Source organism: Acidithiobacillus sp. TH-A67 (assembly GCF_057473545.1).
On record NZ_JBYCKU010000012.1, the window covers coordinates 1 to 56,006 of the forward strand.

General features: G+C 60.8%; 54 protein-coding genes, 1 other RNA gene and 1 pseudogene (1 of these 56 running past the window's edge). 32 read left to right on the forward strand and 24 right to left on the reverse strand.

The features are described 5' to 3' along the window. Window positions 1-241: transposase (locus AC2VNM_RS01450; RefSeq protein ID WP_486912739.1), on the forward strand; the 241-nt coding region annotated here is incomplete at its 5' end. Window positions 242-469: 228 nt separating this feature from the next. On the opposite strand, the gene AC2VNM_RS01455 is transcribed toward AC2VNM_RS01450, so the two are convergent. The 5 genes from AC2VNM_RS01455 to AC2VNM_RS01475 all read right to left on the reverse strand — a co-directional run bounded on the left by AC2VNM_RS01455 (window position 470) and on the right by AC2VNM_RS01475 (window position 4,838). Further along, window positions 470-1,279, reverse strand: a complete 810-nt coding sequence (locus AC2VNM_RS01455; protein ID WP_486912740.1) for a M48 family metallopeptidase — start codon at window positions 1,277-1,279, stop codon at window positions 470-472. Between the two features lie 160 nt (window positions 1,280-1,439). Beyond that, window positions 1,440-2,078 carry a dethiobiotin synthase gene (gene bioD / locus AC2VNM_RS01460; protein ID WP_483164774.1) on the reverse strand — a complete coding sequence of 213 codons (639 nt, stop codon included), beginning with the start codon at window positions 2,076-2,078 and terminating at the stop codon, window positions 1,440-1,442. Further along, entirely contained in the window at window positions 2,078-2,920 is an 843-nt protein-coding gene (gene bioC, locus AC2VNM_RS01465) for a malonyl-ACP O-methyltransferase BioC (protein ID WP_483164773.1), read from the reverse strand. The genes bioD and bioC overlap by 1 nt, the downstream gene beginning before the upstream one ends. After that, window positions 2,911-3,657, reverse strand: coding sequence for an alpha/beta fold hydrolase (locus AC2VNM_RS01470; RefSeq protein ID WP_486912741.1), 747 nt, complete (start codon window positions 3,655-3,657; stop codon window positions 2,911-2,913). The genes bioC and AC2VNM_RS01470 overlap by 10 nt, the downstream gene beginning before the upstream one ends. Further along, a complete protein-coding gene (locus AC2VNM_RS01475) occupies window positions 3,657-4,838 on the reverse strand; it encodes an aminotransferase class I/II-fold pyridoxal phosphate-dependent enzyme (protein WP_483164936.1) in 1,182 nt (393 codons plus the stop codon). The genes AC2VNM_RS01470 and AC2VNM_RS01475 overlap by 1 nt, the downstream gene beginning before the upstream one ends. Before the next feature lie 84 nt (window positions 4,839-4,922). Here AC2VNM_RS01475 and AC2VNM_RS01480 point away from each other — a divergent pair, with 84 nt between their 5' ends. The 4 genes from AC2VNM_RS01480 (at window position 4,923) to ovoA (ending at window position 9,853) form a co-directional block, all read left to right on the forward strand. Next, window positions 4,923-5,645: a ComF family protein gene (locus tag AC2VNM_RS01480; RefSeq protein WP_483164771.1), complete on the forward strand. Its 723-nt coding sequence runs from the start codon at window positions 4,923-4,925 to the stop codon at window positions 5,643-5,645. Continuing rightward, window positions 5,642-6,121, forward strand: a complete 480-nt coding sequence (locus tag AC2VNM_RS01485; RefSeq protein ID WP_483164770.1) for a tRNA (cytidine(34)-2'-O)-methyltransferase — start codon at window positions 5,642-5,644, stop codon at window positions 6,119-6,121. The genes AC2VNM_RS01480 and AC2VNM_RS01485 overlap by 4 nt, the downstream gene beginning before the upstream one ends. A gap of 102 nt (window positions 6,122-6,223) precedes the next feature. After that, a complete protein-coding gene (locus AC2VNM_RS01490; RefSeq protein ID WP_486912742.1) occupies window positions 6,224-7,627 on the forward strand; it encodes an MFS transporter in 1,404 nt (467 codons plus the stop codon). A 99-nt stretch (window positions 7,628-7,726) separates the two neighbouring features. Further along, entirely contained in the window at window positions 7,727-9,853 is a 2,127-nt protein-coding gene (gene ovoA, locus AC2VNM_RS01495; RefSeq protein ID WP_486912743.1) for a 5-histidylcysteine sulfoxide synthase, read from the forward strand. 11 nt (window positions 9,854-9,864) lie between these two features. Here the strand turns inward: ovoA and AC2VNM_RS01500 are convergent, their stop codons facing one another. The 14 genes from AC2VNM_RS01500 to secA all read right to left on the reverse strand — a co-directional run bounded on the left by AC2VNM_RS01500 (window position 9,865) and on the right by secA (window position 25,315). After that, on the reverse strand, window positions 9,865-11,115 hold the full coding sequence (locus AC2VNM_RS01500) for a 3-deoxy-D-manno-octulosonic acid transferase (protein WP_486912744.1): 1,251 nt from the start codon (window positions 11,113-11,115) through the stop codon (window positions 9,865-9,867). Further along, entirely contained in the window at window positions 11,112-11,792 is a 681-nt protein-coding gene (locus tag AC2VNM_RS01505; RefSeq protein WP_486912745.1) for a protein tyrosine phosphatase, read from the reverse strand. Before AC2VNM_RS01505 ends, AC2VNM_RS01500 begins: the two co-directional genes overlap by 4 nt. Continuing rightward, a complete protein-coding gene (waaC, locus tag AC2VNM_RS01510) occupies window positions 11,789-12,841 on the reverse strand; it encodes a lipopolysaccharide heptosyltransferase I (RefSeq protein ID WP_486912746.1) in 1,053 nt (350 codons plus the stop codon). Before waaC ends, AC2VNM_RS01505 begins: the two co-directional genes overlap by 4 nt. Then, on the reverse strand, window positions 12,838-13,614 hold the full coding sequence (locus AC2VNM_RS01515; protein ID WP_486912747.1) for a glycosyltransferase family 2 protein: 777 nt from the start codon (window positions 13,612-13,614) through the stop codon (window positions 12,838-12,840). The genes waaC and AC2VNM_RS01515 overlap by 4 nt, the downstream gene beginning before the upstream one ends. Beyond that, window positions 13,614-14,558 (reverse strand): glycosyltransferase family 2 protein, encoded by a 945-nt coding sequence (locus AC2VNM_RS01520; protein ID WP_483189393.1) that lies wholly within the window; start codon window positions 14,556-14,558, stop codon window positions 13,614-13,616. The genes AC2VNM_RS01515 and AC2VNM_RS01520 overlap by 1 nt, the downstream gene beginning before the upstream one ends. 58 nt (window positions 14,559-14,616) lie before the next feature. Further along, window positions 14,617-15,831, reverse strand: coding sequence for an O-antigen ligase family protein (locus AC2VNM_RS01525; protein ID WP_486912748.1), 1,215 nt, complete (start codon window positions 15,829-15,831; stop codon window positions 14,617-14,619). Window positions 15,832-15,838: 7 nt separating this feature from the next. Continuing rightward, window positions 15,839-16,921, reverse strand: coding sequence for a glycosyltransferase family 9 protein (locus tag AC2VNM_RS01530; protein ID WP_483164761.1), 1,083 nt, complete (start codon window positions 16,919-16,921; stop codon window positions 15,839-15,841). Window positions 16,922-16,930: 9 nt separating this feature from the next. Then, window positions 16,931-17,509 carry a Uma2 family endonuclease gene (locus AC2VNM_RS01535; protein ID WP_483164760.1) on the reverse strand — a complete coding sequence of 193 codons (579 nt, stop codon included), beginning with the start codon at window positions 17,507-17,509 and terminating at the stop codon, window positions 16,931-16,933. Between the two features lie 67 nt (window positions 17,510-17,576). After that, window positions 17,577-18,626, reverse strand: coding sequence for a glycosyltransferase family 4 protein (locus tag AC2VNM_RS01540; protein ID WP_483164935.1), 1,050 nt, complete (start codon window positions 18,624-18,626; stop codon window positions 17,577-17,579). A 48-nt stretch (window positions 18,627-18,674) separates the two neighbouring features. Then, window positions 18,675-19,397 (reverse strand): polysaccharide deacetylase family protein, encoded by a 723-nt coding sequence (locus tag AC2VNM_RS01545; protein WP_483164759.1) that lies wholly within the window; start codon window positions 19,395-19,397, stop codon window positions 18,675-18,677. 1 nt (window position 19,398) lies between these two features. Beyond that, window positions 19,399-20,355: a glycosyltransferase family 2 protein gene (locus AC2VNM_RS01550; protein WP_483164758.1), complete on the reverse strand. Its 957-nt coding sequence runs from the start codon at window positions 20,353-20,355 to the stop codon at window positions 19,399-19,401. After that, the gene (locus AC2VNM_RS01555) at window positions 20,348-21,346 is read right to left on the reverse strand and encodes a Nudix family hydrolase (protein ID WP_486912749.1); all 999 of its coding nucleotides are present in this window, start codon (window positions 21,344-21,346) and stop codon (window positions 20,348-20,350) included. The genes AC2VNM_RS01550 and AC2VNM_RS01555 overlap by 8 nt, the downstream gene beginning before the upstream one ends. A gap of 3 nt (window positions 21,347-21,349) precedes the next feature. Beyond that, a complete protein-coding gene (argJ, locus tag AC2VNM_RS01560; RefSeq protein WP_483164756.1) occupies window positions 21,350-22,567 on the reverse strand; it encodes a bifunctional glutamate N-acetyltransferase/amino-acid acetyltransferase ArgJ in 1,218 nt (405 codons plus the stop codon). 9 nt (window positions 22,568-22,576) lie between these two features. After that, on the reverse strand, window positions 22,577-25,315 hold the full coding sequence (secA, locus tag AC2VNM_RS01565) for a preprotein translocase subunit SecA (protein WP_486912750.1): 2,739 nt from the start codon (window positions 25,313-25,315) through the stop codon (window positions 22,577-22,579). Between secA and AC2VNM_RS01570 the strand changes: the two genes are divergently transcribed. Then, window positions 25,314-25,859 (forward strand): DciA family protein, encoded by a 546-nt coding sequence (locus AC2VNM_RS01570; protein ID WP_483164754.1) that lies wholly within the window; start codon window positions 25,314-25,316, stop codon window positions 25,857-25,859. The two genes, secA and AC2VNM_RS01570, sit on opposite strands and share 2 nt — an antisense overlap. On the opposite strand, the gene lpxC is transcribed toward AC2VNM_RS01570, so the two are convergent. After that, window positions 25,796-26,713, reverse strand: a complete 918-nt coding sequence (gene lpxC / locus AC2VNM_RS01575) for a UDP-3-O-acyl-N-acetylglucosamine deacetylase (protein WP_483189398.1) — start codon at window positions 26,711-26,713, stop codon at window positions 25,796-25,798. The two genes, AC2VNM_RS01570 and lpxC, sit on opposite strands and share 64 nt — an antisense overlap. 238 nt (window positions 26,714-26,951) lie before the next feature. Between lpxC and AC2VNM_RS01580 the strand changes: the two genes are divergently transcribed. Beyond that, window positions 26,952-27,572: a glutathione S-transferase N-terminal domain-containing protein gene (locus AC2VNM_RS01580; RefSeq protein WP_483164752.1), complete on the forward strand. Its 621-nt coding sequence runs from the start codon at window positions 26,952-26,954 to the stop codon at window positions 27,570-27,572. Then, window positions 27,572-29,278, forward strand: coding sequence for an AMP-dependent synthetase/ligase (locus tag AC2VNM_RS01585; RefSeq protein ID WP_486912751.1), 1,707 nt, complete (start codon window positions 27,572-27,574; stop codon window positions 29,276-29,278). Before AC2VNM_RS01580 ends, AC2VNM_RS01585 begins: the two co-directional genes overlap by 1 nt. A gap of 14 nt (window positions 29,279-29,292) precedes the next feature. Here the strand turns inward: AC2VNM_RS01585 and AC2VNM_RS01590 are convergent, their stop codons facing one another. Then, on the reverse strand, window positions 29,293-29,559 hold the full coding sequence (locus AC2VNM_RS01590; RefSeq protein WP_483164750.1) for a hypothetical protein: 267 nt from the start codon (window positions 29,557-29,559) through the stop codon (window positions 29,293-29,295). 99 nt (window positions 29,560-29,658) lie between these two features. Between AC2VNM_RS01590 and rnpB the strand changes: the two genes are divergently transcribed. The 22 genes and pseudogenes from rnpB to AC2VNM_RS01700 all read left to right on the forward strand — a co-directional run bounded on the left by rnpB (window position 29,659) and on the right by AC2VNM_RS01700 (window position 50,527). Further along, an RNA gene (rnpB, locus tag AC2VNM_RS01595) (RNase P RNA component class A) lies at window positions 29,659-30,004 on the forward strand. Between the two features lie 220 nt (window positions 30,005-30,224). Then, window positions 30,225-30,677 (forward strand): division/cell wall cluster transcriptional repressor MraZ, encoded by a 453-nt coding sequence (mraZ, locus tag AC2VNM_RS01600; protein ID WP_483164749.1) that lies wholly within the window; start codon window positions 30,225-30,227, stop codon window positions 30,675-30,677. Further along, window positions 30,674-31,627 (forward strand): 16S rRNA (cytosine(1402)-N(4))-methyltransferase RsmH, encoded by a 954-nt coding sequence (rsmH, locus tag AC2VNM_RS01605; protein WP_483164748.1) that lies wholly within the window; start codon window positions 30,674-30,676, stop codon window positions 31,625-31,627. Before mraZ ends, rsmH begins: the two co-directional genes overlap by 4 nt. After that, window positions 31,617-31,880: a cell division protein FtsL gene (ftsL, locus tag AC2VNM_RS01610; RefSeq protein WP_483164747.1), complete on the forward strand. Its 264-nt coding sequence runs from the start codon at window positions 31,617-31,619 to the stop codon at window positions 31,878-31,880. The genes rsmH and ftsL overlap by 11 nt, the downstream gene beginning before the upstream one ends. Before the next feature lie 224 nt (window positions 31,881-32,104). Continuing rightward, window positions 32,105-32,698, forward strand: a pseudogene (locus AC2VNM_RS01615) (peptidoglycan D,D-transpeptidase FtsI family protein); the annotation flags it as partial. A 71-nt stretch (window positions 32,699-32,769) separates the two neighbouring features. After that, window positions 32,770-33,618, forward strand: a complete 849-nt coding sequence (locus tag AC2VNM_RS01620; protein ID WP_486912752.1) for a penicillin-binding transpeptidase domain-containing protein — start codon at window positions 32,770-32,772, stop codon at window positions 33,616-33,618. Next, window positions 33,605-35,047 carry a UDP-N-acetylmuramoyl-L-alanyl-D-glutamate--2,6-diaminopimelate ligase gene (locus AC2VNM_RS01625; protein ID WP_483164745.1) on the forward strand — a complete coding sequence of 481 codons (1,443 nt, stop codon included), beginning with the start codon at window positions 33,605-33,607 and terminating at the stop codon, window positions 35,045-35,047. Before AC2VNM_RS01620 ends, AC2VNM_RS01625 begins: the two co-directional genes overlap by 14 nt. Next, the gene (locus AC2VNM_RS01630) at window positions 35,044-36,393 is read left to right on the forward strand and encodes a UDP-N-acetylmuramoyl-tripeptide--D-alanyl-D-alanine ligase (RefSeq protein ID WP_483164744.1); all 1,350 of its coding nucleotides are present in this window, start codon (window positions 35,044-35,046) and stop codon (window positions 36,391-36,393) included. The genes AC2VNM_RS01625 and AC2VNM_RS01630 overlap by 4 nt, the downstream gene beginning before the upstream one ends. Before the next feature lies 1 nt (window position 36,394). Continuing rightward, window positions 36,395-37,477 carry a phospho-N-acetylmuramoyl-pentapeptide-transferase gene (gene mraY / locus AC2VNM_RS01635; RefSeq protein WP_483164743.1) on the forward strand — a complete coding sequence of 361 codons (1,083 nt, stop codon included), beginning with the start codon at window positions 36,395-36,397 and terminating at the stop codon, window positions 37,475-37,477. Then, window positions 37,474-38,832, forward strand: a complete 1,359-nt coding sequence (gene murD, locus AC2VNM_RS01640) for a UDP-N-acetylmuramoyl-L-alanine--D-glutamate ligase (RefSeq protein ID WP_483164742.1) — start codon at window positions 37,474-37,476, stop codon at window positions 38,830-38,832. The genes mraY and murD overlap by 4 nt, the downstream gene beginning before the upstream one ends. Continuing rightward, window positions 38,825-40,006, forward strand: coding sequence for a putative lipid II flippase FtsW (gene ftsW / locus AC2VNM_RS01645; RefSeq protein ID WP_483164741.1), 1,182 nt, complete (start codon window positions 38,825-38,827; stop codon window positions 40,004-40,006). Before murD ends, ftsW begins: the two co-directional genes overlap by 8 nt. Next, complete coding sequence (gene murG, locus AC2VNM_RS01650; RefSeq protein WP_486912753.1) at window positions 39,999-41,072, forward strand: undecaprenyldiphospho-muramoylpentapeptide beta-N-acetylglucosaminyltransferase; 1,074 nt, start codon at window positions 39,999-40,001, stop codon at window positions 41,070-41,072. The genes ftsW and murG overlap by 8 nt, the downstream gene beginning before the upstream one ends. Beyond that, window positions 41,065-42,462, forward strand: a complete 1,398-nt coding sequence (gene murC, locus AC2VNM_RS01655) for a UDP-N-acetylmuramate--L-alanine ligase (RefSeq protein WP_486912754.1) — start codon at window positions 41,065-41,067, stop codon at window positions 42,460-42,462. Before murG ends, murC begins: the two co-directional genes overlap by 8 nt. Beyond that, window positions 42,459-43,337, forward strand: coding sequence for a UDP-N-acetylmuramate dehydrogenase (gene murB, locus AC2VNM_RS01660; protein WP_483189403.1), 879 nt, complete (start codon window positions 42,459-42,461; stop codon window positions 43,335-43,337). The genes murC and murB overlap by 4 nt, the downstream gene beginning before the upstream one ends. A 7-nt stretch (window positions 43,338-43,344) precedes the next feature. Next, window positions 43,345-44,268 (forward strand): D-alanine--D-alanine ligase, encoded by a 924-nt coding sequence (locus tag AC2VNM_RS01665; protein WP_483164737.1) that lies wholly within the window; start codon window positions 43,345-43,347, stop codon window positions 44,266-44,268. Then, window positions 44,262-45,131 carry a cell division protein FtsQ/DivIB gene (locus tag AC2VNM_RS01670; protein ID WP_483164736.1) on the forward strand — a complete coding sequence of 290 codons (870 nt, stop codon included), beginning with the start codon at window positions 44,262-44,264 and terminating at the stop codon, window positions 45,129-45,131. Before AC2VNM_RS01665 ends, AC2VNM_RS01670 begins: the two co-directional genes overlap by 7 nt. Next, window positions 45,128-46,408 (forward strand): cell division protein FtsA, encoded by a 1,281-nt coding sequence (ftsA, locus tag AC2VNM_RS01675; protein WP_215873055.1) that lies wholly within the window; start codon window positions 45,128-45,130, stop codon window positions 46,406-46,408. Before AC2VNM_RS01670 ends, ftsA begins: the two co-directional genes overlap by 4 nt. A 37-nt stretch (window positions 46,409-46,445) precedes the next feature. Next, window positions 46,446-47,618 carry a cell division protein FtsZ gene (gene ftsZ / locus AC2VNM_RS01680; protein ID WP_486912755.1) on the forward strand — a complete coding sequence of 391 codons (1,173 nt, stop codon included), beginning with the start codon at window positions 46,446-46,448 and terminating at the stop codon, window positions 47,616-47,618. Window positions 47,619-47,767: 149 nt separating this feature from the next. Next, complete coding sequence (locus AC2VNM_RS01685) at window positions 47,768-48,598, forward strand: ferritin family protein (RefSeq protein ID WP_483164734.1); 831 nt, start codon at window positions 47,768-47,770, stop codon at window positions 48,596-48,598. Between the two features lie 132 nt (window positions 48,599-48,730). Next, window positions 48,731-49,081 (forward strand): glycine zipper domain-containing protein, encoded by a 351-nt coding sequence (locus AC2VNM_RS01690; protein ID WP_483164733.1) that lies wholly within the window; start codon window positions 48,731-48,733, stop codon window positions 49,079-49,081. Between the two features lie 3 nt (window positions 49,082-49,084). Beyond that, window positions 49,085-49,528: a hypothetical protein gene (locus tag AC2VNM_RS01695; protein ID WP_483164732.1), complete on the forward strand. Its 444-nt coding sequence runs from the start codon at window positions 49,085-49,087 to the stop codon at window positions 49,526-49,528. Between the two features lie 12 nt (window positions 49,529-49,540). Next, window positions 49,541-50,527: a LysR family transcriptional regulator gene (locus AC2VNM_RS01700; protein WP_486912756.1), complete on the forward strand. Its 987-nt coding sequence runs from the start codon at window positions 49,541-49,543 to the stop codon at window positions 50,525-50,527. A 6-nt stretch (window positions 50,528-50,533) separates the two neighbouring features. Here the strand turns inward: AC2VNM_RS01700 and AC2VNM_RS01705 are convergent, their stop codons facing one another. From AC2VNM_RS01705 to AC2VNM_RS01715, 3 genes are all read right to left on the reverse strand, one after another. Next, window positions 50,534-52,969: a YbcC family protein gene (locus AC2VNM_RS01705; protein ID WP_486912757.1), complete on the reverse strand. Its 2,436-nt coding sequence runs from the start codon at window positions 52,967-52,969 to the stop codon at window positions 50,534-50,536. Then, complete coding sequence (locus tag AC2VNM_RS01710) at window positions 52,966-54,636, reverse strand: proton-conducting transporter transmembrane domain-containing protein (RefSeq protein WP_483164729.1); 1,671 nt, start codon at window positions 54,634-54,636, stop codon at window positions 52,966-52,968. Before AC2VNM_RS01710 ends, AC2VNM_RS01705 begins: the two co-directional genes overlap by 4 nt. Window positions 54,637-54,879: 243 nt before the next feature. After that, the gene (locus tag AC2VNM_RS01715; protein WP_483164728.1) at window positions 54,880-55,185 is read right to left on the reverse strand and encodes a hypothetical protein; all 306 of its coding nucleotides are present in this window, start codon (window positions 55,183-55,185) and stop codon (window positions 54,880-54,882) included. 169 nt (window positions 55,186-55,354) lie between these two features. Between AC2VNM_RS01715 and AC2VNM_RS01720 the strand changes: the two genes are divergently transcribed. Together AC2VNM_RS01720 and AC2VNM_RS01725 are read left to right on the forward strand one after the other, a co-directional pair. Then, window positions 55,355-55,714, forward strand: coding sequence for an NADH-quinone oxidoreductase subunit A (locus AC2VNM_RS01720; protein WP_483164727.1), 360 nt, complete (start codon window positions 55,355-55,357; stop codon window positions 55,712-55,714). Further along, a protein-coding gene (locus AC2VNM_RS01725; RefSeq protein WP_483164934.1) for an NADH-quinone oxidoreductase subunit B crosses the window boundary here: on the forward strand, window positions 55,711-56,006 show its 5' portion. Its footprint extends 184 nt past the window's final position; the window shows 296 of its 480 coding nt (coding positions 1-296); the start codon lies at window positions 55,711-55,713; its stop codon lies off the right edge, out of view. The genes AC2VNM_RS01720 and AC2VNM_RS01725 overlap by 4 nt, the downstream gene beginning before the upstream one ends.

A 56,006-nucleotide genomic window follows, 5' to 3' on the forward strand; every position in this document is an offset into this window, starting at 1 on the left:
GGCCGACAAGCAGGACCGCATTGAGCTCGTATTCCTGCCGCCCTATGCGCCAGAGTCCAACCCCGACGAGTATCTCAATCGCGATTTCAAAACCGCCTTACGTACAGGCCCCATGAGCACGAATACCCAAAGCTTGCTGGAGAAGGCAACAACTTTCATGAACGGGCTACGCCAAATGCCCGAGAAAGTCGCACGCTATTTCCACCACCCCGCCGCACGCTATGCGATGTTAGATATTTAAGGGCCTGGTTAATAGTTAAAGGGGATGCGCTCTTCACGAAACGCCAATTCGACTGGCGAAGGAAGGAAGTCAGGAAGCACCTGAATCTTGGCAAGGGGTTCATCGCTGTATTTGATTTTCGCACTCATAACTAGTCTTTTCTTTGCGCCAATAGCCGACGCCGATGATCCGAATTACCGACGCGCGGGATGCCCAGCTTGTCGCTGCCGCGCAGAGGCACACGCGGTACTAGCTTTCCCACTTCAGCGCCAGATATTTCCGTTGCAGGGCGGCGATCCGTTGTTCCAGCGTCGGATGTCCGGCCAGAATTCCTCCACTCTCACCAAAGGTGGCCAACGCTGCCAGAGGTCCGCAACAGTCATCCTGAGTATTGGCAGACGCCCGTCGGCGCAGCAGCGAAATCATCCCTGCCGCCCCATACTGCTCGGCGGCGAAATGATCCGCCGCATATTCCCGCCGCCGGGAAAACCAGGCGATGGGGAGCAGCGCAAACAGAAAAATGACGACTTGCAGCGCGCTCAGCAAAATGGAGCGCGATTGCTGGGGGGTATGAAAGAGCATGGTCAGAATCTGTGCCACCGCAAAGGCCACAACAATACTCGTGCCCAGTAAAAGCTGCATACTCGACATATCTCCGAAGTACACATGCGCCATTTCATGCGCGATGGCGGCACGCAGTTCCGCATCGGAAGCCGATTGCAGGAGGCCGGAAGACAAGACCAGCCAAGCATGTTGCCGACCCATGCCAAGGACAAAGGCGTTGGGAACTGCGGCGGAAAACTGATAAAGCTGTGGCGCCGGCATTCCCAGGCGTTGTGCAAGTTCATTGGCGACAGTAGTCGCGAGTTGCTCTCTGGGCGTCGCACCCAAGCGCTGCAAGTTCAATCCGCGCTGGACCACCAAAGGTGTAAGCAATCCAAAAAACAGGGCGCCGGTCAGGCTCAATCCAAAAACAAGCAGCGGCAGCCATGGGAGCAAGGTGCTCAGCGAAGAGGAGATGTCACTGCCGGAAAACGGCAACAATGCCAGGGAGGTCACTAAGACCATCCCTACCGTTATCAGGAAAGCACTTAGCAACAACCATGCCAACGTCTTGATCCACACCATCCCACACGCTCCCATCTCTGTACTTTTTGCGGCATATGGACGCCTGCAATGCGCTTTTTATATTGAAAAGAGTGTAAACAGATCCTGAGCATTACGGAAGCTCGATGCCATCGATCTCCGTAGCAAGAAAAGGCAATCTACCGAGACAGTTGCCGAGCATCAGCTCCTGCAGGGTCTCGAGGGTGCCGGCAGCGACTTGTTCCTGGCAGTGGTTTGCGATCCATCCCGCATACGGTACCCCGCGCTGCAGGATGACAGCCTCGCTGAGACGGGCATGATTGATGGCACCCAGGCGCAAGCCAACCACCAGAATCAACGGCAACTCAAGTTCCTCGACCCAGTCCAGGGTATCCCAGCCGGGGCCCAGGGGCACGAGTAGCCCCCCTGCCCCTTCCACGAGGAGGCGATCAACCTGCTGTGCACGGGCCTGCACGAAGGCGGCCAACCGTTTGCGATCCATGTTCTGCCCCGCCAGCTGCGCCGCCCAATGCGGCGCGATGGGCGGAGCGAAACGATAGAGATTACACTCATTCGGCGCCAAGGGTGGATGACTGGCAGCGCGCAACTGCTCGATATCGATCCAGGTACCGTCGGCCTCCTGGCCCGAGGCGTAGGGTTTGAGCGCCGCCACTGTCAAGCCGCGCGCGGCAAAGGCACGGGCGAGAGCTGCCGTGACGTGGGTCTTGCCGACTTCCGTATCCGTACCGGTAATGAAATATCCCTGCGCCATCAGCTGCGCCTGCGCGGCACGAATTGAAGGGGTTGCAACTCTCCTGACGGCCGATCGGCAGCCCGCCAAGCATGAGCATGGACTACCTCGTACTGCAAAGGCAGTTTACCGTCTGGCGTACGAAATTCCTCGTAAGCGCTACGCAGGCGTTGCAACTTCCGCGGCGTAAAAAGCCCCCGACGAGGCTGGGAGTTACCTGCGCCAATACCGCGCAGATCACGCAGCAGAGTATCCAGATCGTCGTAGTGTAGTTCGTAGCGTTCGACATCGAGCACCGGGTCGGCGAAACCGGCCTGCACCATGGCATCCCCAAGGTCGTGCATATCCAAGAAATCATGCACATGCGGCTCATCATCCACGGCACAGAAGGCCTGTCGCAGCTCGCGTAGACTATCGGGCCCCAGCGAGCTGCAGAGTATAAGCCCCTCCGGTTGGAGCACCCGCCGCAGCTCGCGCAAGGCGGGCAAGGGGTCGGGCAGCCATTGCAGGACAAAATTCGAAAACACCATTTGCAACGACTGATCGCGCAGGGGCAACCGTTCCGCATCGGCCTGCAGATACCACTGCCGTTGGCGCCAGGATTTGCGGCGGCGCGCTTCTTGCAGCATGGGTAGTGCCAGATCGACGGCGAGCACCCGGGCACGTGGAAAGCGACGATTCAGACGCCGACTCTGCAACCCCGTCCCGGCACCCAGGTCGAGTAGCACCTGCGGGTCGATCTTCAGCAAATCCAGACGTTCGATCATTTCCTGCCCAACCTGATTCTGCAGGGTGGCCAGTGCCTCATAGTCTGCTGCAGCGTGGGCGAAATGACGGCGGATGAGGCGTTTGTTCAGGGGCATCTGAGAAAGACTTCTCGCAGGGCCTGGGAGCAGGCCGTAGGCTGGCTGAGGAAGGGGGCGTGGCCACAGTGCAGCAGGCGCAGCACGCTCCCCGGCAGGGCCTGCTGCAGAGCCTCCGCCGCTGCCGGCAGCACAATCCGGTCGGCATCCCCCTGCAAGAGCAACACCGGGTAGGGAAGAGCATGTAGGGAAGGACGCAGATCGATATCCCGCAGAAATCCCAAACCTGCTTGCAAACAGTCGCGATCTGGCAAGGGCCAGTCGTCGATCTGCAGCATACGGGTGCGGGCGGCAGGATCCCCCAGGGTCTGCAGGGCAAAAAAACGTCGCCGCAGCCCCTGGGCATCGCGCGTGAGTTCTCGGGCGAAGTCGTCGAGGGTTTGCGCTGCGATTCCCGCTGGCCAGTCGGGGCGTGCGACAAAACAGGGGGAAGTGGCGACCAACACCAATCCTGTCAAACGCAGGTCTTCACGCAAGGCCAGGGCCAGGGCAAGCAATCCACCCAGCGACCAGCCCAGGAGAATGGGAGCTGCGGACACTGCCACCAGCCGCTGGTGCAAGTTATCGAGCTCCGTTTCCCATTGCCAGCCTGCCGCCGGGCAGGGACGCTCGCCGTGTCCCGGAAGCTCCCAGCTATGCACGTGAAAATCCTGCTCCAGCATTTGCAGCCAGGGCGAGAAGACCCGCCCTTCCATACCCCAGCCATGCAACAGGACGAGATGCGGACGTTGGCGCATCAATCGCCCCCCGCTACAGGCTGTAAGGCACAGAGCAGGCGCTGGATGTCGTCTTGGTTGTGGGCGGCGCTGAGACTGATGCGTAGTCGAGCCCGCCCCGCGGGCACGGTCGGCGGTCGTACCGCCGGACAGTAGATGCCCGCACTGCGCAAAGCAGCGGCCACCCCCAAGGCCGCTGCGTTGCTACCCAGAATCAGCCCCTGGATAGGCGTCTGGCTAGGCAGATAAGGCCACCCCTGCAAACCGGCCTGCAGGGTATTGCGGAGCTCCTGTAGATGCTGACGTAGCCCCTCTCCCTCGCGCAGTAGATCGAGGGCGGCGCGACTGGCCGCGGCGACGTTCGCCGGCAGCGCGGTATGAAAGAGATAGCTACGGGCTGCCTGCTGCAACCAGCGCGTCAGGCTGCGGGGACCGGCAACAAAGGCACCATAACTGCCAAAGGCCTTGCCGAGAGTGCCCACGCGCAGGGTCACCGCCCCGTCTGGCAAGCCCCAGTGCGCCAGACTACCCTGCCCCTGCGCGCCTAAAACACCAAAGGCATGCGCCTCGTCCAGCAGCAGACCGGCGTCATAACGCGCGGCGAGGGCCGACAATTCCGGTAGCCGGGCCAAATCTCCATCCATACTGAACACCCCTTCGCTGACGATCCAGGCCCGGCCGCGGCGCGGCTTTTGCAGCAGCGTTTCCAGATGCGCGAGGTCGTTGTGGCGAAAGCGTTGCAGGCGGGCACCGCTAAGTCGCGCGCCGTCGATGAGGGAGGCATGGGCAAGGCGGTCGAGGAGGAGCAGGTCGCGCGCCTCGACCAGCCCACTCAGTATGCCGAGGTTGGCCAGGTAGCCCGAGCCAAAGAGCAGGACGTCTTCCTCCCCCAGCCAATCGGCCAAGGCTTGCGCCAGGGCCTCGTGCTCCGCCCGCATACCACCAAGCAGGGGCGCGGCGCCGGTTCCGTACTCGCCACTGGCAAAGCTCGCACTGGCCGCCTCTCGCAAGGCGGGATGCCGTGCGAGGCCGAGATAGTCATTACTGGCAAAGGAAAGCAGGGTCTGGCCAGCACGGTCGCGGTAGAAGGGGCGCGGCCCCGGCAGCGGCTGCAGGACTTCCGTCTGGCGGAGAAGTCCCGCCTCGGCGCGGGCCGCGAGGGCTGCCTCCCAATCGCAGAGCAGGGTGCTGGCTATCGTCATGGGCACGGTATAGGGGAGCCGGGCGCGCCTTGTCAATGCGTCAGGCAATGTTGACAATGCTGCCTGAGCAGAGGGGATAGCAGCTTGCTAGCAATACCATTCGGGTTACCGAGGCGAGAGATTTGGCGCGAGGCACCGGGACGTTTCGTCTCTTGGCTCCTGCCGGAAAGTTGCCGTTTCTGCTCGGCGCCCGGAGCCGCAATCTGTGACGATTGCCATCGCGAACTACCCCGACTGCCCGCCGACCGCTGTAGCTGGTGCGCCCTGCCCGTCAATGCCGATGGCGACTGTCCAGTCTGCAGTATCGAGGCACCCAGCTACGATTACACCTTTTGCCCCTTCGTCTATACCCATCCGTTGGCCACGGCCATCAGCGCCTGGAAATTTCATGCCGGGCTGGACTGGACCCGCCCGCTCGCCCAGGCCTGGCTACGAACCTGGACCACGGAAAGCCTGCCGGCGCGCCCCGACGCGTTGTTGCCGGTACCTGCCCACTCGGCCCGCCTGGCTGAACGCGGCTACAATCAGGCGGCTTTATTGGCGTGGCACTGGGCGCGTGCGTACCGGATTCCGTTGCGCGATGTCCTGCGTCGTACTCGTAACACTCCACACCAAGTCGGCGGTAGCCGCGACCAACGCCGCGCCAACCTGCAGTCCGCCTTTACCCTACGTGGCAAACTGCCGGCACACATAGCCTTGGTCGATGACGTCATGACCACTGGGAGTACCGCAGAAGCGCTGGCGCAGCTCCTCAAAGCACAGGGCGTGCAGCGGGTGGATCTGTGGATTCTGGCGCGCGCACTATGAGCACATCCTTCATCGAATTGGCGCTCTATCAGCCCGAAATCCCTCCCAACACCGGCAACGTCATCCGTCTCTGCGCCAACACCGGGGCACGCCTGCATCTGATCGAGCCCTTGGGCTTTGCCTGGGAGGATCGCCGCCTGCGCCGCGCCGGCCTGGATTACCATGAATTTGCTGAGGTACAGCGGCATGCCTGCTGGGCAGACTGCGCCGCGCAATTGGATGACCGGCGGATCTTTGCCTTCAGCACCAAAGGGGCAGCAGGAAGTTTTGCCGAGGCCCGCTTTGCCACCGGGGACGTCTTTCTCTTTGGTCCGGAAACCCGGGGGCTGCCCGACGCGGTCCTCGCGGAATTTCCTCCAGACCGTCTTCTCCGCCTACCCATGCGACCAGGACAGCGCAGCCTGAATCTTTCGAACTCCTGCGCCGTCGCTGTCTTCGAGGCATGGCGACAGCTTGGTTACGTCGGCGGCAAGTAAGCTGTCATAAAAGTGTCATAAAAGCTTCATCATAGTGTCATACATAAGGTGTAGAGTTGTGCTCTGATCTGTACATAGCCGCAAACTGCAGGAGGTCACAGCATGAGCAACACCGCTACCGGCGTCGTGGATGGAGATATTTCCAGCGCCCTCAACACCGCCACGTTCAGTCCCTTTCATCTGAAGGCCATGTGGGCATCTTCCATGGGCTTTTTCACCTCCGCCTATGATCTCTTCATCATTGGTACCGCTCTGGTGCTGATCAAAGAGCAGTGGCATCTGAGCCCCGACGAAGTAGGCCTGGTAGGAGCCATTTCCCTGATCGCCACCTTCGTCGGTGCCTATGTTTTCGGCATTCTCGCCGACAAACTCGGCCGCAAAAAGATCTACGGTCTGGAGGCCCTGTTGATGGTGATTGGTGCGCTGCTATCGGCCGTGGCCCCCAGCGTCACCGTGCTGATCATCGCCCGTGTCATCCTGGGGCTGGGAATCGGTGGCGACTATCCAATGTCGGCCGTGCTGATGTCGGAATACGCCAATAGCAAGTCACGGGGACGCATGGTCTCCCTGGTGTTCTCGGCGCAGGCCATCGGCCTGGTCACCGGTCCCGTAGTGGCCCTGACCCTACTGGCAGCGGGGATGAACCACGAGCTGGCGTGGCGCCTGATGCTCGGCCTGGGGGCCTTGCCCGCCCTGGCGGTGATCTATATCCGGCGGACCCTGCCCGAATCCCCGCGCTGGTTGGCGCGGGTCAAGGGCGATGGCGAGGCAGCGGCACGGGAGCTGGCGTCGTTCAGTCTGGGCACCGCCACGGCGCGCAAACCAGAGACGAAAATCGTCAAGCAGCCCCTGTCCAAGTACCTCTTAACCCTGCTCGGCACCGCCGGTAGTTGGTTTGTCTTTGACTATGCCTACTACGGTAACACCATCTCGACCCCGATGATCATGCATCGTCTGGCGCCTCATGCCGATGTCATGCAAAGTACCGCCCTGAGCCTGATCGTCTTTGCAGTCGCCGCCGTGCCCGGCTATTTTCTGGCCGCCTTTACCATCGACCGCATCGGTCACAAAACCCTGCAGATGCTCGGCTTTTTCATGATGGGGCTGATGTTTTTGCTGATTGGCGCGTTTCCGGTAATTTCCGCCAGTATCGGCGTATTCCTGGTGATCTATGGCTTGTCTTACTTCTTTGCCGAGTACGGTCCCAACACCACCACCTTTGTCATTGCCGGCGAGGTCTTTCCGGTCAATCTGCGTACCACCGGACACGGCCTGTCGGCGGGTACCGCCAAGGTCGGCGCCTTCATCGGTGCTTTCATCTTCCCGGTCCTGCTGCATGACTTTGGGCTGCATGGCACGCTGATGATCACCTTCTTCTTCGCCCTCGCAGGTCTCCTGCTTACCATCTTCTTCATCCCCGAGCCCAGCGGTAAAACCCTGGAGGAGGTCAGCGCTGAGGATCGAGTCGTGCCCTTGAAGGGAGCATCCCAGCCCGCCCGAGTCTGATTTTATCCCGTTCCAACCTGGCCCCGCTCCGGCGGGGCTTTTGTTTTCCGACCGGACGGTATCTTGTGGTATTCTGATATCAGAATCGGGAGGGTCTTCATGAGCGGAATACGTATTCACCCCTTGCGGCTGGATGGTCGGCACCCGGAGGAAAAGCGGGAAGAGATCCGGCGCGTCTTTCACCAAACCTTCAGTCTGGACGAAGCGCTGTTTGCACATCTGCGCGATGCGGATGCTTGGTACCGAAAGGCAATTCCCCTGCGGCATCCGTTGATCTTTTATTTTGGGCATACGGCAACCTTTTACAGCAACAAATTTCGCGTTGCCGGACTGCTGGACGGACACATCGATGCCGCTTTGGAGTCGATCTTTGCGGTGGGCGTCGATGAGATGTCCTGGGATGATCTTGACGAGGCCCATTACGACTGGCCGACGGTGGACCGCGTCCGCGCCTACCGCAACCAAGTACGCGAGATGGTCGACGGGGTGATCAGCCGCCTGCCTCTGGAACTACCGATACACTGGGACTCGCCGTGGTGGGCAGTGCTGATGGGCATCGAGCACGAAAACATCCACATCGAAACAAGCTCCGTCCTCATGCGCCAACTCCCCCTGGAGCGCGTGCGCCCGGTAGCCGCCTTCACACCCGAAGCTCTCCCTTCCGCCTCGCGGGGGATCCCGCAAAACCGTCTGCGGAATGTTCCTGCGGGACGGGTGCACCTAGGCAAGGACGAGGATGCCCTGCGTTATGGCTGGGATAACGAATATGGCTCGCACGAGCAGGAGTTACAGGCATTTTCTGCCAGCGAAATGCTGGTCAGCAACGCCGAGTTTCTCGCCTTTGTCGAGGGCGGGGGCTATCAGGAATCGCGCTGGTGGAGCAGCGAAGGGGAACAGTGGCGACAATATGTCCGTCCCCAGCACCCTAGCTTTTGGCGGCAAGATCCGGCGGGCTGGTGCTTGCGGCTCATTGCCGAAGAACGCCCCATGCCCTGGTCCTGGCCGGTGGAAGTCAATTACCATGAAGCCAGCGCCTTTTGCCGCTGGAAGTCAGAACAGACCGGCGCCAGGCTGCGCCTGCCAAGTGAGGACGAATGGCGCCGTCTGCGCGATCTCTCCGGGCTTGGCGACAGCGACAGCTGGGGCGAAATGGCACCGGCCCAGATCGGGCTTGCCCATGGTGCCTCGCCCTGCCCCGTCGATCGTTTCCGGCACGGCGATTTCTACGACGTGGTCGGCAATGTCTGGCAGTGGACGGAAACCCCCATCTACCCGTTCGCGGGGTTTCGCGTGCATCCGTATTACGATGACTTCACCGTACCGACCTTTGACCAGCGCCATAACCTGATCAAGGGAGGCTCCTTCATCAGCCTGGGCAACGAGACACAAAGCGAGGCTCGCTACGCCTTCCGCCGTCATTTTTTCCAGCACGCAGGCTTTCGCTATGTGCGCTCGGACAATCCCCTGCCCGAGGTCCCGGTCTATGAGAGCGATGTTGCGGTGGCACAGTATTGCCACTTTCATTTTGGTCCCGACTATTTTGGCGTCGCCAATTATGCCCAAGCCATCGCAGATCTGGCCTTGGCCGAATGGGGCGCGGGGCAGCCACAGCGTGTTCTCGATATCGGTTGCTCCGTGGGGCGGAGCAGCTTCGCTCTGGCAACTCGCGCAGAGAGCGTTCTCGGCATCGATTTTTCCACCCGCTTCGTACAGGTTGCAGCACGTCTGCAGGAAAAGCTGCGTTTTCCCTATACCGTCACCGAGGAAGGGGAATTGCAGAGCCACCATTGGGCAGACCTCAACGCCCTGGGCCTGGCGGCGACTGCCAGCCGCTGCCAATTTTTGCAGGGGGATGCCCTCAACCTCAAGCCGATCTATCGCGATTTCGATCTGGTCCTCGCCGCTAACCTGATCGATCGCCTGCGCGATCCGCAAAAGTTCCTGCGCCAGATGGCCGAGCGCATCCGCCCAGGTGGATTATTGGTGATCAGCTCACCGTATACTTGGCTCGAGGAGTTTACGCCCAAGGAGCGTTGGATTGGCGGAGTACGCCGGAATGGGGAAATCCTCGACAGCCTGCAAGGCCTGCAGGAAAACCTGGGAGAAACTTTCGATCTGCTTCCCGGCTATCCCCGCGATCTGCCCTTCGTGATTCGTGAAACGGCAAGGAAATACCAGCACAGCATCGCCCAGGTTACCGTCTGGCGGCGACGCGAATCTGCCTGAACGCGCTCGTTTTACAGACACTCTTCAATAGCCGTCAGGGCGCGCGCGACGGCACCGCCCTGCTTCGCTTGCCAGGTGGCGGCACGTTCTCCCAAGGCGCGGGCCAGATCGGGGGCGGCGAGATACTCAGCACTGCGGCGCATGGCTTCCTCTGCACTCGCCACCTGACAGATGGCATCTGCCGCTTGCAGAGAACGCAGGGTGTCGAAAAAATTTTCCATATGTGGGCCGACGATGATGGGCCGGCCCCAAGCTGCCGCTTCGATAGGGTTGTGACCACCCCGGGTGACGAAACTCCCGCCGATCCAGACCAGATCCGCTGCGCCATAGAGGTCGATCAACTCGCCCAGGGTATCGACCAGATATACGGGATCGTCCGCTCCGGGAAACTCTCCCTGGCTACGGCGCGGCGCCGATAGTCCGACACTCCGCAGTTGTTCGGCCAAGGCGTCACCCCGCTCCGGGTGGCGGGGAATCAGCACAAGCAGTAGCTTTGGCTCGATCTTGCGCAAGGTCGACAACGAAGCCCACGCCAGCTCCTCTTCGCCGGGATGGGTCGAAGCAAAGACCCAAACACGTCTGCCCGCAAAGCGTTCCTGCCAGCTCGCCGCCCGCGCCCGCTGACCGGCATCGATTTGCAGGTCAAGCTTCATTTGCCCTTGTACGCTGACCCTGGTCGCGCCGAGCGCGGCGAAGCGCCGCGCGTCGTCCGGGCTTTGCGCAGCAACCCAGGCCAGGCCCGCAAGGGCCGGGGCAAAGAGCGAGGCGAAGCGGCGGTAGCCTGCCAGCGAGCGAGCGGACAGGCGACCGTTCAGGAGCATCACCGGAACGCCTCGCTGGCGTGCGACCCGCAAGAGATTGGGCCAGAGCTCCGTCTCCATCAGTACCCCCAGGCGCGGCTGGCTACGTTCCAGGAAGCGCCGCACCGCACCTGGTAGATCATAGGGAAGATAGACTTGCGTGACCATCCCCGCCAACTCCCGTGCCAGCAGCGTCCTCCCGGTCGGGGTCGTGCTGCTGATGAGAATCGGCAGATCAGGGTGCCGCTCGCGCAACTGGCGGATCAATGGCAGGGCAGCCATCCCCTCGCCCACGCTGACCGCGTGAATCCATAGGGGACGATCACTGCGCCGCGGGACAAAACCAAAGCGCTCCTGCCAATGGGCGCGATAGGCCGGTCGGCGCAGTATCCGCTGCCAGGTAAAGAGCAGTAGCAGCGGTAGGAGGAGACGAGTCAGCAGGCGGTAGAGGCGCGACATCATTCCCGCCGCAGGATGCGATCCGTCAGCCAGTCGAGACGATACCAGGGGCGAAAGCTGGCCAGCATCTGTTCCCGATCGTAGCGCGTCGCCACCCAGTCCCGCAGCGTGAGTCCCGGCTCCTGCCGCAAATCCGCCTGGAGGCAGGCAAAAAACCAGTCGAGGATGCCGGTATTGGCATGGCGGATGTGGCCGTACGGCCAGAGCCGTAGCTCCTTGCGCGCCTCCTCCCAAGGCATCCCATAGCGCTGGTGTTGTAACAACACACAGATAAAGCCGGCGCGATCTGCCCCCGATTTGCAATGGACCAGAAGCCTGGGAGGCAGCTCCGGAATCTGATCCAGGAAGGCCAGCAGGGAGTCTTTCTGCGGCAGGTCCCGCGAACCGAAACCATGAATCGGCAGGTGCGCGATACCGAGGACATCGCAGGCATCCTGCTCCAAGCGGAATTGGGCCTCCTCGGGAGCAGGCGCGCGGATATTCAACACCGCATCGAAGTGGTGCTGCGCCTGCCACTGGCTCAGTTGCCAGGGTGCTGGTTGCGCCGCGCGGAAGAGCCCCGGTGCAATCTCGTGAAAATTGGCGTAGAACAGTTCGCGAAAGATGCCGTGATCGGTCCAGAACTGGTGCCGCCGGTAGCGACGGGTTTCTGCTCTGTCTAACTGGCTTCCGGCAATCATAATCGCTCCAGCAAGGGGGCCAAACGTTCCCAAACCATTGTCGGCTGCATTCCTTCCTGACAAGGAATGGGTTCTTCGGGCTGATGGATCCGCCGACAGCGGGTGCTTCCACAAGGGGCACAGTTTTCCGTGGATTGGAGTATCGCTTGCGCGGAGCCGGGCATATTCTCCTGCTCAGAAGCCGTGGGGCCATACAGGGTCACGCCGGCCAGACCCAATGCCGCGGCCAGATAGGAAAGCCCCGTATCCATACCAACAAAGGCACGCGCCTGCAGCATGACCTGGCCCAATCCTTCCAGATCCATCTGCGGCAGGGCCCGGACATTGTCGGCTGCGGCGGCAATGGTCGCTACCCGTTCCTGTTCACGCGCGCCCATGGCCGGCAAGGCGAGATCATAGCCGGCATCGGCCAAGGAATGGGCTAGGGTAATCCAGTGGCGCAGGGGCCACTCCTTGTTTTGCCAGGCACGGGAAGTGGCGTGCAAGCCCAGAACGAAGGGTAGCGCATCCTTCCCTGCGGCCAATGCGAGATTTTCCGCGCGCCAGGATACCGCTTGCTTCTGCAAACCAAAGTCTGCCAGTCCTGACGGGCGTGGGCTGGCAAAGACCTGGGCAAAGAGCTCGCGGTTACGCTGAATGGCCGTAGGACCCCAGGGGACCGCGTGGCGCTGGCCGTATAGGTAGGTCGCCAAGGGTTCCCGAGCGCTGCGGGGCGAGAGGCCGGCGACGGTCGTCCCCGCCAGACGGGCGAGCAGAGCACTCTTGAACAGCCCCTGGCTATCGAGAACGAGGTCATAGCGCTGGGTGCGCAGTTGCCGGCGAAGTTCGCGGAGCCGCCCGAGGAGCGTGCCGAGTCCCCCTTGCCGGCTACGCAAGGAAAAAGGCAGGACCTCTCGCACTCCGGGATGCCAGCGGGCAATCGGGGCAAAGGCGGGCTCGATCAGCCAGTCGAGTTCCACGTCCTTCCCGTTGCGCTGCAAATCGGTAATGGCTGGCAAGGTATGCAGCACATCTCCCAGGGAACTCAGGCGCACCAGCAAGACCCTCATCGCCGCTTCCCAGCTTGTGCCGCCAGCAGGTCACGGGCGATGGCATATTTGAAGTAAGCGCCGACGGCAGTGGTCCAGGCAATGGCACCGCCCTCCACTCCATCCAGAAATCCCCCGCGCAACATGTAACCGCGAAAGAAGGCCCAGAGGGCATGACTCATGGGCGCCCAGGGACCCACCGACCGCCCCCGCGCTGCTACCTTCTGCGCGTTGAGTTCGGAGTAGCGCTGAAGTTTGGGAAGCATTTCTTGGGTGCTGGAAAACGTGTAATGGTGCAATGCGGCATTTTGCAAACGCGCGACCACGCAGCTGCATTGCCACGACTCATGCACCAGATCCGCGGGGTTGTATCGACCTTTCTGACGATTCACGAGGCGCAGTACCCATTCGCCTGCCCAATCGCCATGCCGAATTTCTCGCCTGCCGATATAGTTTTTTCGTCGAAGGTGGAATCCACCGATACCATCCGCCATCGCCAATGCCTCACGCAAAGCTCGCGCCGAATCAGCTTCCAAGACCTCATCTGCATCGACGATCAAAATCCAGTCGTGGACTGCAGCGGCGACAGCAAATGCCCGCTGAGCGCCGAAACCCGACCACGGATGGAAGATTACTCGAGCGCCCTCTCGCTCGGCTATGGAGACAGTTTCGTCGCTGGACCCACTATCCACGACGAGAACCTCATCCACCAATCGCACAACGCTACGGATAGATGCTGCCAGATGCTGCGCTGCGTCCTTGGTGATGTACACTGCAGAAAGACCCGTGCCCATCACTTCCTCAGTTCAGGACATTTATTTGGCAACCCCCAGTCAACGGGGCGCCCCAAGAGGTGCCAGAGCCAAAGCCTACCATACATGGCAGTTTTTCGGCGTAGCTTGGAAAAAGCGAAGAGTGTAAGGACCAGCAACACTGCGTTGCTCAGGAAATTGATGAAGCTCGACGCAAACAGCACCCCGAGAAGCAGATTACGTGCAGTAGTACCCTCCACCTTTCGCGCATAGATCAGACGGGACCGATGAAACTCGATGCGCGCCTCCGCCTTGTACCGATTGGCGGTGCCACCCAGACCGTGTTCCACCCGAGCCTCTGGACAAAATATGACCTGAAATCCCTTCTGATGGGCACGATGACACCATTCCGTCTCTTCCAGATAAAAAAAGAAATCCTCATCCAAAAGACCTAAACGTTCCAGCACCTGCTTACGGACAAGAAAGGCAGCGCCGATCAACGAAGGTACGTCAACAGATTTTTCAACGCCAAGCATTTTGGGATTTTTTCGACGTAATTTTCCTACAAAATTTGGAATCATCTCGGACCACCAATGCGGGAAATCCGCTACCACGTTTTGCGGATTGCCTGAGGGACTGAGCAGTCGTGCACCAATAAATGCACCATTAGGATTCTTATCGGCACAGTCCAGAAGGGCGCAAAGAGACTCCGGCAAGAGGCGGGCGTCGTTGTTCAAAATCAGGATCAAATCGCCGTTAGTAACACAAATACCTTTATTGACAGCACGCGCAAAACCAGCATTGCAACCGATCAGGATTTTTTGGACCCCTGAAAACTCTTCAACTAACGCTAGTGAGTCATCAGTACTGCCGTTATCTACAATAGTCACCATCTCTTCTGGTACACCAGCATCTAAGCAAGACTGTAGACAATCTCGAAGAACTTCTCGACCATTAAAGTTTAATATGATCACGCCTACATTCATGACTTAGTTTTTTTCTTAGGAATTTCTAAAACACATCGAGTCTTCATTGCCAACTCTCTTATAGCTCGTCATTTATTACACTAGCTCTTGTATTTTTATAATAAGTCAACGGCAGTCCAGCATAAAACGCTAACCCCATGGCGTCTGCATAACCCCAGTTAAGCGTATTATATAAACCACCAATCCAGAAAATACCAAGATAAGTGACCACCAACCATCCCTGAGGTTCACGCCAAATTTTCAATTTTTCTCTCGATAAATTTATCAAAAACCACAAGAACAACAATAGGCCTGGAATGCCCAGAACTGCGCCCTCACTCAGATAGCTGTTTGCTGCTGAGTCGCTCCTGATGCCCGGTGTTTCCGTAACAACTCCTTGCCGCTGCAATTTTTCCATAGCCGTACCAAAATCCCCAGTCCCAACTCCAAAAAAAGGATGCTCAACAATCAGTTCTGCGCCAGCCCACATAGTCGCAAGACGAATTCCCCAACTAGTATCCGTACTTTTAGGTTGTGAAACAAACTGTTGGAGATTTTTAACCCCTAATTCCAAGCGAGACTGAACATACGGCGACACCAACATAACGGCAACAATGGCGGCGGTACCAAATAATGCCCAATAACGCCAAATTCCGCTATAGATAAAAAATATGGCAATAGGGGTAAGCAAAAGAAAAAGCAACTGTCCACTTCTCCCCGGTGACAGAGCAAGCTCTATCGAAAAAATGATCAGCAACGGCAAATTTATAAACCGAGAAAAATTCCACTTCTTCTTTAGATCAAAAATAAGCCAGAGAATAGCATGAGTCAAGGCCATTGACCACCAAATATGATCTGACAGGCCCACATAAGGAAGATCAGGACTGTAGTGCCACAAAATTACTCGCCAAGTTATTAGTGCCGCCAATAAACCATTGATAGCCAACCCAGCCAAAAATAAACGAACAAAGATTTTAAAATATCTCTCCCTCCAAGGAAGCGTGGCGCCAATAATAGCATAGATTCCATAACTAGCAGTCGCAGCGACCTTAAGCCCAGCGTGCAGGTCCTTGGTCCATATCAAACCTATAAACGTCCATGCCATATACAGAAATAGCGGAAGTACCCAGACTCTCTGACGGAGAGAGGCCCAATTTTTCCAATGACCGCTAACACCATAAAGCACAAGCAGTAAGCCAGCAGATATCCCTGTAGCGGCGGTACTTAAAGGGAAAAAAAATACCGGCAGGGCATACAGGCTGAACATCCAGGGGTCGGGAATGCGTAGGCGCATAGTTCTCTCAGCAGATTTCCAAGGATTGTAGGAGTGTTATCAGCAACGCATCAGCGGCAGGCTCCACCAATATCTGCAACTGCCCGTTCTGATGATAGTGCTCAGGATTAGGCCGACGAAACAGCGCAATGGTGGACTTCCCTAAAGCGACACTCATGTGATATGGACCAGAATCACTCGATACGAACAGATCGCAACTATCGATGATACCACCCAAAATCGAGAGCGAACCTGCGCCCGCAAGATTTTCCATCATCGCGGAACTGCCCCAGCGAGTCTGATAGCGCTGCCGAAACTCCTCATTGATCTCGTATTCGTTGGCGGCACCGGTGAGCAACAGACGGTACGGACGATTCTCCCAAAGGCGTCCCAAAGCTTCTACCAAAGTCTCCAAGTCAGGTCTTTTGGATAGGGCATCCGGGGTACCGCAGCCGATGTTGAGGCCGATGCGAAGCTCATCTTCGTCTTTGGGATGGGCGAGTTGCCAGAGACGTCCCGGTTCGCCCACCTGGAGCACAATTTGCTGGCCCTGGCGCTCTAATCCCAAGGCCACCAGGGCGGCAAAATCGCGCTCGGTGTAATCCATCGGCTGCGGCAGTCCACGATCTTTGGCGTAGCGCGCCAGACTGGGACTGGAGTGGTCGTAGAACCATCCCCGTCCCGCCACCTGTGCCACCCCCACCGTCACCGCGCAAGGGGATTGAGTACGCAGGACCAGACTAGCAATACTGCTTTCTATACCGTGCGGTTCATGGTCGATGATCAGATCCGCCGAAATTTCCCTGCCCAGACGGCGCAATTCCGGCAGCAGACTGCGCCAGCCCTTCGGACCCACACCGCGCATCCCAGCAAAGCGCCCTTCCTGCAAGGGCAGAAAGTGGGCGCTATGCAGGAGATGGTGCCCCGCAATCAGTTCCTCGCTCGGGTAACCCGGCCAACGGGTGAGAAAAATCAGATGCAGCTCGGCCTCGGGCCAACGCCTTTTCAGGACCGCCCAAGCTGCAGAGCTGCGCAGAATGTCGCCAATGCCCGCGCTGTGGGACTTGATGAGGATGATGCGGCGAGGATGGAGTGGTAAAGGCCTTGGCATAGTAGGAGATCAGGCCGTCGCCTCCCCTTGCGGCAGATCCACACCGGCATAGACCTCCATCAGGGAGAGATCCAGATCTACGCAATGAAAGTGCAAGCGATCCTCTTCGCTGAGGAGTTCATGCCACCACCCCTCGGACCGCCGACGATAGACCTCAATACTGCGGCTATCGGAATCGACAAGAATATATTCACGCAGGCTGGAGAGAGTCTGATAGGCATGAAGTTTTTCGCGACGGTCGATATTGGCCGTGCTCTCCGACAGCACCTCGATGACCAGGCAAGGATCTTCCAGATAAAGACTGTCTCCGGGTAAGGGGTTTCCACAGCGCAGCACGATATCTGGGTAGTAAAAAGCGTCTAGCGCCCGCGTTCGGACCTTCATGTCGGCAATAAAAAACTCACAAACGGCCTGCTTGTTGTACTGCCCAAGTGATATTGCCAGGTTGCGCACGATGGCATTGTGGCGCAATTTGGCGCCGGCCATGGCATAGACTTGTCCGGCTACATACTCATGGCGGATTTCCGATCGTTGCTCGCCTTCCAGGTATTCTTGCATGGGCAACGGTGTTACCAGGGCCGCTTTCATGACATTCTCTCCACGGAGAACTTCCGCAAATTTTCCGAACTTATCATAAGGTTCCGACGCTCGACTGTCATCGCCCCAGGGCGGCCAGAAATTCGCGGGCGATGGCGTCGGCAGCAAAGCCCTCGACCTGAGCTGGGCCTTTGGCGGCGAGCTGCCGGCACAGCCCCCGATCAGAGGCAAGACGCAGAATGGCATCGCGCCACGCATCACTGTGCCCGGCGGGCAGCAATAACCCCGATACACCATCCGCAAAGCTCTCCGGGATTCCCCCCATTGCCGCGCCAAGAACAGGGATGGCGCAAGCCTGGGCCTCCACCAGGACCCGGCCAAAGGTATCCGGTTCGATGGACGGCAGGGCCAGGGTATCCATGACGCTATACCAGGGGGTGACTCGTTCCTGCCAACCGATGACGTGCTGCCAAGTTCGACCAACCAAGCGTTCCCGCAACGCCTCTGCATGCGGGCCACCACCAATCCACAAGCCATGCACCCGCGCATCCTGGGCATGGGCGGCATCGATTGCGTCAGCGAGCACGAAAACGCCCTTGCCGCGATGCCACGCCCCGACAAAACCGACGAGAAAATCCTCCTCCCGCAACCCCAGAGCCTGGCGTCGCGCCGACCGTGCCTCGGGTTCACGCTGAAAGTCGGCAAGGGACAAGGGATTGCGCAGGACCTCGACGCGTTCTTCGGGCAGGCCTTGAGCGATGAGGCGCTCGCGGAGGTAGGCGGAGACAGCAAAGAGACGCAACGGCCAGTGGGAAAGGAGCCAACGGGTGCTGGGGCGAAGGCGCAGGTCCATGTGGCGAAAGAGCGTCAGCGGTACACCATGGGCGCGGCTGAGCAGAGCCAACGGCCAATATTCCTTGCTGAAACTACCGACCAGAACGTCCGGTCGCAACTGACGAAGGCCGCGATTCAGGGCCCGAAGCCCATGCGGATCCGCGCTGTTGCGGAAGGTCCCATAATGGAGAGAGACTGCTTCGCCTTGCAGGCCAGCGGCAATTTTGCCCCGTGGATGCACCAGCGCGTGGGCATCGACCCCTAGCTGCGCAAGAGCGCGCAGCAGGGTGATCATATGGGTTTCCGTACCACCGCCACCGGGATTGGTCCCCACCCATAGCAAACGGACGCTCAGAATCCTTCTCCTGCACCCACTTGTGCATCAGGAACGCAGACGATCTTCATATCCTGTCCAAAGCTGCAAAGGGAATACATGCGGCAAATGATGGCCACCCACGGAAATTCGCGGCAGGGTGAACAGGTCCGCATCGCTTTGCGCTCTTCCGCGTCGCGTGGTCACCGCCGCTGCAAAGCCAGAACGCGCTACCATCTCCCGCTCCCGCGCGCCCATTTCACCATAGGGATAGCAGAAAGTCGTGATCTCTTGGCCCAACTGCACCTCCAGCTCTGCCTTGCTGCCTGAGATCTCCTGCTCCGCATCGGCATCTGCCAGAGCAGGCAGATGAACGTGATTTTGCGTGTGCGCACCAATTTCCATACCCGCGTCGCGCCAGTATTCGAGTTCCGACAGGGACATCATCGGCTTTTGCACTCGTAACTGCTCGGCATCCCAACGGTTGAATGCCCCCAGCGCGGCAGATACCACAAAACAGGTGGCGGTGAATCCCCAGCGCTGCAGGATCGGCAGGGCGCTGACCACATTGTCCCGATAGCCGTCATCAAAGGTGATAACAACCACTTTGCCACTGCGCTCCCGACGCAGGTAGGGCAGCGCATCCCGCAGGGACAGGCCCTGATAGCCGGCTCGCGCCAGAAGCCCCATCTGCCAGGCAAAGCGGCGCGGCGCAACGTAGAGGCTACGCAGTCGCACCCCCGCCGGGGCTCGAGCGATGTTGTGGTACATCAGAATGGGAATGCGGGCCATCTCAGACTTGATCGGATTTCCGGCTACGCAGCACGTAGGTGGTCTTCCCCTGCCCCTCGAAATAGATGCGCGACAGCATTTCGGCGACGATGCCGGTGTTGAGGAACTGCAGCCCGGCAAGAAAGAAGAGCATCCCGGCGACCAGCATGGGACGCCCGGAGATGGCGGCTCCTTCGGCAAATTTATCGATAAAAAGGTAGATCAACATGCCAGAGCCAATGAACAGGGAAAAAAGCCCAATCACCCCAAAGAAGTGCATGGGGCGCTGGCTGTAACCGAGGAAAAACTTGACGAAGAGCAGGTCGACCAGCACGCGAAAGGTACGGCTGATGCCGTACTTACTCTTGCCCGCCCGGCGCGGATGGTGACGCACCGGCACCTCGACGATACGGTCGGTGTAGGTGAGGGTAGAGAGCCAGGCGGGGATGAAGCGGTGCATCTCTCCATACAGCCGGACCCCCTGCAGGACCGAGGCGCGGTAGGCCTTGAGGGTACAGCCATAGTCATGCAGGCGCACGCCGGTCAGACGGCGGATGAGGCGGTTGGCGATGCGCGAGGGGATCTTGCGCAGCAAGAGCCCATCCTGTCGGTTCTTGCGCCAACCGGCAACTACATCCAGGTTTTCCGCGAGAAGCCGTTGGGCCAACGGCAGGATGTCCTGCGGATCATTCTGCAGATCGGCGTCGAGGGTGACGATGACCTCGCCGCGAGCGGCGTCAATTCCCGCCTGCATCGCCGCCGTCTGTCCAAAATTGCGCTGCAGGTGCAGCACCGTAAGGACCTCTGGCCATTCCGCCTGGGCACGGTCGAGGGCGGCGGCACTACCATCGCGACTGCCATCATCGACGATGATGACCTCGACATCGGCCTCGCCCAAAGCGGCGCGCAGAGCCGCCACTAAGGGCTCGACATTGTCAATTTCGTTGTAGAGCGGGATGATGACCGACAGTTCAGGCATGGGTATTCCAGGCATCGAGAAAGGCACGGGTGGCGCTGGCGGGGTCTTCGGCTTCCAAAATTCCCGACAGGACGGCAATCCCCGAGGCGCCCGCAGCACGGGCTGCCGCAACCCGCTCCGGCGTCATCCCGCCCAGGGCAATCACCGGGACCGCCGCAGGCGCAATCAGCTCGGCAAAGCGCTCGATTCCCAGGGCCGGCGCGTCGGGGTGGGTCTGGGTGGCGAACAGCGGAGAGAGAAAGGCATAACGCGCATGCAACCGTGCAGCGCGCGCCAAGCACTCCCCCCCGTGGCAAGAAACGCCAAAAGGTTCCGATGGCTTCCCCGTTGCCGCCTGCAGGCGGGCTTCCGTCCAGTGCTGGCCGGAAACTGGCCAGTCTGGGGCCGGTTCGGGATGATTGAGGAAAAAGCGTACGCCCATATTGCGGGCTTGCTCCAGAAACCCAGGCATCGCCGCCGCGAGCTCCGCTGGCATCGTCTCCTTGATCCGCAACACCACGGCACGCAGGCCGACAGCGATGGCGGACTGCAGAGCCGGCAAAAAGCGGGAAGCCGGCAACCGCGCGGGATCCGCAATCAGCCAAAGCGGCGGCTGCGGGAGCTCTTCGCCGAGCAGCTTGGCGACCACCGGCAGATTGGGCGCAAGACAATCGAGTGCTGCAATTTCCCACGGGTAGATCCAGCGAATCTGCTGCCCCTCTCGCCCGTAGGGCTCCCCCTGCCAGCTACGCACCCGAAAGAAGTGCAAAGCCACGGTGCGTTCGGGATAGGGATGATCGCGTCGCAGAAAGGCTTCGGGGTGACCAATCTGAACGCCGATCTCCTCTTCCAGCTCCCGCCGGAGGGCCGCCTCAGGTGCCTCGCCGGGCTCGATCTTGCCCCCCGGGAACTCCCAAAACCCCGGCCACGGTTTGCCCTCGGGACGCAAAGAAACCAGCACCCGGCCATCACCCCGCTGCAAGACACCCGTAGCGACGGGGACTACCGCCACGACTCAGCTCCGGTAATCGGCATTGATACGCACATAGTCATAGGAAAGATCACAGGTCCATATCTGCTCTTCTGCCGACCCGCGCCCGAGATCGACATGGATGGGGATCTCCGCCCGCGCCATGACCGCCTGCCCCACCTCTTCGGTGTACTCCGCAGCACGGGCGCCATTGCGCACGATACACAGATCGCCGAGATGAATCTGTACCCGTTCAACATCGAGATCTTCCACGCCCGCCGAGCCGATGGCCGCGAGCAGGCGGCCCCAGTTGGGATCCGAGGCAAAAAAGGCCGTCTTGATGAGGGGGCTGTGGGCCATCCGATACGCCACCTGCAGACACTCGGATTCGCTGCGTCCGCCGCTGACCCGGATGGGGATGAACTTGCTGGCACCCTCACCGTCGCGGACGATGGCCTGCGCCAGTTCGGTCGCCACCTCGGTGATTGCGTCGATCAGGGCGTCTGCCTCACCCAGCGCCAGAGGCACATTCCCCGCCCGCCCCGTGGCGATGAGCATGCAGGCATCGTTGGTGGACATGTCGCCATCAACGGTGATGCGGTTGAAGGAGCGATTCACCGCCTGCTTCAATATCGGCTGCAGGGCCTCCGGCGCAACGGCGGCATCGGTAGCGATGTAGGCGAGCATGGTCGCCATATCCGGCCGAATCATACCGGAGCCTTTAGCAATACCGGTGACGGTGACCTGTTTGCCGGCAATATCGAGCTGCCGCGAGCTACCCTTGGCCACCGTATCGGTAGTGCGGATGGCATCGGCGGCCTCCAGCCAGCGGTCCTCGGCCAGGGCTGGCAGACAGCCCGGCAAGGCTGCCGCAATCTTGCCCGCCAGGTCGATCGGCTCCCCAATCACCCCGGTGGAGAACGGCAGGACCTGCTGCGCCGCACAACCCAATGCCGCAGCTACCACCCGGCAGCTATCCTCGGCAGCACGCAGTCCCACCGCCCCGGTCCCGGCATTGGCGTTACCCGTATTGATGATCAGGGCACGAATGCCTTGACCGGTGGCGAGGTGTTCCTCGGCCACCAGGACCGGCGCCGCACGAAAACGGTTGCGGGTGAAGACACCTGCCACCTGCGTCCCGGGAGCGAGCTCCATCAAGGTAAGGTCGCGACGCGCGGCATAGCGGATCTGGGCCTCGGCTATGGCAAGGCGGACGCCGGCAACCGGTAGGAGGGAACGGGGAGGATCGAGGGCAACGGGCATGACAGTATCTCAGGCGAGGCGACCACAACAGTGTTTGTATTTTTTGCCGGAACCGCATGGGCAAGGCTGGTTACGACCCACCTTTTGCACCTGTACGGGCAGCGCCGCCGCCCCACCCAAGGCCGCTACGGCGGGCAGGTCACGGTCCTCGTCTTCACTGGAGCCACCAGGCAGGTCGGGGTGCTGGAAGACCAGGCCCTGATTCGTCGGCCGGCTTGGGAAGAGACTGCTCCAATCCATGGCTTCGGCAGGCGTCTCGCTGACCGGGCTGACCTGCACATGCGACAGGGTACTGACGATTTCTTCGCGCACCCGTGCCAGCATGGCATTGAACAAGGCCAAGGATTCGCGCTTATACTCCTGCTTGGGGTTCTTCTGTGCATAGCCGCGCAGGTGGATGCCCTCGCGCAGGTGGTCCATGCTGGCGAGGTGATCTTTCCACTGGCTATCGAGCACCTGCAAGGTCACACTCTTTTCCAGATGGCGAGCCATTTCCTCACCCATCAGTGCCTCGCGCTCCTGCCAGCGGGCACGCACCGCCGCCAGAATCCGCTCCTGCAACCCTTCATGGTTCAGGGTACGATCGGCTGCCAGCCATTCCCCCACCGGGAATTTTTCCGCGAAAACCCGTTCCAGGACCGTTTCCAGACCAACAATATCCCACTGCTCTTCCATGACGCCCGCCGGGGCATAGTCTTCGAGCAGGGCTTCCAACACATCGACCCGCAGGGAGTCCACTTCGCTTTGCAAATTGTCGCTGTCCATGAAGGCGTTGCGCTGGGCGTAAATGATCTTACGCTGTTCATTGGCGACGTCGTCATATTCGAGCAGCTGCTTGCGGATATCGAAATTGCGCGCTTCGACCTTGCGCTGGGCGTTTTCGATGGACTTGGTCACCCAAGGATGCTCGATGGCCTCCCCCGGCTGCATGCCAAGTTTCTGCATCAGTCCGCCCAGCCGATCACTGCCAAAGATCCGCATGAGCGGGTCTTCCAGAGACAGGTAAAAGCGACTGCTGCCAACGTCGCCCTGGCGCCCGGCACGCCCCCGCAACTGGTTGTCTACCCGCCGCGACTCGTGGCGCTCCGTACCAATGATGTGCAGACCGCCAGCCGCCAGAGTCTTGTCGTGCTCCGCCTGCCAGCCATCCCTCAAGGCCTGCGCCAGTTCCTCCTTGGCGACATCGTCGAGATCAGTACGCGCCTTGATCATCTCCACTTGATGCTCGACATTGCCACCGAGAACGATATCCGTACCGCGGCCGGCCATGTTCGTGGCGATGGTTACGGCACCGGATTTTCCTGCCTGGGCAATGATTTCCGCCTCGCGCTCGTGCTGCTTGGCATTGAGCACGGAATGGGGGATTTTTTTCTGTTGCAGACGGCGCGACAAATATTCATTGTGCTCAATGGAAGTCGTACCCACCAAAACAGGTTGCCCGCGCTCTCGACAGGCCTCGATATCGGCAATGATGGCATCCCATTTTTCCGCCGCCGTACGGTAGATCTGATCGGCCAGATCCTTGCGCTGAATGGGTCGGTGGGTGGGAATGACGACTACTTCCAGGCCATAGATCTGGTTGAGCTCGAAGGCCTCGGTGTCAGCAGTGCCAGTCATGCCCGACAGTTTGTCGTACATACGGAAATAGTTCTGGAAGGTGATGGAGGCTAGGGTCTGGCTTTCGTTCTGGATCTCTACGCCCTCCTTGGCCTCCACCGCCTGATGCAGGCCATCGGACCAGCGCCGGCCGGTCATCATCCGGCCGGTAAATTCATCAACGATACAGACCTCACCGTCGCGGACGATGTAATCCGTTTCGCGATGGTGGATATGATGCGCGCGCAAGCCCTGATTCAGGTGATGTACCAGATTTACGTTCTGAATGTCGTAGAGGTTGCCCTCGCTCAGCAACCCATTATCGAGCATCAGTTGCTCCGCCTTTTCGACGCCCTCTTCCGTGAGCAGCACCTGCTTGGCCTTTTCATCGATAGTGAAGTCCTCATCAGCGATAAACTGCGGGATGAGCTTGTCGACTTTTTGGTAGAGATCGGTGTTTTCCTCGGTGGGCCCGCTGATGATCAGCGGCGTGCGCGCCTCGTCGATGAGAATGGAGTCGACCTCATCGATGATGGCGTAATGCAGGCCGCGCTGCACCCGCTCGGCGGGCGAAAAGGCCATATTGTCACGCAGATAGTCGAAGCCAAACTCGTTGTTGGTGCCATAGGTGATGTCGGCGGCATAGGCCGCGCGGCGCTCCTCGGGCGAAAGATTGGCAATGATGGTCCCAACGGACAGGCCTAGAAAGCGGTGCACGCGCCCCATCCACTCGGCGTCGCGGCTGGCCAGGTAGTCGTTGACTGTCACAACATGAACGCCTTTGCCGGTCAGGGCATTGAGGTAGGCCGGCAGAGTGGCGACCAGGGTCTTGCCCTCGCCGGTGCGCATCTCGGCAATCTTGCCCTCGTGCAGCATGTAACCGCCGATCAGCTGCACATCATAGTGAAACATCCCCATGACGCGGCGCGCCGCCTCGCGTACGGTGGCAAAGGCCTCGGGCAGGATACTGTCCAGTGGCTCCCCGTTCCCGACCCGCTCGCGCAGTCGCGCCGTCTGCCCCTGTAGCTCGGCGTCGCTCATGGCGTGATACTGTTCCTGCAAGCCATTGATCCGGGCAACTACAGCGCGGGCTTTCTTGATCAGGCGGTCGTTGCGACTGCCCACCACATGACGGATGATGGTTCCCAGCATGAATGCCAAAACTCTAAGTCAAAAAAATATGCCCGAGGGTAGCACGAAGCCCGCGCGGACGAAACGTCGCGCCCGCGATCAGATCGGCCCGGCGCTCGCAGCGGTGTTTCGTCACGGACAGGAGCTGCACGCCCGGCAGCAGGACTGGAATGCGCTGCTGAGCCTGGAAGCCCAGGAACGCACCTGGCTCGTGGACTGGCGCGATGGCACCTTGCAGGTCTTGGTGGAGAGCAGCGTCTGGCTGGCCTGGTTACGACGCCATCAGAAACGCATCTGTCAGCGTTGGAATGCGCGTTTTCCAGAGTATCCGACGGAACGGATCGTGGCCACGGTACGCCCATGGCAATCGCAAGCGTCTGCGTCGCGGCCGCCTGCCGCTACCCGCATCTCCGGACCCGCGCCGGACGCCCTGCGCGAGTTGGCAGAAAACAGCGACGGCGCCCTCGGCGCCGCCCTCCAACGACTGGTCCGGACCCTGGATCAGGCAGGGACCGCCGCCAGGGAATCCACAAAGGAAAACGGCGCCTTCTCCAGCGAGGGATAATCCACATATTCCCAGGCATCCTCGCGCTGCAGGAGCAGGCGCAGAAGCTGATTGTTGAGGGCATGCCCCGCCTTGTGACCAGAGAAATGTCCCAGCAACGGATGCCCCAGCAGGTAGAGATCGCCGATGGAGTCGAGGACCTTGTGGCGGACGAACTCATTGGCGTAGCGCAGGCCATCCTCATTGAGCACGCGGTAGTCATCAACGACGATGGCGTTATCGAGATTGCCCCCCAGGGCCAAACCCATGCGCCGCAAGGTTTCGACCTCGCGCATGAAGCCGAAGGTGCGCGCCCGCGAAACTTCCTTCAGATAGGAGGTGTGGGCAAAGTCGACACTAACTTCCTGACCGCCATTGCGTACCACGGGATGATCGAAGTCGATGGTAAAGCTGACCTTGAAGCCATCGAAGGGCTCGAGACGCACCCAACGGTCGCCATTGCGCACCTCCAGGGTCTCGGTGATGCGAATGAAACGTTTGGGGGCATTCTGCTCCTCCACCCCGGCGCACTGGATGAGGAATACGAAGGGCGCGGCACTACCGTCCATGATCGGGACTTCCGTACCGTCCAGATCCACATACACATTGTCGATGCCGAGGCCGGCCAGGGCAGACATCAGATGTTCGATGGTGCCGACGCGAATTTCCCCATCGCCGATATTAGTAGACAGTCGCGTGTCGACCACATGCAAAGGATCGGCCTTGATGTAGGCCTTGCCGGGGAGGTCACTACGATGGAAGACGATTCCCGTGTTCACTGGCGCTGGGCGCAAACCAAGATACACCTTCTTGCCACTATGCAGCCCAATCCCGGTGCCCCAGATCATGTTTTTCAGAGTGCGCTGTTGAATCATCTACCTTTTTGCGATCGCCGGGATCGCCCTCCCACGGTTCACTAGAGCCAACGATACAACGACTGTTGCGAAGTTACAACTTTATTCTGTCGCGCCAGTGTAATGCCACCCTTCAGGGCTGCGCAATCAAATTTGATATCCATTCACGATTCCCCACCCAATCCCCCACACGTTCTGATACACTAAATACTCCGATATTACGGTGAAACATCCCACTAGACATTTTGAGGACCCTTGCATGGCAACACCGAGCAACAAGAAGACCCTGATGACGCTGTATTCCGCGCAGGACTGCGTCTTTGCCCATCGCGTTCGCTTTGTACTGGAAGAAAAGGCCATGGAGTATCAGGTAATCGATATCGACTTCGCTGACAAGCCGGAAGACCTCTTCGCGCTGAATCCCTACGGCGAAGTGCCCACCCTGGTCGACCGTGATCTGGCCGTCATCGAATCCTTCTTGATCATCGAATACCTCGACGAGCGCTTTCCGCACCCCCCCCTGATCCCTGCCGACCCCATCTCGCGCGCACGCGTCCGGGTGGGGCTGATGCAATTTGATCGCGACTGGTTCAACCCCCTGTTCCGGCCAGGTTACAGCGAGCAGGACAAAGTCGCCGCCAAGGACTCTTTGCGTCGTTCCCTGGCCCAACTCAGCACCCTATTCAGCCAGCAACGCTACCTTTTCGGTGATGAGCTGTCCATCGCCGATTGCGCCCTGGCACCACTGCTGTGGCGCTTGCCAAGCCTGGGCATCGAGATTCCCAAGGCGGCCAAGGCTACCTTAGATTATGCAGAACAGATTTTTGCGCTGGAGAGTTTCCAGCGTAGCCTGACCCCGTCAGAAAAAGCGCTGCGCTGATGGCGCTTTCGGTAACCGGTCTCGATCACCTCGCGGCCGGACTTTTCGCCCGTTGCCAGCGCGATCCCGACGGAAATATCGCCTGGCAGCGGGTGGGGGAAGAGTTTCTTCCCCTGCGCGCCGCCGACTTTGCAGAAACCGTGCGGCGCCGCGCACGGGGTCTGAACCGGCTTGGAGTACGCCGGGGCGACCGGGTCCTGCTCATGGCCGCCAATTCCGTCGATTGGGCCATTCTCGATTTTGCCATTCTCAGCATTGGTGCGGTTACCGTGCCCCTCTACGCAAGCCTCGGGGCGCGCGAGATTCACTATGTTCTGGGGGACTGTAGCCCCAGTGTGATCCTGTTGCAGAATCAGGAGATCTACAGCCGTCTGGAACCCGCGGCCTGGGGTGTCGCGCCCAGTCATGTCTTTCTGCAAGAGACCGCGACGGGTCTGGCCGGTTGGCAAGACCTGGACACCCTGGGGGGCGACGAGGAGGCACCAGCGTTCCCCGCAGAACCCCTGCGACGGCAAGACCTCGCCAGCATCGTCTATACCTCGGGAACCACGGGCTGGCCCAAGGGCGTCATGCTGAGTCACGATAACTTTCTCAGCAACATCGAGGGCTTTTTGCACCTGGTACCATTACGCGCCGGGCAACGACTGCTTTCGGTGCTCCCGCTCAGCCATGTCTTTGAACGTGCCACCGGCCATTTTGGCGGCTATCTGCTGGGTCTGGAGACCGCCTATGCCGAACGGCCCGATACTGTGCTGCGCGATCTGGCCGCTACCCGTCCCGATCTGTTGATTGCTGTTCCACGCATTTTTCAAGTGCTCTACGAACGCACTTTGCGGACTCTCAACGATCGCCATGACTGGCTGGGGAAATTTCTGCGCCAGGGCGTGGGGCTGGAAGGAAAAACGGCGGCGAACTGGCAACAGGCGACAAGCAGTTATCTGCTGCGCAAACAGCTGCGCAAGAAGCTCGGTGGGCGCCTGCAGTACTTCGTCTCCGGCGGCGCCGCTTTGGACCCTGCCATCGCCCAGTTTTTTCTGCGACTGGGCCTGCCCATTCTCGAGGGCTATGGCATGACCGAGGCGAGCCCGGTCATCGCTGCCAACCCCCTCAATGCCATTCACCCGGGAAGCGTGGGCAAGCCACTGCCCAATCTCGAGCTGCGCATTGCCGACGATAGGGAAATCCTGGTGCGCGGTCCGTCCATTATGCAGGGGTACTGGAACAACGATGCCGCCACCCGCGAGACCGTAGTGGAGGGCTGGTTGCATACTGGTGACGTGGGCGAGCTGGATGCCGATGGATATTTACACATCACCGAACGCAAAAAAGAGATCATCGTCAACAGTGCGGGGGAAAACATTGCGCCGCAGAAGATCGAGCTGCGGCTGTGTAGCCAGCCCCTCATCGCCCAGGCCGTCGTCTTTGGCGACCACCTTCCGTATCTGATTGCGCTGCTCTACCCGAATCCCGAGATCGTGCGTGACACTTTGGGGGAGAGTGCCGATGCGCGGCAGCTCGAACACGCGCTCCGGCAAGCCGTTAATCAGGCCCTGCAAGGCCTGCCGAGTTTTGAGCAGGTGCGGCGCTTCGCCATCCTGCGCGAGCCCTTGAGCGAAAGTGGGGGCACCCTTACCCCCACGCTGAAGGTGAAGCGGCGCCGAGTCGCGGAACGTTATGCCGCCGAACTCGCCGCCCTACAGCGCTGATTCCGTGCTTCGGGCTAGTCGCCCATGCGCCCATGTTTGTTTATTGCGGCACTGTTGCCCCAGACTCCCAGGTTCTGCACCTGTACCCCCACCCACCAATACTCCGCCACGCTGTCCTTGCCATGCCCACCCACCAGTGCCTGGCCCGGTGCTAAATGGACATGCTCCAGAAATTGCTGCGCCGCGTCCCTCGTGCGAAACACCGACCACGCCACCACCCGCTCCATGGGGGTCACGGACGGCAGCTCATGCGCTTCATCCAGAAATGTATCATCGATCATGGCAGTCTCTCCTCAGATCACGTTGTATTGTAAGTATAGTTCCAGTCTGGCGGGGCGTGCCGAGTTGTACCGCGCCGCAAAGTGCGTATAGTGCGCGGTGGAGTGAGTCAGACGACCGCCGCGGAGCAATCCGGGGAGGAAAGTCCGGGCTCCACAGGGCAGGACGCCGGCTAACGGCCGGGAGGCGTGAGCCTACGGAAAGTGCCACAGAAAACATACCGCCAACGCGTGTAAACGCCGGTAAGGGTGAAAAGGTGCGGTAAGAGCGCACCGCGCTCCCGGTAACGGGAGTGGCAGGGGAAACCCCGTCCGGAGCAAGACCAAATAGGCGCACCAAGCTGTGGCCCGCAGCGTGCGCGGGTAGGTTGCTGGAGCCGGCTCGTAAGGGCCGGCCTAGAGGAATGGTCGTCCACGACAGAACCCGGCTTATCGACTCACTCCACTTTTCCCCACCTGCTAGCCATTCTCGTCGTTCAGGAAAAACTTCACTTAAATTCATATGCTTGTCGACTTTTCCTCAGAAATCGCACGAAAATCACTTCAGAAATCGCTAAGATACCGAAAAGATGAGTCTTTTTACCTTGACACGAACAAGACCCGTCCTTACCCTTAACCGTGTGGGAAGAAGTGGGGCAAAGTGGTAAAAAACGGAGAGCCACCCGGTCATGTTTCGCGGCACGCATTGTCATACTCTCGACAGCAAGGGACGTCTCAGCGTGCCGGCGCGGTTTCGCGACCAGCTCAACGCCCTCTGTGACGGGCAGATCGTGCTGACCATCAACCCCACCAACGAAGCGGCCGAGCGCTGCCTCTGGGCCTATCCTCTGCCGCGCTGGGAGGAAGTCGAACGACAAATAGCCGCCCTCCCCAACACCCAGGCCAGCGTCCGCCGCTTCCAGCGCATCTTCATCGGCCACTCAGAAGAACTCCGTCTCGACAACCAGTCCCGCATCCTCCTATCCGCCAATCTGCGGCAATACGCACAGATCGAGCGCGACGTGGTGCTAGTGGGGCAAGTCAGCAAGTTCGAGATCTGGGATGCAGCGCTGTGGCAGCAACAGCAGACTCTATCGCCTGATGAGGACCTGCTCGCGAGCCTTGGAGATTTGCAGCTATGAGCGGCGCCCACCAGCCAGTTCTGCCCAACGAGGTGCTTGCGGCACTGCAGCCGGTTTGGCAGACTCCAGGGCCACGGCGCTTGGTGGACGCCACCGGGGGAAGGGGTGGCCATAGCGTCCTGCTCCTCGCGCAGCTGGCCGTCGATGATCGGCTGTGTATCTTCGACCGCGATCCGGCGGCTATTCAGGCGCTGGGCGAACGCTTTGCCGACGATCCGCGCGTGGACTTGGTCCAAGCCCCCTTCGACGCCCTGGCGCAACTGCTGGAAGCACGCGGCTGGCTCGGGCGGGTGGATGCCATCCTCGCCGATCTGGGGGTTTCGTCGCCGCAACTGGACGAGGCCGAGCGTGGCTTCAGCTTTTTGCGCGATGGCCCGCTCGATATGCGCATGGACCCCAGTCAGGGGCTGTCTGCCGCCGAGTGGCTGGCGCAGGTGGAGTTTCGGGAGCTGCGACGCGTGCTGCAGGAGTATGGTGAAGAGCGGGCGGCAACGCGGATCGCCAAAGCCATCATCGCCCAGCGTCAAGACGCCCCTCTTCTGCGTACCCGCGAGCTCGCGGAGCTGATCGGCGATCTGCTCCCTGCAGGGAAAGGGATCCACCCCGCTACCCGGAGCTTCCAGGCAATTCGCATCCAGGTGAATGACGAACTGGGTCAACTGCAGCGCTTCCTGCCCCAGGTCTTGGCCGCTCTGCGCCCCGGTGGAAGGCTCGCCATCATCAGCTTTCACTCCCTCGAAGACCGCTTGGTCAAGCGCTTTTTCCGCGCGCACGAAGCGCGTCCTGATCCCCGCCTGCCGTTGCGCGCCGCGGAACTGCCCGCCCAGCCCTGGGTCGAGATCAGCCCCGCTATTCGTGCACAGGAGTCAGAAATCGCCAAAAATCCCCGCGCCCGTTCCGCCGTGTTGCGTGCCGCTACCAAGAATCCGGAGTATTGTCATGCGTCGTAGCACCATCCTTCTCGTCGCGCTGATCACTCTCACCCTCTTCGGCATCGTTGCTGCACGCGAAAACAGTCGGGCGCAATTCATTCATCTGCAGGCCCTGCAAAATCACATTTTCACCCTCAACAATCGTTGGGGGCAGTTGCAATTGGAGCAAGCGACTCTGGCTTCCGATACTCGCGTTGGCGACATTGCGCATCAAAAGCTAGGGCTGGAGGCACCGAAAAACAGCCAGATCGTCATGGTGAAAGCCCGGTGAACGGCCTGGCGGAATCGTCCCTGCCCAGCTGGCGACCGCGTCTGATCTTCGCGGTATTGGGCGCTGGATTTTGTGCCATTTTCTATCAGTCCTGGCAGACGCAGGTGGAGCAGAGCGCCTTCCTGCGCGCCCAGGGTCAGCAGCGTTACCAGCGGCAACTGCCGCTTCCGGCGCCGGCGCGCGGGGAGATCTTCGACCGCTATGGTCAGCCCTTGGCCCTATCGGTGCCCAGCAGTACCCTCTGGGTAGACCCCAAGGTTTTTGCGCAACAGCAGGCGCGCTGGCCAGAACTGGCCAGGGTCTTGGGAATGTCGTCAGCAGAGATTGGCAAACGCCTGCAACACAGTGGTAGTGCCTTTGCCTACCTGCTTCGACAGGTCGACCCGCAACTGGCTGCACGAGCACTGGCCCTGGGCATCCCCGGGCTGCATGAATTGCAGGAGTACCGACGCTTCTATCCCAGCGGGCAGATCACCGGTCCATTGCTGGGTTTTACCAATATCGAAGGAGTTGGTAGTGAAGGCCTGGAACTGGCCTATGATAACATCCTGCGCAGTCGAGCCGGCCAGCGCGAAGTTCTGCGCGATAATCATGGGCACCTGCTGTCCAGCGCCCCGGAAAATGTCAGCCACCCAGGCCAGCCCCTGACCCTGACGATCGATCGCCGCCTGCAGTATGCGGCCTACACGGCTCTGGCGGCTGCCGTGCAGCGTTTCGCCGCGCACACGGGCTCTGCGGTCCTTCTCGACGCCCACAGTGGTGCCATCCTGGCAATGGTCAACTATCCGGCGAGCAATCCCAACGATCGGGAACACTATGATCCCGCCGGTGCCACGGATCGCGCCATTACCCACACCTTCGAACCCGGCTCGGTAATGAGCCCTTTGCCGTGGCAGCGGCCCTGGATAGCGGCAGTATCCAGGCCGGCAGCCGCTTCGATGTCGACACCGACTGTTTTCGCGTCGCCAGTTATTGCATTCAGGATGACGCCCGGCATGGCACCCTCGATATCGCGCAGATTCTCAAATATTCCAGCAACATCGGCGCAGCAAAGATTGCTCTGCGTACCCCTGCGGCAGATCTCTATGGCTTGCTCAGCCGCGCTGGGTTCGGGCGATCCGTGGGCCTGGCCCTGCCCGGCGAGAGTGCCGGCCGCTTACCCGCCTATCAACAATGGGGGCCAGCGGCGCATGCTGCGATTGCGTACGGCTACGGCATCTCGGTTAATACCCTGCAGCTGGCCGCCGCCTATGCGGCGATCGCCAATGGGGGTGTCTATGTCCAACCACACCTACTCAAGGGGCAACAAGGCGAGGAGCGCCGAGTGATGGCGGCCAGTACCGCCGCCGAGCTGCGCAATTGGCTGGCCGGGGTCGTCGCGTCCGGGGGCACCGGCTTTCTCGCTGCCATCCCCGGCTACACGGTAGCTGGCAAGACCGGCACGGCGGCCATGGCCAACGGCAAAGGGGGGTTTCATCGCCATCAGGTGAATACTAGCTTCGTCGGCTTTGCGCCGGCGCAGAATCCGCGTTTTGTGATGGCGGTGACAGTGCGCGACCCTACCCAAGGCTGGCGCTATGGCGGCGTCGTCGCGGCACCGGTCTTTCGTAGCACCATGAGCGTGGCCTTGCGCAACGCCGGTATTCCGCCGCAGGCAGGAAGCGCCCAGGCTATCCACCCACGGAGCATTGCCGAACAGCAGCGCTGGGCAGAAGGAGCGGGTGATGTCCAGCACTGAAACCCTCGACTACCTCCTCCCGGAATTGCAGCCAGCACGAGCCATTCCCATTACCGGCATCGACAGTGACAGCCGCCGCTTGCCCGAAGGGGGGCTCTTTGTCGCTCTGGATACGCGCCATGGACCCACGGCGCACTTTCTGCCCGATGCCTGGCAGGCAGGTGCCGCCGCTGCCATCGTCGAGGCCGAACACGAAGGGTTTACCGACACCGAAGCCGGTCCGCTATGGTCGCGCCCCGATGCCCGCGCGCTCCTGGGGCTGGCCTTGCGGCGCCATTACTGCTGGGACGCGGACGCAACCCCCCGGCTCATCGGCGTGACCGGGACCAATGGCAAGAGTAGTGTGACGCGGCTGATCGCCCAACTGGCACCGGCGCCGGCGCAGATCATCGGCACCCTCGGCTATGGGCCGGTGGATGCGCTGCAGGCACTGCCCAACACTACCCCCGAGGCGGTCGAGTTGTGGCGCCTACTGGTCGCGGCGCGTGCTGCCGGCGCACAGACGGTCAGTATGGAGGTTTCCTCCCACGCCCTTGCCCTGGGCCGGGTGGCTGCGGTCCCCTTCCACGTTGCTGTCTTCACCAACCTTACCCAGGATCATCTCGACTTTCACGGCGACATGGCGAGTTATGGGGCAGCCAAGGCACGGCTCTTTCAGACGCCGGAACTGCAATACGCCGTCCTTAATGCCGATGATCCCTTCACTGCGCAACTGCGGCAAAGCATCGCAGCGCAGGTAGAGGTTCTGGACTATGGCTTTGACGCGGCTGCCATCAAAGTGCGCGACTACCATCCGGGTGCCAGTGGCACTCTGCTGGAGCTGGATACGCCCTGGGGGAGACGTCGCTTGCGCAGTCCTCTGCTCGGGCGCAGCAACACTTACAATCTGCTGGCGGCCCTGGCCTGCGCTGCGGCTCTCGGCTGGGAGATCGAAGACGAGCAGATTGCCCACCTCAGCCTGCCGGTCGGACGCTACCAGTGCCTGCCGGCTGTACCGGGCAAGGCGCGGGTGATGATCGATTACGCCCACACCCCGGATGCCCTGGATGCCGTCCTGCAAGACCTGCGTGCCATTGCCAAGGGGAAGATCACGCTGGTCTTTGGTTGCGGCGGCGATCGCGATCGCGGCAAGCGTCCGCAGATGGGCGCCATTGCCGCGCGTCTGGCGGATCGGGTGATCGTCACCGACGACAACCCGCGCATGGAAGACCCGGAACAGATCACCAACGAGATTCTGACCGGAATTCCGAGCGGTCGGGCGACCGTAGAACATAATCGGGCACGCGCCATCCAGCTGGCCATCGCCGATGCCCAGTCTGGCGACTGGGTACTGATCGCTGGCAAGGGTCACGAGAGCTATCAGGATCGCGGCGGTCAGAAACAGCCCTTCGCTGACGCGCAGCACGCAGAGGAGGCGTTACGTCAATGATCGAGCTGAGTCTCCGGGAAGTCGCCAAGATCTGTCATGGGAAAACCCTCCCTGGCAGCCCGGCAGAACTGCGGATTCGCGGACTCAGTAGCGATAGCCGCAGCGCGCAACCCGACACGCTCTTCGTTGCCCTCTCTGGGCCACATTTCGATGCCCATGACTTTGTTGCCCAGGCACGCAGCAACGGCGCCGCGGCCGTGCTCGTCAGCCGGGCGATGGCGGAGCCCGGAGTCTTGGTCACCGATACCCTGCAGGCGCTGCAAGACCTCGCTGCCGCCTGGCGCCAGCGTTGTCCCGCCAAGGTCATTGGCGTTACCGGTTCCTGCGGCAAGACCACGGTCAAGGAGATTCTCGCGGCAATCCTGCAGGAAACCGGTCCCGGTATCGCCACCCAGGGCAACCTCAACAACCATATCGGCGTTCCCCTGACCCTGGCGCGCCTCAGCCAGACGGACCGCTATGCGGTGGTCGAAATGGGGATGAACCATGCCGGAGAGATTCGGATGCTGAGCCGTCTGGCCACACCGGATCTCGTCATCATCAACAACGCGGGGACGGCGCATCTCGAAAACCTGGGGACGGTAGAGGCCATCGCCGCGGCCAAGGGGGAAATCCTCGATGGCTTGGGCACCCACGGCATCGCCGTGCTCAATGGGGATGATCGCTTTTGTGAGGAATGGGCGGCGCAGGCGCCTGGAGAGGTCTGGCGTTTCAGTCTGGAAGACCGGCCTGCACGCGTTCGCGGCGCCTGGCAGGCGAGTGCGACGGGCGGGGAGATGCAGGTGCGGGCTCCGCAGGGAACCTTTGATCTGCAGATTCCCCTGCCCGGCCGGCACAACGGCGCCAATGTCCTGGCGGCGGTTACTGCTGCCCTGGCCCTCGACACCCCGATCGCTGCCATTGTGCGTAGCGTCGCCCAGCTGCGCGGCGTCTCCGGACGCCTGCAGTGGGTCGCGGGGCGGCAGGGCAGCCGTCTCCTGGACGACAGCTACAACGCCAACCCGGCGAGTCTGGAGGCAGCGATGCAGGTCCTGGCGCAGCAACCAGGTCGGCGTTTTCTGGTTTTAGGGGATATGGGCGAACTAGGCCCGGAGGCGCGCAGTTACCACGCCCAGGCGGGGAAACGCCTGCGCGAACTGGGCATCGACGGGCTCTTCGCCACGGGCCCCCTGAGCGCGGCAGCGGTGGAGGCCTTCGGCAGCGGCGCCAGCCACTTCGCCGGGATCGACGCCCTCGTTACCGCCCTGCAGCCAGTGCTGGCGGGCGATGTCACGGTGCTGGTGAAGGGTTCTCGTGCCGCCCATATGGAAGGGGTGATTACTGCCCTGCGGCAGGAGGCTGGCTGAAATGCTCTATTATCTTCTGCTCCAGCTCCAGAGCCTCTACCATGGCTTTCATGTCTTCTCTTACCTGACCCTGCGCGGGGTCTTGAGTATCCTCACCGCCCTGGTCCTGTCCCTGGGTCTTGGGCCCATCGTCATTTCCCGTCTGCGCCAGTACAAGATTGGACAGATGGTGCGCAGCGACGGGCCGGAGACCCATCTCAGCAAACAAGGCACCCCGACCATGGGTGGGGCGCTGATTCTGCTGGTCGTTCTGTTGACCACCCTGCTCTGGTCCGACCTCGGCAACCCCATGGTCTGGATTGCCATGCTGACGACCCTCGCCTTTGGCGCCGTGGGATTCATCGATGACTGGCGCAAGTTGCGCCGCAAAAACAGTAAGGGCCTCTCGGCGCGCGGCAAATATGGCCTGCAGTCGCTTTTTGCCATCGCGGCTGCCACGGCCCTGTATTTCTGGGGCCAGGGGAGTCTACCCCACAGCCTGATCGTGCCTTTCGTCCCGCACGTACTGATTCCACTGGGCATCGGCTTCATCGTCTTCAGCTATTTCGTCATTGTCGGTACCTCCAATGCCGTCAACCTTACGGATGGTCTCGACGGACTCGCCATTGTCCCCACGGTGATGGTGGCTGGGGCTCTGGGCATCTTCAGTTATGTGGCAGGCAATGCGGTATTCGCCAACTATCTCGAGGTTCCCTTCGTCCCTGGTGCCGGCCAGTTGATCATCTTCTGCGGCGCGCTGGTGGGAGCAGGACTGGGCTTTCTCTGGTTCAATACCTATCCTGCCGAGGTCTTCATGGGCGATACCGGCGCCCTGGCCCTGGGAGCCGCCTTGGCCATCGTTGCCATCGTCGCCCGGCAGGAGTTGGTGCTGGTGATCATGGGTGGAGTCTTCGTGGTCGAGACGCTCTCGGTAATGATCCAGGTCGCGTCTTTCCGCCTGACCGGCAAGCGCGTATTCCGCATGGCGCCACTCCATCATCACTACGAAAAGAAAGGCTGGCCGGAACCACGCGTTGCAGTCCGCTTTTGGATCATTACCGTGATCCTGGTCTTGATTGGCCTGTCGAGTCTGAAAATCCGATGAAGAAGACCGACTGGCGAGCACGCAAGGTGGCGATAGCAGGGGCGGGCAAGACTGGGGAATCCCTGCTCCGTTTTGCCCTGGCGCGGGGGGCTCAGTGCTCCTTGTGGGATACCCGCGCAACATTGGACGCGCAAGGCTGGCGGGAACGGTATCCGGGAGTCCATATCCATTTTGGTGACTGGCCAGAGGATGCCTTTTTGCCGTACGAGCGGGTGCTTTGCAGTCCAGGATTATCGCCCCTTACCCCAGCCCTGGCGGCAGCGCGGCGAGCGGAGATCCCGCTCTGGGGCGATATCGAGCTTTTCGCGCAAGAGGTGCAGACGCCGGTCATCGCCATCACCGGCAGCAACGGCAAAAGCACCGTCACCACCCTGATCGGAGAGATGGCGCGAGCCGCGGGACTGCAGGTGGCGGTGGGGGGAAACCTCGGCACCCCGGCACTGGAATTGCTGCCGCAGGAAGGGGCGGCGGAGCCGGAACTCTACGTCCTCGAACTGTCCAGCTTCCAGCTGGAATACTGTGAGAGCTTGCGTCCCCGTGCCGCGACCATCCTCAACATCAGCGCGGATCATCTGGACTGGCATGGTGATTTTGCCAGCTATGTCGCCGCCAAGTGGCGCATCGCTCGGTGCATGAGCGCTGGCGACACTCTGGTGCTGCCTAGCCAGGATGCGGAGTTGCAAACGCTTCCTAGCAACCTTTCTGCACAACTCTCATTACGCCGTTTTGGGCTCGGTGCCGCAGGGGAGATTGTCGACGGGCAGATCGTCATCGACGGCAAGGCACTCCTTCCCATTAGTGAACTCCGTATTCCCGGACGCCATAATCAGGAGAACGCCCTGGCAGCAGCATTGTTGGCACGCGCGGCAGGGATTCCGCAGGCGGCCATCCGGCAGACCCTACAGAATTTCACTGGTCTACCGCATCGCCTGCAGTGGGTGGCGACGGTAGATGATGTCGAATATTTCGATGATTCGAAAGGCACCAATCTCGGCGCCAGCCTGCGCGCCATCGAGGCCCTTTCCGGCCCCTTGGTCCTGATCCTCGGCGGCGACGCCAAGGGTGCTGATCTCCAACCTCTTGCGGCAGCCTGTGTCGGACAGCGTGGCGCTGTGCTTCTGGGTAATTCAGAAGAGGAACTGGCAAGAATCCTGGCTGGCAAGCTACCCATCCGTCGTACCGGACAAAGCGGCATGTTGGAATGCGTGCGTCAGGCCGCCGCCCTCGCCCGACCTGGCGATCAGGTACTGCTCTCGCCGGCCTGCGCCAGTCTCGACATGTTCCAGAACTATCATGACCGCGGACAGCAGTTTACCGCTGCCGTCCATGCCCTGGCAGGAGCTTCCCATGCGTAAGCCGAGTTGGTGGTTGGCGGAAAACGGCAAGGCCGACACCGTATTGTGGTGGATCCTGATCATCCTGCTCTGTTTTGGCTTGGTGATGGTCTACTCGGCCAGCGCTCCGGTGGCCCAACAGGAAACCGGCAATCCACTGTTTTTTGCCGAACGGCAGGTGCTCTATGCCATCCTCGGACTCACTGGGATGTACTACATCAGCCGCATCGACCTGGAATTCTGGGAACGCATGACCTTCCCACTCATGGGCATCTCCCTCATTGCCCTGCTGGTGGTCTTTGTGCCGGTCATCGGCGTGGGGGTGAATGGCTCGCACCGCTGGATCAATTTTCTGATCGTCCGCCTGCAACCCTCAGAGCTGCTGAAGTTTGCCCTGCTCCTGTTCATGTCCCGCTATGTGGTGCGCAAGGGAGAGCTGCTCGGCGATTTCAAGGAGGGGCTCTGGCCGATCTTCATCCTGCTCTTCGTCCTCGGTGTGCTACTGCTCTTGCAGCCGGATTTTGGCTCCTTCTTCATGGTCGTGGCGATCACCGGCACCCTGCTCTTCCTGGGCGGATTACCGATGCGCTATGTGCTCTTTGCCGGTATCGTCGCTGGCGCGGCCCTGGGGGTACTTGCCGTATCTGCTCCTTATCGCCTTGCCCGCATTACCTCCTTTTCCAACCCCTGGGCCGATCCTTATGGCAGCGGCTTCCAGTTGGTGCAATCTCTGATTGCTTTTGGTCGCGGTGGGGTGTTTGGAGTGGGACTGGGCAACGGTATCATGAAGTATTTTTACCTGCCGGAGTCCTACACCGACTTCATCCCGGCGGTGATCGGCGAAGAACTCGGGATGATCGGTATCTGGGCCCTGATCTTCCTCTATGCGGTGGCCTGCTGGCGCATCTATCGCGTTGGTCGTCGCGCCGCCGCGGCCGGTGATGCCTTTTATGCCCTCTTCTGTTACGGCACCCTGATCTGGTTTGGTGGCGAGGCGGTGATGTCCCTGGGCGTAAACCTCGGGGCCCTGCCGACCAAGGGCTTTGCCCTGCCCTTGATCAGTTATGGCGGCAGCGCCCTGGTTTTTCTCTGCGCTACCTTGGGAGTGGTGCTCGCGGTGAGCCGCCGCTATCCGCCGCTTGCCAAACGGGCGAAGGTGCAGCAAGTAAAGGCTGAGGAGGTGGCGCATGGCTAGGGGCGTCGTCATCGCTGCCGGCGGTACCGGCGGGCACATTTTCCCCGCCCTTTCCGTGGCGCAGGAGTTGCGTGCGCGAGACGTCGCCGTCGACTGGATCGGCACGGCGCAGGGCATGGAACAGCGTCTGGTACCTGCCGCAGGCTATTCTCTACACCAACTGGACATGCAGGGCCTGCGCGGAAAGGGCTGGCAGCGTTGGCTGAGCGCGCCCTGGCGCCTGGGGCGAGCGGTACTGCAGGCGCGCCGGATCCTCCGCCAGTGCGGCGCCGAAGCGGTATTGGGCATGGGAGGCTACGTCTCGGCCCCCGCCGGGATTGCCGCCTGGAGCCTGGGCCTGCGCCTTTGCCTGCATGAACAAAATGCCATTCCCGGACTCGCCAATCGATTGCTCGCTCCCTTGGCTGCCCAGGTTTTTGCCGGCTTTCCCGATATCGGGCTCAAGAAGGCCCGCTGGGTGGGTAATCCGGTACGCGCGGAAATTGCCGCTTTACCCGCGCCAGCGCTACGCTTTGCGCAACATCAGGGCAAAGCGCGGATTCTGATCATGGGGGGCAGTCAGGGCGCCCAGGTGCTGAATGAGATCTGCTCTGCCACCCTGATCAAACTGCCGCCGGAGCAGCGGCCGGAAATCTGGCACCAATGCGGCAAGACGCATCTGGAAAAGACCCAGGCGGCCTACGCTGCCGCAAACGTCCCGGCGCGGGTCGATGCGTTCATCGACGATATGGCCGCGGCCCTCGCCTGGGCCGATCTGGCGATTTGCCGGGCCGGCGCGGCAACGGTGGCGGAGTTATGCGCTGCCGGCCTCGGCAGTCTGCTGATTCCATTCCCCTTTGCCGTAGATGATCACCAGGCGGCCAATGCCCGTTTTCTGGAAGACGCCGGAGCCGGTCGCATGCTGCGTCAGGAGGGGCTCGACGCGGCGCAACTGCACAGCGTTCTGTTGCCACTGCTCGAGGATCCGTCACTGCGACTGCGCTGGGCCGAGGCGGCCCGCCGTCAGGCGCGGGTAAACGCCGCGCAGGATGTCGCCGATGCCTGCGAAGGAATTGCACATGCGTAACTGGGTGCGGCAAATCCATCTGGTGGGCATCGGCGGTGCCGGCATGCGGGGTATTGCCGAGGTCCTGCTCAATCTGGGCTACGCCGTCTCCGGCTCCGATCTGCGTCCCGGCCCGGCGACCCTGCGCCTCAGCGATCTGGGCGCGAGCATCTTCAGTGGTCACGCGGCCGCCAATGTGCGCGGCGCAGATGTGGTGGTCGTCTCCTCCGCCATCCACGATGACAACCCCGAGATCGTCGCCGCCCGGGAACAGCGTATCCCCGTCATCCGCCGCGCGGAGATGCTGGCGGAGCTAATGCGCTTCAAGCAGGGAATCGCCATCGCTGGTACCCACGGCAAGACCACCACCACCAGTCTGGTGGCCAGCATCCTCGGGACAGCAGGCCTGGACCCCACCTTTGTCATTGGGGGACGCCTGAAAAGTGCCGGAACCCACGCCGCCCTTGGCAGCGGTGAGTATCTGGTGGCAGAGGCGGACGAATCCGATGCCTCATTTTTGTACCTGTCTCCGGTAATGGCAGTGGTCACCAATATCGATGCCGACCACATGGAGACCTACGGCAATACCATGGGGCAATTGCGCGCCGCCTTCCTGCAGTTTCTGCAGCGTCTGCCGTTCTATGGCCTGGCAGTACTCTGTACCGATGAGCCCATGGTGCGCGGCTTGCTGCCGGAGTTGCGCACACCGGTGCTTGGCTATGGGCTGGCCGAGGATAGTGACCTGCAGGCACGCAACATTCGCTATTGCGGTCTGGGTAGCGAGGTCGAGATCTGGCGCCGCGTCGATGGTCAGGCGGTGCACTGGTTCGACCTGCAACTGAATATCCCCGGCGAGCATAATGTCCTCAATGCCCTGGCAGCCATTGGCATCGCCAGCAAAGTGGGAGTCAACCAGGAAATCATCGCCGAGGCCCTGGCCGGGTTTCGAGGAGTGGCAAGACGCTTCGAGCTGCTCGGCGACTGGCAGGGGTACACCATTGTCGATGACTATGGTCATCACCCCCGGGAACTGGCCGCCACCATCGCCGCCGCGCGCCGAATCTGGCCGCAGCGCCCCTTAGTACTACTCTTTCAGCCACATCGCTTTACCCGTACTCGGGACCTCTTCGCCGATTTTGTGGAAGTTTTGGCGCAGGCCGACCGCAGCATCCTGCTCGATGTCTATGCGGCGGGAGAGGCCCCCATCAGCGGCGCCGACAGTGCCAGCCTGGTAGCCGCCCTACAACAGCAAGGAGCCGATGCCATACATCTCCCCGGCGCCTTGCAGCAGCCAGCACAAATCCCGATCCAGCTACCCGAGAATGCGGTGCTGCTCTGTATGGGGGCAGGGAATATCAGCCAGCTTGCCGGGGCTTGGGATGCGGTTTTTGGCAAGGGGGCACCGGCATGATCGGTGGTCGTCTGCGCCTCGGTGAATCTCTGGCCCGCCATAACAGCTGGCGGGTAGGGGGTGCAGCAGAGCGTTTCTATATACCCGACGCCATAGAAGATCTGGTCGGTTTTTTGCGGAATTTTTCCCAGGGGCCGATCACCTGGCTGGGCCTCGGTAGCAACGTCCTGGTGCGCGATGCCGGCCTGCGCGGGACGGTCATCTGTCTTGCCCATGGACTAGATCAAATGACGATCGGCGAGCATAGCGAACTGGTTGCCGAGGCCGGGATTTCAGCGGTCAAACTCGCCCATTTCGCCGCCCGCAATGGTCTCGCCGGTACGGAATTTCTCGCCGGGATTCCCGGCACCCTGGGCGGTTGCCTGGCCATGAATGCCGGTGCCCATGGTGGAGAAACCTGGCCCCTGGTGGAGTGGGTCGAACTGCTCCACCCCAACGGTGAGCTGGAGCGCCGTCCTGCAGCCGCGTTTCAGGTGGGCTATCGCTCCGTACGCGGCCAGGGCGATGCCTGCTTTGTGCGCGCCGGGCTGCGTTTGTCCGCGGGAGAACCTGATGCACTGCGCGCCCAGCTGCGCGCCTGGCAGAGCCAGCGGGCGGCGACCCAGCCCCTGTCCTGGCCGAGTTGTGGCTCGGTCTTCCGCAACCCCCCTGGCGACCACGCGGCGCGTTTGATCGAGGCGGCAGGACTCAAGGGACGTCGCATCGGCGATGCCGAAGTGAGCATGCAACACGCCAATTTCATTCTCAATCGCGGACAGGCTCGCGCACGTGAAATCGAGGGCTTGGTCATGGAAGTGCAGGAAACGGTACGCCGTCGCTTCGGCGTTGTCTTGCAGCCTGAAATGCGTGTGCTGGGAGAAGATTTTGATGAATGAGGGCAGGATGTCGAAAAAACAGCGCATTGGCGTACTCTACGGCGGCCCCTCGGAGGAGCGCGAGGTCTCCCTACTCGGTGGTGCAGCGGTACTCAGAGCGCTTCAGGATGCGGGGTTGAACGCCTGCGGCATCGACGTCGAGCCGCAACACCTCGCCGCGCAACTGGGCGATGCGGGCGTCGACATTGCCTTCAACATCTGCCATGGTGCCTTCGGCGAAGACGGACATCTGCAGGCGAATCTCGACAACCTGGGCATCCCCTATACCGGCAGCGGGGTACTCGCCAGCGCCCTGTCGATGGACAAGTGGCGCTGCAAACGTCTCTGGCAAAGCGCTGGCCTCCCCACCACCCGCGGCATTCTGCTGCGCGCCGATGACGCCCTGCCCGACAGCCTGTCCAGCTGGGGCTGGCCGCTTTTCGTCAAGCCCAACCGCGGCGGCTCCAGCATTGGCGTCAGCCGCGCTGGCAACGCCCAGGAGCTGCAAAGTGCCCTCGGCGCGGCCTTCGCCCACGACAGCGAAGTGCTGGTGGAAGCCGCCGTCAGCGGCAAGGAAGTCACCGTCGGTATTGTCGGTGGCGAGGCTCTGCCACCGATCGTCATCGAGGCCAGTGGTCAGTTTTATGATTACCACGCCAAGTACATTGCCAACGACACCCGTTACCTCTTGCCCTCGGGCCTCGGCGATGTGCTAGACCGCCAACTGCAGGATCTTGCCTTGCAGGCCTTCAGCGAAATCGGCGGCTGCGGCTGGGGCCGAGTGGATTTCTTAGTAGATGCGAACGGGGCGCCGACTTTGCTCGAAATCAACAGCGTTCCCGGTATGACCAGCCACAGTCTGGTACCCATGGCGGCACAGGCCATCGGCTGGGATTTTGGCCAGTTATGCAGACGTATCCTCGACGCGGGGGAGGGAGTGAAATCATGGTAAGTGCCATTCGCGATATGCAAGGATACCGGCGGGAACCGGTCACCAAGGCGCCGCCACCGCAAGAGAGTCAAAAGCCAACTACGGCCATCGCTCCCAGCCGGCCCTTTCCCTGGGGCAAGACCCTGCGCATAACCCTCGGGGGTGGGCTGTTGCTCGCTCTTGGCTTCGGCGCCTGGCAGGCCTGGGACTGGGTACGCCAGCCCGCGCTGATGCCCATCGATACGATCCACATCGAAGGACTTTCACCTAAGATACCGGTGTACCGAATCAACCGAGCCATTGCTCCATTCCTAGGACAGGGGTTTCTCTGGGTGAATCTCACGCAAGTGCGCGACGCCCTGCAGCAGGTACCCTGGGTAGCCAATGTCAATGTGCGTCGGGTCTGGCCCGATCGCATCGCTATCGACCTGCAGGCGGTGCAGCCAGTAGCCCGCTGGCTGGGGGGCGCCGGCGAGGTCCTGGGGAAAAACGGCAAAGTCTATTCGGTCCCCGCAAACGAGATCCCGCAACAGCTCCCTGCCCTCTTTGGTCCAGCGGATGCAGGACTACAGATGCTGCAGGAACGGCAAAAGCTGGATCAGGCCCTGGCACCTCTGCATCTGCAGGTGCGCGCCCTGGAGCTCGACCCACGCGGTGGCTGGCGTTGCATCCTCAGTAACGGGGTCCGACTGGTCCTCGGTCGGGAAAAGATCATGGAAGGTGTGCAACGCTGGGTCAGCGTCGCCCCAGAGATTCAACAATATCTGCTGCCCGGTGCCAGCATGGATTTGCGCTACAACAACGGTTTCGCGGTCGCCTTGCCCGAGGCGGCTTCTACGAGTGTCAGTGAGGGGCCGGCAGCCCCAAGGAGTGAAGGAAAATGAAACGCGGCAATCAGGAACTCATCGTTGGTCTGGACATTGGCACCTCCAAGGTCGCCTGTATCGTGGCGCAAGCACGCTCCACGGGCGAGGCAGAAATCATCGGTGTTGGCCAGCATCCCTCCCGTGGCCTGAAAAAGGGCGTGGTCGTCGACATTGAATCTACCGTGCAGGCCATCAATCGCGCGGTACAGGAGGCCGAACTCATGGCCGGAGTGCAAATCCATGGCGCGGTCGTGGGTATCGCTGGCGGACACATCCGCGGTTACAACAGTCACGGCATCGTCGCCATCAAAAACAAGGAAGTCAGCAATGATGATCTCGGTCGGGTGATGGACGCTGCGCGCGCCATCGTCATTCCGCAGGACCAGAATGTGATCCATGTGCTGCCCCAGGAATTCACCATCGACAGTCAGGAAGGGGTACGCGAACCCATTGGCATGTCGGGAGTCCGCCTGGAAGCGCAGGTCCACATCGTCACCGGCTCCATCAGCGCCACGCAGAATATTGCCAAGTGCGTCGAACGCTGCGGCCTGCAGGTGCAGGGCCTGGTACTCGAACAACTTGCTTCCGCCGATGCCGTGCTCACCGCGGATGAAAAGGAGCTGGGCGTCTGCCTGGTCGATATCGGTGGCGGCACCACCGACATCGCCATTTTCCGCGATGGCGCCGTACGCCATACCGCGGTCATTCCCATTGCCGGCGACCAGATCACCAACGACATCGCCCTGGGCTTGCGTACCCCACCCGTCGAGGCCGAACAGATCAAGAAGCTCTATGGCTGTGCCCTGGGCGACCTAATCGAACAGGACGACGACATCCCGGTGCCGAGTGTCGGTGCCCGTCCCCCGCGCACCATTTCCCGTCGCGTGCTCAACGACATCATCGAGCCGCGCGTGCGCGAACTCTTCGAGCTCATTCAGGCCGAACTGCGTCGCACCGGATTTGAAGACCTCGTCGCCGCCGGCGTCGTACTCACCGGTGGCTCGAGCCGCCTGCAGGGCATGGCCGAACTGGCCGAGGAAATCTTGCACCTACCGGTGCGCACCGGCGAGCCCATGCATCTGGCCGGGATGGAAACGGTGGTGCGCGCTCCCTGGCATGCCACCGGCGTCGGTCTGGTCATGTATGGCATGCACAACGGACTGGCCGGCCAGGCCGAGCCGGTGCAACAGCCCGCTGCCGCCACCAGTACGGTGCGCGACGAAGGACATCGCGCCGCGGCCATGGGCGGCGTCTTTGGCAAATTGCGCAACTGGGTACAGACCAGCTTCGGCTGAGTCCCCCATCCCACAGATCCAGCGAGAGGAATCGACAATGTTTGAATTGAACGAAATGCAGCAGGAAGGAGCCGTCATCAAGGTCATCGGGGTAGGCGGCGGTGGCGGCAACGCAATCAATAACATGGCCCTGACCGGGCTGGAAGGCGTGGAATTCATCAGCGCCAATACCGATGCCCAGGCCTTGCGCAACTCCCACGCCCAGCGCACCTTGCAGCTTGGCAGCGAACTGACCCGTGGCTTGGGCGCAGGTGCCAACCCCGAGATCGGGCGCAAGGCGGCGGAGGAATGCCGCGAGGAGATCCGCGGCGTGCTCGAAAATACCGACATGCTCTTCATCACGACGGGCATGGGTGGCGGGACCGGGACCGGTGCAGCGCCCGTGGTCGCTTCCATCGCCCGCGATATGGACATCCTGACCGTCGGCGTGGTCACCAAACCCTTCAACTTTGAAGGCAAAAAGCGCCAGCAATATGCCCTGTCCGGTATCGATGAACTGGCCCAGCATGTCGATTCGCTGGTAATCATCCCCAATGAAAAACTGCTGGCGGTGCTGGGCAAGCAGATCAGCCTGCGCGATGCCTATCTCGCTGCCGACAACGTCTTGATGGGGGCAGTGCAGGGTATTTCCGAGCTGATCACCCGTCCGGGCCTGATGAATCTGGATTTTGCCGACGTGCGCACGGTGATGTCCGGCATGGGACTGGCGATGATGGGTACGGCTGCCGCCCGTGGCGAAAGCCGCGCCCGCGATGCCGCCAACCGCGCTGCCAGCAGCCCGCTGCTGGATGACATCAACCTCTCCGGCGCACGTGGCATTCTCGTCAACATCACCGCCGGCAACGACCTGTCCCTTGGTGAATTCGAGGAAGTCGGTGAGCTGATTCGCAGCTACGCCTCGGACGATGCCAACGTCAAGGTCGGCACCGTGATCGACGAAAACCTGGAAGGGGAAATGCGCGTCACCGTGGTCGCCACCGGTCTGCAGCGCGAGCCAGTGCGGCTGGCGGTAGAAAACAACCGTCTGCGTCCGGAGGTAACCATGCCCGCCAACGCCGTCGATTGGCGCCAGCTGGATCGCCCTGCAGCCCTGCGCCAGCAAGCGACGCGCAGTGCCGCAACTGGCACCGACCAGCGCAGCGCCCCACGCCCGGTGGCAGATTATGCCGACCTCGACATTCCCGCTTTTCTCCGTCGGCAAGCCGACTGAAGCCCGCCGTGCTGACACTCCACCCCGCCATTGGCGGGGTTTTTTCTTTGCTATATGTGCAAGTTGGGGGTATTTCTTTACCGGCACTTTGCCGTAGAATGAGAAATACTTCTGTTTGACAGGCAAGGTTTTCGAGAGAGGTTGGTACCATGCTATACCCAGAATTGTTCAGAGCCCTGGAGGCCGCCCGCTGGAACATGGAGAAGGACATCCCGTGGGATCAGTTCGACGCCAGCAAGATCACCCCAGAGCATCTACAAACCATCAAGATGAACGCCATTACCGAGTGGTCGGCCCTGCCTGCCACAGAGATGTTTCTGCGCGACAATCGCGACGATTCGGATTTTTCGGCCTTCATGTCGATCTGGTTTTATGAAGAGCAGAAGCATGCCCTGGTGCTCATGGAATACCTGCGCCGCTTCGCTCCCGAGTACCTGCCCACCGAGGAAGAGCTGCATGAGGTGCGCTTCGAGTTTGATCCAGCGCCGGCGATGGAGACCCTGATGCTGCATTTCTGCGGTGAGATTCGTCTGACGCATTGGTACAAGGCCGCCGCCGAGTGGCATCAGGAACCAGTCATCAAGTTCATCTATGAAACGCTTTCCAAGGATGAGGCACGGCACGCCGGCATCTACCTCAAGTACATGCGCCGTGCGGTGGAGCGTGTGGGCGACTCTGCCCGCTTGGCCTTTGCCAAGATTGGTGTGCTCATGGCCAATACCAAGACTGCCAAGGCCTTGCATCCCACCAATCTGCACGTCAATAAGGAGATGTATCCGCAGGACAGCGTACAGAGTCACCTCCCCGATCCCGGCTGGCTGGAACGTTGGCTCGACAACCAGATTCACTTCGACACGATCTGGGAGGGCAAGGTGGTCAATGGCATTCTGCGCAATCTGTCGGCGCTCCTCGAGGTACCGATCCGCAGCGCCAAGGATCTAAGCCAGTATCGCAAGCGAATGGCCAGTTCTGTGGGCTAATGTCGCCAAGCCCCGACAAAAGATCGTTTTGACGCAAGCAAACACGTTGATTTTTCTGCGATGCATATCGGGCACGCTTCGTGCTGAGCGCGTCAACGTCAACTGGTGACGAAGAGAACGAGGAGAAAGACGATGAAAAAATGGTTGGGCATGATGCTGACCACGTTGATGCTGGCGGGTTGTGCGAACAATCCGTATGGCAACTCCTATGGGTACAACAGCAGCCCTTTGGGCAACAGTAAAACCACCACCGATACTGCTGCAGGCGCCGCCTTGGGTGCCGTTGCCGGTGCCGTAATCGGCAATCAATCTGGCAGCCCCCTGACGGGAGCGGCAATTGGTGCGGGTTTGGGTGGGCTGGCAGGCTACGCGATCTCCAAAAACCAACAGCAGCAGCCAGCCAACTGCCCACCGGGATACAACTGTATCCCAAATTCCCCACCCCCCTCCTGCCCGCCGGGCTATACCTGCAACCCGCAGTAACGGATGCAGGAATGCGACATATTTGATCTGCCGCCCTGGCGTAGTCTCGACCTGGAGGCCCGGCTGCGCTGGGCCTTGGCCCCAAAAATTCCTGATCTCTACCGGCAGGCCCTGGCCCGGGAGCAGTGGGTGCAAACCCGCTGCTACTTTGCCAGGCGCCAGGATCTCCGGCCCAGCGAAGTGGCACAGTTTGCTGAAGACGGCGACTATGTGATTCGTCTATGCATTGCCAAGCGCCCCGATCTGACCCCCGAGCAGGTTGCGGCCTTCTGTAGCGACAGAGATCCCAACGTGCGCTACGCGATCGCTCGCAATCCTCTTCTCGACGAAACCCAACGACAGATGCTTTTGCAGGATCCGGACGAGGTCGTCCGTCAGGCAGCAGCCAAGGGTGCCCGCCCCAGCCAGACCCGGCAACGCCAGGGCCAAGCGGCACTCTACCGCTAAGCGGTAATCGGCATGGTAAACAGGCTGCTGCGCAATCTGAGTCTGCGTCAGTTACAGATTTTTGCAGCGGTGGTGCGGCTTGGCGGTGTTGGCAAGGCGGCAGAGGAGCTCTTTGTCTCCCAGCCCACCATATCCATCCAGCTAAAAACCCTTGCAGAAACCTTAGGGGAGCCGATTTTCGAAAAGGTGGGACGGGGCCTACGCCCAACCCCAGTCGGCGAGGACCTATACGCCTGCTGCCGCAGCATCTTTCAAAGTCTGGACGACCTTGAAACGGCCATATCCGAACGTCACGGCTTGGCGCGCGGCCATCTGCGTCTTGCCGTCGTCAGTACTGCCAAATATATTGCCCCAGAGTTGCTGGGCGCCTTCGGCGAACGCTATCCCGGAATCGACCTTTTCCTGCAGGTTACCAACCGCGACCGCATCCTCGAGCGCATGCAAACCGCCGAGGACGACGCCTACATCATGGGCGAGCCGCCGCAGGAGGATTTTTCCATCGAATCCATCGCCTTTGCCTTGAACCCGATTGTGGTCATGGCACCGGCCAATCATCCTCTGGTGGATAGGATTTCCATTCCCTTGGCAGATCTGGCAAACGAGCCCTTTCTCTTTCGCGAACCGGGCTCCGGTACTCGTAAGGCCACCATGCGCGTCTTCGAGCAAGAGGATTTTCACCCGCATGTTCGCATGGAACTGGGCAGTAACGAGGCGATCAAGCACGCCATCATCGGTCATCTGGGGATTGCCGCCCTGTCCCTGCACTCGCTATCACTGGAGGGCACGCAAGGGCCCGTTCGCGTTCTCGATGTGCAGGGCTTTCCGATTTTGCGGCAATGGTACCTGGTCTATCCTAAGGAAAGGCCACTCTCCCTGGCGGCGCAGGCATTCCTGCAGTTCGCCCGGCAAAAGGAGGGGGAAATCGGGGAGCGACTGGAACAGATCTGGCCGACTATAAAAAAATCCCTCGCGCCGGGCGTCGAGGGATCAGAAACGTAATCTGGTTTACATGGCGCGTGTCTGCCATCTACCTTCCGGCAAACGCTCGTGCAATGTGCCGTCTTCATCGATCTGAAACAGGGTGATCCAGCGCTTGTCGACCAGATTCGTCAGCACCGCGTGGGCGGCGATGATCTGATCCATGGCCGCTTGCGGCGCCTCGATGAACACCGACAAGCGCAGCGGCTCGTGGCGCAGCTCGTAGCCATCGAGTAGCGACTGAACGGCCAGGCCCACGCGCAGGTCGCCGCCGTTACCCTCCAGAACGCCGACCAGCCCACCGACGACATTGTGCAGCACCTTGTTACCGCTACCCTGGCGCAGGTTATCCACCGTCGAGCCGTAGTACTGCAGATTGATCCAGCTCGCCACCACGAGTGGTGCAGTCATGATTAGGGTCAGGACGGCAAAATCGGGGTCCCTGGCTGCCTCGTAATCGTGCAGAAAGGCGCGCCCCGCCAGATTGGCGCCCGCCGTGCGCCAGCGCGGTGCGGCAATGAAGGCCGCATTGCCCGCCAAGGCCCACTCCGGACGTACCTGCGACCAGTCCTTGCCCCGCCAGGTCAGCAAGCGTTCGGCCTGTTGCGAGTCGCTTACCGCGGGCACGAGCTTCGTGATCCGTTCCAGGCGGGTGAGATCCCCAGCACGCTGCAGTGCCTCGCGTATCTCCTGCAACAACTCCGGTGCTGGTGTCAGCGAAGATGGATACAACTGCGTCTGGTCCAGGGTAGTGTCGTGCATACCGGCCAGGAAAACGGTGTCGGAGGGAATAGCGATCCCTCGCTGCCGCAACCCGCTGCGCACCGCCGCATCGTTGAGCAGGTCGGCGGTCACCCGGGCGCTGACCTCCCCGGTCTGGCCGGCACAGGCGCCACAGTCAAGACCGGCTCGGTGGGCATTGTTGGTGGTCGTGCTGCCATGTCCAAACAACAGCACCAGCGCGGCAAAGCTTTGCGTCAGCCCCAGGCCGCGCAGGATTTTTTCGGCAAGCTCCGTCTTGGCCTCCGGGTTACCGGTGAAGGCCGCATCGGCAAGCACGGGATGCACCTGTCGCATCTCGTCCGCGCTCAACCCCGCCTGATCCGGTGCCTGGGACGGTTGTTGCCAGCCCAGGCTTTCGCTCAACATGCGGAAGCCATAGACCACTCCAGAGGACTCCACGAAGGAAAAGCAGGACGCTGCCGCAGTCTTGAACTGTTTCCATTCCGCCCGCCGACGCAGGCGTCCGAGGCGCCTCTTCTGCAGACTGCCAGGCAACGACTCCTGCGCCGTCATCTTGGCGGGCAGCAGGACCGGGAGATGACCACGGGCATGGCATTCTCCCGCCCGCTGATACTGCAATGGCACCCCAAAAAATCCGGCAAAGCCGATGGTCTGCGCGTCCTCCATAACCGACTCGAGGTGGCGACGGAAGACCTCCGAGCGCACGTCGATACAGAAGGCCGCCTGCAAGCGGGGACGCGTAGCAGACGATACTGGGGAATCCCCCCGACGGCGGTGGAACTGCCGCGCAATCCCCTGGCGAAAGTTCTTTTCCAGGGCACGCAGACACGCCTCGCGCAGCTCCATCTCCCGTTGTAATGGCTTGACCTCGCCATGTTGCCAACGACGTAACTCATTACGCCACTGCTTGCGCTTCTCTGGGCTGGCAAAGGAGTGCAGCATTGCCTCCCAGACCAGGCGGATACTCAAGAGCTCCGGTAGATCACTGCGACTTTTCCCCTGCAACTCCGCCTGCCAAGTCTGGTAGCGGCACCAACTGGCCCAACCACCGATGGACTTCAGCAAGGCGAGGAGGTAGTCGGGGAGCAGTCCATCCGGGATCTGCAGAATCTCCAGAGCCCACTGGCGCGCGGCCGCGGCTTCCCTCGGCACCTGCAGCAGGATCCGGCGGATGTCGCCAATGCCGATGACACTGGCGCTGCGATTGCGTAGTGCATACTGCCGCCAAGCATCGAAGAGCCCCTGTTCGTCCGCCGCGCCGGGACGCGTCCAGGCCGCCTGGCCACGATCATAGTACGCCGCCAGAAACTGTCCGATCTGATCGAGCAGGAAGTCTTCCAAGGCCGGGGCATCCGGTCGGTGCAGGACATTGCTGAGCAGCGCCAGCGGCTGCGTCTGTGGCGCCTCCTCGCGGCGAAGATAACAATGCACCTCACTGCTGCTCAGGGTCTGAGCGAAATCCGCGGCCGCCGCCTGCACGTCCTCGATGCGCATCTTGCCAGCTTCCCACTGCTGGCGAAACCAAGAGCGGTCGAGGAAGAGTTTTTCACCGGAGAGACGGTTCAGATACACTGCCGTCTCGGCAAAATCCTGTTCCATGAAGCCCCAATAGGGGTTGACGGCAACAAAGGAATCCAGAGGCCAAACCGGCGCGATGCGGGCACAGGCCTGCTGTACGGCTTCTTCCCACTGCTTCTGCTGCATGATCTCTTCTTTCATCGTCCACCTCCCGCAGTATTCGAGACCTCATCAGACTCCAGGGTCGCAAATTCCATGCTCGGTCGCTGTTTTTCGACGGCAAACTTCTCTGGCCATAGCCGATAGGCAATCCTCTCGATCCAGAGGTCAACATAAAGGCCGTTGTACAAGGCCACATAGAGACTCTGTTGCCAGGCTACCGGCAGCTGCACCCTTCCCGGTCCCTGAATCCAGGAGAGGAACAGGAAGGTCAGCATCACCCAAGCGGTAAAGACCTGGTAGTGGACGGAATTGCTGACAGAGACAGCGAAATCTGGTCCAAAGAAGCCATGAAAAAGGATATGCAGCACGTAGTAGACCAGCATCATCAGTACCGCCAGCACGGCCGCGCCGGCACGGCTGCCCCAACTGGGAAACAGCGTCCCCTTGATGAAGATCTGCGACATGGCGATACCAATGATGACCACAATCGCGAGGGTCACTGGGTGCCCCAGGGGTTGCAGCGCAAAAGCCAGGGCCAAACCCAAAGACGCCGCCAAACCCAACAGGGTACCGAGAAGCCAGGTCGCAAAGCCGCCCTTCTCTGCCTGCGGCTTCAGCTGCCGTAACTGGTCCACCCCACTGCTGGAACTGAGGAAGGCATGCGCCTTGTACAAGGAGTGTCCCAACAAGTGCAGTAGGGCCAGATAAAAGAGCCCCAAGCCCAACTCCAGCAACATGAAGCCCAGCTGTGCCACCGTCGACCAGGCCAGAGAGGACTTGATCGCAGTTTGCGTAATCATGACCAGCGAGCCAATCGCCAGGGTCAGCAAGCCAATGGCGCCCAAAAAGAGCAGAGCAGACTCTTCGCGCAGGAGCAGCGGGCTCATGCGCATGGCGACAATGGCACCACTATAGACTACACCCGCGTGCATCAAGGCCGAGACCGGGGTTGGCGCTTCCATGACCTGGATCAGCCAGCCGTGGAACGGAAACTGGGCACTTTTCAGGATCACCGCGAAGACCAGGAACCAGGCCGCCAGCTGCAACTGCCAGGGGAAGGCTGGAGACTGGGCAAGGACAGTGATCTTGCTGAACTCCAGCGTTCCCGCGCCGCTCGCCGTCAGGCCACTGGCGAGCAGCAGACAAAGATCGGCGGCACGACTGAACAGGGATTTTTTGTGCGCTGCCATGATCGCCTTGCGCCGGTCGTCGTAGAAATCGAGAAGACGGTGCAGGCTGAAGCCCGTCGCAATGATCGCCAGGGTGAAGAATCCCAGGTTACCGGCAATGGTCACCAGCAGAAAAAAACCGCCGGTGAGGGCAAGGAGACGAAAGAAGCGCGCCTGCGCCCAGTCGCCATCCAGATATTCGACACTGAACCGCGCCAGGATCATCAACACGAAGGACACCAAAGGCGCCAGCAGCATGGTCATGGCGTTGAGCTGCACCGACAGGTCGAGATGCGCCGCAGTGGCCGGCAAGGGCAGCGCGAACAGGACAAAGTCTCCCTGTGCACCCAGGGCGTAGCCCACGACTGCTGCCAGTGCAAGCAAAAATCCGGTAATGGACACAAACTGGATCCGCACCCGGTAGCGCTGCGCCGAGGCCATTCCGGGCAGCGCCTTGGGCAGGGCGGCTAAGATGTACAAAAGCGGTGTGATCAACAGCAGACCGCCCGTGACGGCAGTCAAGAGGTTGGTATTCATGGAGGATCTCCTGCTTGTACCCGATATTGGGTACGAACAGAGCTTATCCAACAAAATACATAGAATATAATTTTTTATTTAAAAATATTTTATTGATTATAATCTATGTAATTTGCGCAGGGCTTTGGCGCTGCGACCCTGGCTCACCCCCGGCTGGCTCTGGCAATGCATGTACTGGTGGCATCCCTCTGGCTGGTCGCCGCATCGAGCGAGTGTTGCAGGAAAACGCTTCGGAGTGAGGGTTCAGCAGCTCCCTCCACGGCACAGCCAGGCATCGCGCACCACTCCGTCACTGCCCAGAACCACATGCAACTCGCCCTGCTGACGCAGGCGTTGCCGCTCAGCGGCACCAAAACCGATTTCTTCCTCGAAATCGACCAGACAGCTCAGCAGATTCTGGTCCTGACCGCCTTCTACCAATCGACACTGGCAGTGGGCACCATCCCGCACGGCCACCCCGCCAATACTGGTAAAGCTGGCCAGCATTTGGTGCGCATCCAGATAATCAAGGATTCTCTCCTGCACCTGCGGCTCATCCCACAGCGCCATAACCATCTCCTTGGGACGAAAGCCCCACTTCGCTTCTCCGCTGCTTTCAGCATAGTGCAGTTGTGGACGATTTTCTTTGCCCGGATCCGTATCCTAGGCTTCGGCGCGACGGATCTGCCAAGTATGTTTTTCTTGACTATACTCTTAGCAAACTCGCAAGGAGAGCCGAATGCCCCTGCATCATGCCGCCGCCGTTGCCGTATTTGCCCTGCTCGCGCTGGGCCTGTTGTTCGGGCTACTGATGCTGGCACGCTACCTGGGCGGCCGCCATCCGAGTAGCAACAAGGACATCCCTTTCGAAAGCGGCTTGGGCGTCAGTACGGCCACGCATCCCGCCACTCCCATTCGTTTTTATCTGCTGGCGGTTTCCTTCCTGGTCTTTGAGCTCGAAGGTGCCTTTCTGTACGCCTGGGCGGTCGCTTTTCATGGTCTGCCACCAGCGGCACTCTGGGGCGGGATCGCCTTTCTCGTCATCCTTGCCCTGGGCTGGCTCTACGAATGGGCGATGGGAGGCCTGCGGTGGACATGAAGCGCGGGCCACTGGCCTTCTTTGCCGGACGACTGGATGAGATCATTGCCTGGAGTCGCGCTGGTTCCCTGTGGCCGCTCAATTTTGGGACCTCGTGCTGCTTCATCGAGATGGTGGCGGCGCTTACCCCGCGGCACGACCTGGCCCGCTTTGGCGCCGAGGTGATCCGCAGTTCGCCACGTCAGGCGGACGTGCTGATCTGCTCCGGTACCGTCTTTGCCAAGATGGCGCCGATGATCGTCGAACTTTATGAACAAATGCTGGAACCCAAGTGGGTAATTTCGATGGGCTC

Bases quoted from the DNA above. Each gene is read 5' to 3' on its own strand.
- AC2VNM_RS01705 (WP_486912757.1), bottom strand. From the start codon at position 52,969: ATGAAAGAAGAGATCATGCAGCAGAAGCAGTGGGAAGAAGCCGTACAG.
- ftsZ (WP_486912755.1), top strand. From the start codon at position 46,446: ATGTTTGAATTGAACGAAATGCAGCAGGAAGGAGCCGTCATCAAGGTC.
- AC2VNM_RS01720 (WP_483164727.1), top strand. From the start codon at position 55,355: ATGCCCCTGCATCATGCCGCCGCCGTTGCCGTATTTGCCCTGCTCGCG.
- AC2VNM_RS01500 (WP_486912744.1), bottom strand. From the start codon at position 11,115: ATGATGTCGCGCCTCTACCGCCTGCTGACTCGTCTCCTCCTACCGCTG.
- AC2VNM_RS01630 (WP_483164744.1), top strand. From the start codon at position 35,044: ATGATCGAGCTGAGTCTCCGGGAAGTCGCCAAGATCTGTCATGGGAAA.
- AC2VNM_RS01530 (WP_483164761.1), bottom strand. From the start codon at position 16,921: ATGCCAAGGCCTTTACCACTCCATCCTCGCCGCATCATCCTCATCAAG.
- AC2VNM_RS01690 (WP_483164733.1), top strand. From the start codon at position 48,731: ATGAAAAAATGGTTGGGCATGATGCTGACCACGTTGATGCTGGCGGGT.
- bioC (WP_483164773.1), bottom strand. From the start codon at position 2,920: ATGCCCCTGAACAAACGCCTCATCCGCCGTCATTTCGCCCACGCTGCA.
- AC2VNM_RS01665 (WP_483164737.1), top strand. From the start codon at position 43,345: ATGTCGAAAAAACAGCGCATTGGCGTACTCTACGGCGGCCCCTCGGAG.
- lpxC (WP_483189398.1), bottom strand. From the start codon at position 26,713: ATGATTCAACAGCGCACTCTGAAAAACATGATCTGGGGCACCGGGATT.
- AC2VNM_RS01585 (WP_486912751.1), top strand. From the start codon at position 27,572: ATGGCGCTTTCGGTAACCGGTCTCGATCACCTCGCGGCCGGACTTTTC.
- AC2VNM_RS01545 (WP_483164759.1), bottom strand. From the start codon at position 19,397: ATGGCCCGCATTCCCATTCTGATGTACCACAACATCGCTCGAGCCCCG.
- murC (WP_486912754.1), top strand. From the start codon at position 41,065: ATGCGTAACTGGGTGCGGCAAATCCATCTGGTGGGCATCGGCGGTGCC.
- ftsL (WP_483164747.1), top strand. From the start codon at position 31,617: ATGCGTCGTAGCACCATCCTTCTCGTCGCGCTGATCACTCTCACCCTC.
- AC2VNM_RS01685 (WP_483164734.1), top strand. From the start codon at position 47,768: ATGCTATACCCAGAATTGTTCAGAGCCCTGGAGGCCGCCCGCTGGAAC.
- AC2VNM_RS01505 (WP_486912745.1), bottom strand. From the start codon at position 11,792: ATGATTGCCGGAAGCCAGTTAGACAGAGCAGAAACCCGTCGCTACCGG.
- AC2VNM_RS01485 (WP_483164770.1), top strand. From the start codon at position 5,642: ATGAGCACATCCTTCATCGAATTGGCGCTCTATCAGCCCGAAATCCCT.
- AC2VNM_RS01625 (WP_483164745.1), top strand. From the start codon at position 33,605: ATGTCCAGCACTGAAACCCTCGACTACCTCCTCCCGGAATTGCAGCCA.
- AC2VNM_RS01515 (WP_486912747.1), bottom strand. From the start codon at position 13,614: ATGGGCACGGGTCTTTCTGCAGTGTACATCACCAAGGACGCAGCGCAG.
- secA (WP_486912750.1), bottom strand. From the start codon at position 25,315: ATGCTGGGAACCATCATCCGTCATGTGGTGGGCAGTCGCAACGACCGC.
- murG (WP_486912753.1), top strand. From the start codon at position 39,999: ATGGCTAGGGGCGTCGTCATCGCTGCCGGCGGTACCGGCGGGCACATT.
- bioD (WP_483164774.1), bottom strand. From the start codon at position 2,078: ATGGCGCAGGGATATTTCATTACCGGTACGGATACGGAAGTCGGCAAG.
- AC2VNM_RS01475 (WP_483164936.1), bottom strand. From the start codon at position 4,838: ATGACGATAGCCAGCACCCTGCTCTGCGATTGGGAGGCAGCCCTCGCG.
- AC2VNM_RS01490 (WP_486912742.1), top strand. From the start codon at position 6,224: ATGAGCAACACCGCTACCGGCGTCGTGGATGGAGATATTTCCAGCGCC.
- AC2VNM_RS01550 (WP_483164758.1), bottom strand. From the start codon at position 20,355: ATGCCTGAACTGTCGGTCATCATCCCGCTCTACAACGAAATTGACAAT.
- AC2VNM_RS01715 (WP_483164728.1), bottom strand. From the start codon at position 55,185: ATGGCGCTGTGGGATGAGCCGCAGGTGCAGGAGAGAATCCTTGATTAT.
- AC2VNM_RS01695 (WP_483164732.1), top strand. From the start codon at position 49,085: ATGCAGGAATGCGACATATTTGATCTGCCGCCCTGGCGTAGTCTCGAC.
- ftsW (WP_483164741.1), top strand. From the start codon at position 38,825: ATGCGTAAGCCGAGTTGGTGGTTGGCGGAAAACGGCAAGGCCGACACC.
- AC2VNM_RS01700 (WP_486912756.1), top strand. From the start codon at position 49,541: ATGGTAAACAGGCTGCTGCGCAATCTGAGTCTGCGTCAGTTACAGATT.
- mraY (WP_483164743.1), top strand. From the start codon at position 36,395: ATGCTCTATTATCTTCTGCTCCAGCTCCAGAGCCTCTACCATGGCTTT.
- argJ (WP_483164756.1), bottom strand. From the start codon at position 22,567: ATGCCCGTTGCCCTCGATCCTCCCCGTTCCCTCCTACCGGTTGCCGGC.
- AC2VNM_RS01670 (WP_483164736.1), top strand. From the start codon at position 44,262: ATGGTAAGTGCCATTCGCGATATGCAAGGATACCGGCGGGAACCGGTC.
- murB (WP_483189403.1), top strand. From the start codon at position 42,459: ATGATCGGTGGTCGTCTGCGCCTCGGTGAATCTCTGGCCCGCCATAAC.
- ovoA (WP_486912743.1), top strand. From the start codon at position 7,727: ATGAGCGGAATACGTATTCACCCCTTGCGGCTGGATGGTCGGCACCCG.
- AC2VNM_RS01710 (WP_483164729.1), bottom strand. From the start codon at position 54,636: ATGAATACCAACCTCTTGACTGCCGTCACGGGCGGTCTGCTGTTGATC.
- AC2VNM_RS01520 (WP_483189393.1), bottom strand. From the start codon at position 14,558: ATGAATGTAGGCGTGATCATATTAAACTTTAATGGTCGAGAAGTTCTT.
- waaC (WP_486912746.1), bottom strand. From the start codon at position 12,841: ATGAGGGTCTTGCTGGTGCGCCTGAGTTCCCTGGGAGATGTGCTGCAT.
- AC2VNM_RS01525 (WP_486912748.1), bottom strand. From the start codon at position 15,831: ATGCGCCTACGCATTCCCGACCCCTGGATGTTCAGCCTGTATGCCCTG.
- mraZ (WP_483164749.1), top strand. From the start codon at position 30,225: ATGTTTCGCGGCACGCATTGTCATACTCTCGACAGCAAGGGACGTCTC.
- AC2VNM_RS01580 (WP_483164752.1), top strand. From the start codon at position 26,952: ATGGCAACACCGAGCAACAAGAAGACCCTGATGACGCTGTATTCCGCG.
- murD (WP_483164742.1), top strand. From the start codon at position 37,474: ATGAAGAAGACCGACTGGCGAGCACGCAAGGTGGCGATAGCAGGGGCG.
- ftsA (WP_215873055.1), top strand. From the start codon at position 45,128: ATGAAACGCGGCAATCAGGAACTCATCGTTGGTCTGGACATTGGCACC.
- AC2VNM_RS01535 (WP_483164760.1), bottom strand. From the start codon at position 17,509: ATGAAAGCGGCCCTGGTAACACCGTTGCCCATGCAAGAATACCTGGAA.
- rsmH (WP_483164748.1), top strand. From the start codon at position 30,674: ATGAGCGGCGCCCACCAGCCAGTTCTGCCCAACGAGGTGCTTGCGGCA.
- AC2VNM_RS01470 (WP_486912741.1), bottom strand. From the start codon at position 3,657: ATGCGCCAACGTCCGCATCTCGTCCTGTTGCATGGCTGGGGTATGGAA.
- AC2VNM_RS01570 (WP_483164754.1), top strand. From the start codon at position 25,314: ATGAATGCCAAAACTCTAAGTCAAAAAAATATGCCCGAGGGTAGCACG.
- AC2VNM_RS01590 (WP_483164750.1), bottom strand. From the start codon at position 29,559: ATGATCGATGATACATTTCTGGATGAAGCGCATGAGCTGCCGTCCGTG.